The following is a 57,671-nucleotide window of genomic DNA, read 5'->3' as shown; positions in this document are numbered from 1 at the left end:
CCGCCATACTAATCGCTGCTACATAGAACAGGATGGAGTAATCAAAAATATCAATCATTAGCCCCAGCAAAGGTGGCGAGCTGATCGCTGCCAGTGAAGAGACCAAATAATACATCCCTGTTCGAGTACCGATACTCTCCTCAGTTCCCGTTGCAACAACATAAGGATAAGAGTTGATGTTGATACAAGCCCAGAAGATTCCTCCTGTCAGGAGTAAAGCTCGAAGCACCAGCAGGTCCTGTGCAAACCCAACAAGCGCAAAGACCGTCATCAGGCCACATACGCCGACGATAATGATCTTCTTTTTCCCGAATCGCCCACCCAGCCAACCGCTCGGAATAGCGAACAGCACAAAGGCAAGGGAGAAGAAGGTAAGGGAGAAGGAGGCTGCTTGTTCACTGAGGCCCAGATGGTTTTTGCCATACAATGTAAACAAGGTTTCGACCCCTTGATAAGCTACAAACCAGAAGAAAATCGCTGCCAGTAGAAAGACTGTAGTACGATCCAGCTGGCCGCGAAAGGAGACTCTGGAAGGCTTAACTATCGTCGCAGAAGGGCTCCCCGCTGTATCGGATAGAAGCGTAGGGCTTATATTCACACCATCCCGTTTTTCTTTGATGAACCGCGATACGATAAACAGACATAACAGGGTAATCAGTCCAGCAACGAGAAACGGCAGCGCAGGATTTGATTTATAGAGGATCGAACCCACGCCAAAAGCCAGAATTGATCCGAATCCACCCATGAAATTAATTAATCCGTTAGCCTTTGTACGCTGCTCTTCAGGTGTTATGTCGGGCATGAGAGCGACGGTAGGGGAACGGTATAAACTCATGGCTAGATTCATCAGCATCATAAATAAAAGCAGTGTAAATAGTCCGGTATGAAACGGAATCAGCATAGTCAGCACGGCAGCGAAGGGCATACCGATCATAAGATATGGCATTCTGCGTCCAAAACGCGAGGTCGTGCGGTCACTCCGATTGCCGATCCAAGGCTGCAAGAATAAGGCGAAGTAATTATCAATCGTCATCATGAAGCTGATTAGGGCTACACTATGTACATATTTTTCGAGGAAAAAAGGTACAAATGCGTTATACAGACTCCATGTAATGCTGATGCTGAAAAAGCCGAATCCGAGCAGCCAGACTTTTTTCACACCATCACACTCCCTTGTCAGCCAGGAGTCCAGCGAGTAGGTCTGGATGATCGGTAATAATGCCTGATACACCAGCTTCAATTAAATATTTCATCCGCTCGGGATCGTTAACGGTCCAAGGATGGTAGACAACGCCATGCTTCGCCGCTTCTTCGACGAATTCAGGCAGTACTGCAAAATGATACGCATGCAACGCAGTCGCTCCAAGTGTAGCTGCATAATCCCAAGGACGATACAAGCCTTCCCCGTACAGAATTCCTGTTCTGATCTCCGGTGCCAGCGACTGACAGTAAGCTAGTGAATAATGGTTGAAGCTCGAAAAAATGACGCGATCGCTCATCTTGAAATCACGTACGGCCGCGATCACTTTTTCCTCCATACCCGGATATAAAAAAGTGCCATTTTTAAGCTCGATATTTAGGATGGTATCTCTACCTTGCAGCAGATCTAATAAATCTTCCAGCAATGGAAGGCGCTCATCTTTGAATTCAGGTCCGAACCATGAGCCTGCATCCACTTCCAGTAGTTCTGCGAGTGTATGATCCTTCACATAGCCGGTTCCGCTTGTTGTGCGGTTTAGAGTTTCATCATGAATGAGGACTAGGCCGCCATCCTTGGTCATTTGTACATCAGTTTCTATTCCGGTTGCACCCAGCTCAAGACCTTTGCGAAATGCTGCCATAGTATTTTCTGGACACACTGCCGACGCTCCACGATGCGCAAAATTAATGATGTTGTTCATAAGTTATTGTCCCTCCAACCTTAGTGTTTGCTATGCCCCTATAGATGGGGGCTACTTGTCATATTCCACAGAGAGTAAAGAAACCCTGTCTGGAATTTTAAATCAGTTATTCATAGCGCCATACGGGATTCGTTCCAAAAGTCCAGCTTCATAGATGCTCCGCAGCTTCAGCTCGGGCATATGAATATAACCGATATAACAATCGCATACCTTCATTCGGCAGCTTCTAACCGCAGAGAGACCCTCTAGCCCATCACGGTAAAGATTGCCTATGACCCCTCTGTCCTTATAGCAGCGTTTCACAAGCCCAGCGCCCTGTACGTAAAAAACATCTTTTCCTGCATTGCAGGCTTGGCCAAGGCTTTCATAATCCATAGCATTCACAGAAAAATGTGGATCAATCTCGCTAAGGAAGACAAAATCCTCAGCTGTATAATAATCAGGTTTATCTTTGTAAGCATTGACCCATAAGTACACGTTCTCTGGTAACGCAGAACGAAGTGAAGCTATCGCTGAAAAAGCGCTGCGTATTCCAACGCTTCCCACACTAAATGGAACGTCGTTCTCATATAAAGTCAAACATTGCGCCAGAAATTTATCCTCCCGCACTTGTCCGGGGTGGTAGGTGGCCCAAAAGGCCACTTTTTTACGATTCAGCTGGGAGATGAAACCCAGGTTGGCAGATAGGTTGGTCTGAATCGCTACCTTCTCTACATGGTCCATATTGGAGAGGGCAATCATTGCTTCTTTGTACCAGCGATGAATTAGCCCTTCGCCATAGGGATTAAAAAATATAGAAAGCCGATGACCTGCCGCACCTTGCTCAGAGGCCCACGCTACGAAGGCTTCCAGCCCCTGGCGGTCCTTGGCGAGCGTAGCTGCGCTGTCTCTTGTTTTGCCAAAAGGACAATAGGGGCAATCATAGTTGCAGGACGTGAGGGAACCGCGGTAGTAGAGGACCGCATTCATGGCAATACGAACCTTTCCATCTGCTCTCGGATCTCCCCAGAAATAAACCAATCCCCAATCGAATCAGAGTAACCCATCCCTTCGGTGGTAAGGCGCAGGATGCCATCTTCCTCCTGCCCAAGACCGGAATGAAGCAGGTTGGACAGCTCAGGATAATCGCTCCAGAGCGATTGACCGAAACGCTGGCTGTAATCTTCAAGCTTCAGCCCTTCGCTATGTAGAATCGCCTTCAGAATAAAGCGGCGTTTCTGTTCTTCAAGACTCAGCACAATCCCGTAATCCGCAGTATCGTAACGATCCGTCGCAACGTAATCAGCAATAATGCTCTCGGTTGCTTTACGGCTTACCCCATAACGGGAAGCGTAATGCACATGGCGGGTGTAGGATCTTGCTCCGCAGCCCAATCCGACCATTCCTTCTTCTTGGCAGCTATAATCGAGAATGGGTTTAGCTGTTCCTGCGTCTTCCTTGGCGAAACGACGCATGGAGTATTGGCGATATCCTCTCGCTCTAAGCAGCTGCCCAGCGGCTTTGTAGCAATCTAGGCGAATATCGTCCTGACGCTGGATATCACCAGGCTTCACAATCGTATGCTCACGGGTGTAGAGCGGATAGATGAAAATTTCCTCTGGCTCAAAGCTGATCGCTTGATTGAGCGAATATAGCCAAGAGTCGACCGTCTGCCCCGGAAGCCCGTAGATCAGATCTAAATTCAGTATGGGAAAATCATATTTCCCCAGCAGCTCTAGTGCCCGATATACCTCATCCGGATTTTGTGGGCGATAGATGGCCGCCGATTCAGCAGCGACAAAACTTTGGATGCCCATGCTGACCCGATCCACCGTATACTCTTTTAGAATATTCAGCTTCTCTTCGGTAATCGTCTCCGGTGAAGTTTCTACTGAGATGGAGGCTGTATTTGTGTCCAGTCCCATCGTATCAACGGCAATGTGGAACAAGCGGCGGAGCTGATCTGCTGCCAGCAGGGTGGGAGTTCCACCGCCGATCGCAAAACGCGCATAAGGTTTATGTCTGGTGAATTCCGCCCATTGCTTTGCTTGGCGTTCCAGGGCATCCACGTATGTGGCATGAACATTTGCGCGTTTATCAGGCAGGGTAAATAGGTTGCAGAATCCGCAGCGTGCGCCACAAAACGGAATATGCATATATAGAAAGAAAGATTCCGCAGGCTCATCACGCCAGAGTGTTTCTAGCGGCATCGGAGGCTGCAAATCCCTGTAAGCCGTTTTGTGTGGATAGGAATACAGATAAGAACGGTAAGGGTGAGCAGTAATGCTGTCTTTCCACTTGTGAAGCTCTTCTAAAGAGAAGGACGATAACGTCATATCAGTTCTCCATCCTTTCCTTGTTATAAATATTATAAAATAAACTCCCGATAAGGGACGTTCCATACCGTCTCGTGGGCAAGGCGATGCCCCTGATAGCCATCTTCCCCATAAGCGGTTCCATGATCTGAAAAAGCCAGGCAGAAGACCGGATTGCCGCGTTCCCGGAACGCATCGAACAACCGGCCCAGTTCACCGTCCACATAACGAAGAGCGGCGCGCTGGCTGTCTACGGAGTCTTTTTTAGCACCAGGTACAAAATAATGATTTGGTCCGTGAATGGCAGAGACGTTGAGGAACATAAACAATCTTTGCTCGCTAGGAGTATCCTTTAGCAGCTTCAAGGCATGGTTCACCTGATGCTCTGTGGAACGCGGATTGGTCACACCGAAGGTCATCCGCCAGTAGCTTTGCTGGAAATAGCTTGGCAACACACGAGCGAGTGGATTTTTTTTGGTGAAAAAAATAACACCTCCAATACAAACCGTGCGATAGCCCTCGGCAGCAAGTCCTGACACGATATCCGGCGTATCGAACAGCCATGTATGAGGATGCGTCTTCATTCCGGTATTTCGGGAATGGAACATACGGATATGCTCAGTCTTATCCGTTGTAGCTGGAGTAGGCAAGAAGCCGCCGAAAAAAGCGTGATGGGCCGCATAAGTAAAGCTGCCGGGAGTATGTCTTTTCTCCCAGGATCCCGTTCCGCACAGGTTCGGGCAGTTCGCTTCCTCCATAGTAGCTGCATCGTATCGAAGGGTATCAAGTGTGATCATTAGAATGTCATGGGTGCCAACGATAGTGTTCATATCCATTAAGAGGATCCTTCCTTTATAAGCGGTGTTGAGGGATGAGTAATATAGTCTCTGGCGGTCAATACCTTCATTTCCCATTCGTAGGTGCTGCAGCCACGGTATTTCACATCGTACAGCAAATCGCCAAAAGGATTAACATCGGCGACAAAACACTGCTGCGATCCTCCAGATATCAGCACGTCTATCCCGGCAACTCCAGAACGGGGAAATGCCGCCAGCGCTTGCAACGCGGTATTTCGTACCTGCTCCTGTATGAATTCTGATAAACCGGCTTCTGAAGGAGACATCCGCTGGCTGCGTAAATGCAGATTCGTAATTGGGGTGGAACTTACACGAGCAATTGTATGACAGGCCTCACGGAGAACCACGAGCTGGCGGATATCGAAGGCTTTGCCGTTATGGCCGATCTTAGGGATCCATTGCTCGGCATAACCACCATGCCGATAAATCCAGTTAATAATGCCGGAGATCGTGGCGGTATCTGTGTATCGCCGCAGTTTACCGGAATTATAGTAAATGGGCGGTCGGGTGATGTAATTCTCGACCCCCACTGTAGTTAAGGCAATTTCGGCACCTGTAACGGGATGGAGCTGATAGGCGATCACCCCGGAAGCGGCAGAGCCGAAGGCTAGCTTAATGAATACCCGGTGCATTCGCCGGGAGATCATCATCTCACGGAGAGAGGCATAGTCGGTAGGCTGCTGTTCCTCGCCTAATGGACGAGGAATAGGGATGCCTGCCTCACTCAGAATCTGTTGTGCCCGCCGTTTATCGGTCATGGCCGCAATGTCAGCGGGGTCATTTAACCATAGCGAGCCTGGACAAACCTCTTTGGCTTCGCGCTGTAGTCTAGCCAGCATGCGGCAATAACCGCGGAACCATTGCGAAGGATGATGCAGGACACCCTGCATCTCCTTCAATTGATGGGCTACCTTCACACGGAGTGGGCGCGGATCAGGTCTTTCAGCGTAGGGATGCAGCGAATCGTCAACATCAACGGCATCAGGTGCGCCAAGAGCGATTAAGGCACGTTCTACTTCAAAGCTGCTGCCAGGCGATTCCAATCTCAGCAGCGGGGGAGCCGTACTGAGATCTATTCCGTTATAAACAGCCGGCTGGCTGGATAACTGCTGCTTCTGCACTTCCAGCAGATCACCTAACGATTGGCCTTGCAGAAATTCAGCGTACGATAAAATGATGGCAGGTGGCATTCCGAGATCGGAACGTGCTTGCTGAATGCCGCTAGTCCGTTTATCCCCAGGAATACCGATAACGATCATCGGCCGCATAGGGGGCTCACTCTGTGATGGAAGGATAACGCCAGTCTTCCTCATCATCGCTTTCCTGTTTGTCGCTGACATCGACAGGTAATCCACTCTGCTGCCACCGGCTGATCATCTCGTCGGACATAAAATGATGGCTTAGATTCAATGCTTTTAGTCCCTTGATTCTCTCGCTGGCAAGAAGCAATTCAGCACCTTCGTCGCTGAGGGTACCCAGAGATAGATCTAGCGTATCCAGCTGATCTAAGATAGGCGCATTTGCTACTGCACCGGCGATTTCATCTTGTATTTCGCTATTTTTTAATCCCAGATAGGTAAGTTTAGGGAACTTTCCTACTTCTATAAGAGGTAGAATATCTGCGAGGCTTCCGTCAAAGCCGTAGTTATCTACGCCAAGATAGAGTTCCAGCTTGCGTAAATTCGGCAATTGGCTGGCTGCAATATTTTCAAGTACGGCTTTACTTAAGCCGCCACTAATAATTATCAGTTCCTCCAGCTTGTCATGCTTTAGCTCTGAGAGGCTCAGCTCATTCCCGCCTTGAATCGTGAGTGATTGTAATTCTGGAAAAGCAGGGAGCAACGGTGATAGATCGCTTTGGGTAATCCATGAAATCTCGCATTCCTCATAGCCCATCTCACCAATAAAAAGCTTGCGTAAAGCCGGGAAGCTGGCGCTATGCGTAACCAGTGCCTCTACAACCTCTTCCGAGCTATTCTCGTAGGCTTGCCCCCAATCACCGATAATTAGGCTGGTCAGCGACGCACCTTCAGGGCTGCTGCTTAACTTCTCAATTGCTTCGCCAATTCTTTGACCTTCTTCGAATTCGTCGTATCCAATACTAAGCTTTACTTCCGTCATGGGTGTTCCCTCCCGGAAAAATTTAACTTCGAAAATACCCTATCATCTGTAGCCGAGGGAGTCAAATAGCTGAATATAACTATAGTTAAACTCTCCATATTATTGAGGTGAAATTTTGTGGTAGGTTTATACTAGAGGCAATTTTATTTTTTTGGAAGGAGTTATTCGTATGAAGAATAAACTTCAGGAATGGATTATTGAGACGGATATAATTAAAATGCAAGAGGCTCTGGAAGCAGGTTTAATTACCTCAGAGGATATAGTTCAAGTATATCTGGAGCGGATCCAAAAATACGATATAGACATAAACTCTATTTTAGAAATAAATCCAGAGGTTATACAAATCGCGCGAGCACTCGATAAAGAACGAGCAGAAAAAGGGAGCCGCGGGAGCCTGCACGGTATTCCTATTGTATTGAAGGATAATATAGACACCGCGGATAAGATGCATACGAGTGCCGGTTCTGTAGCTTTAGCTGGATCAATTGCGGCAAAAGATTCATTTGTAGCGGCCAAGCTTCGATTGGCGGGGGCTATTTTACTTGGGAAGGCGAATATGTCGGAGTGGTCTAATTTTATGTCTAGTACAATGCCTGCGGGATATAGCTCGCGGGGAGGGCTTGTACTGAATCCGTATGGACCTGGGACGGTATTTGTCAGTGGTTCCAGCTCTGGGCCTGCGGCAGCCGTAGCAGCGAATCTGGCAGCAGCAGCGATCGGAACGGAAACCGCAGGATCTATTGTCGGTCCAGCCAGCCAACATGCTCTTGTCGGAATCAAACCTACGGTGGGATTAGTGAGCCGTACTGGAGTCATTCCCATTTCAGTAAGCCAGGATACCCCTGGGCCTATAGCTAGAACGGTTACAGATGCGGCAATTATTTTAGGGGCGTTAACCGGAGTGGACGCCAACGATTCAGCAACATTTTCAAACGAAAAATACGCTTATACAGACTATACTTCAAGTTTAGATAAAAGCTTTTTACAACAAGCAAGAATAGGTATTCCACGGCATTATTATAAGCATTTAGACGCTGAGAGGCTTGCAATTATGGAAGCAGCTATCTTGACCTTGAAGAATGAAGGGGCTACCATTATAGATCCTGTCACAGTACATGTTGAACAACAGAATTGGAATAATGATGTGATTTGTTATGAATTTAAAAAAGGGCTCAACCAGTATTTAGCACAAGTAGATGATTCCGTTCCGATTCACTCTTTGCAAGAATTGATAGCCTATAATGAAAGACATGCTGAGATTGCCCTGCGATATGGGCAAGACACCCTGACGAGATCAGAAGAAGTAACTTTAACTGAAGAAGTCTATCAAGAGAAGAAACAAGAATACAAGGAATTAGCACTTGAGCAAGGAATAGATTATGTGTTGGAACAATATGGTTTAGACGCCTTATTGCTGCCTGGTGATGTAGATGGCATGTATATTGCGGCACGCTTAGGTTATCCATTAGTTACCGTTCCGGCGGGATATGTATCTCAAGGCATTATTGATGCGGATGGGGATTCGACCAAGGGACCTTTTGGTGTTGTTTTTTCCGGAAAAGCTTATAGCGAGCCTACGCTCATAGCCTTAGCATACGGGTTTGAACAAGCTACGTATCACCGGATTCCTCCTCAATTGGAGTAGAATTAGGCTAACTTAGAATAGAAGGAAGCGATCAGTTTGAAGTATTGCCTGGAATGTGGGACAGAGTTAGTAATGAAAGAAAGTGAAGGGGAAGGGCAGGTACCTTATTGCAATGCGTGTGAAATGTTCCGATTCCCTATTTTCAGCACGGCGATTAGTACAGCAGTATTAAACAGGGAGAAAAACAAGATTTTATTAATTCAGCAATATAATCGGCCAGACTATATATTACTCGCAGGATACGTGAACAAAGGTGAAGATGCGGAAACGACTCTCGTACGTGAGGTAAAAGAAGAGGTAGGACTTGATATTGTCGCTTATGAATATATGCGCAGCTTGTACTTCGCACCATCCAATACGCTAATGCTGAATTTTATAGGTGTTGCAGATTCGGAGGACTTGAGCCAGGTGAGTACTGAGGTTGATCATGCTGAATGGTTTACCTTGGAAGAAGCCGCCAGAGCGATTAAAAAGAACAGCCTAGCCGAAACCTTCTTACTGGCGATTATTGAGAAATTGAACGCGGGACAGGTACAGGTCAATCCGGTAAAAGGAACGGTTTAAAATGTAAGTCTATAACTCAAAAGTGTTTATGAAAAAGCAGAAAGGAGCCCGGAGGCTCCTTTTTGTTTTTTCATGCAAGGGGGTACTTAATTAAGCTTATACACACGAGCTTCATAAGGACGAAGTTGAATTGTGTTTAGTTCTTCTTCTGGATTTACTTCGTAGTTGGCAATAAGCAATTCCTTCGCTTGGAATTTCACAGTAGAAGGAAGTTCGAAGGTCGCGGGCTCTCCGAAGAAATTCAATACAACCAGTAGCTGTTCTTCTCCAAGAGTACGCAGATAAGCATATACCTGTTGATTCTCCTCAGCCAGAATTGTATAACTTCCGTATACGATAATCTCATGCTGCTTACGCAGCTCAATTAGCTTCTTATAGTAGTGGAAAATAGAATCGGGATCTGCCAGAGCCTGCTCCACATTAATATCTTCGTAGTTAGGGTTCACAGCCAGCCACGGTGTGCCGGTGGTGAAGCCTGCCTGCGGTTCCGAGTTCCATTGCATCGGCGTACGGCCATTGTCCCGACCTTTGATGTAAATGGAATTCATGATTTTTTCTTCCGAGTGACCGGCAGCCAAGTATTCCTTATACATATTTAGAATTTCAATATCCTTGTAGTCATCGATGGAAGCAAATTGTACATTTGTCATGCCGATTTCTTCACCTTGATAGATGTAAGGTGTACCTTGGAGTGTGTGCAGCAGTGTTGCCAGCATTTTTCCAGACTCTTTCGGGAACAGCTTATCATCCCCAAAGCGGGATAACATACGCGGCTGATCATGGTTGTTCATATACAAGCTGTTCCAACCCTTACCGTCCAGTGCAACTTGCCACTTGGAAATAATGGACTTAATGTCCGCCAGTTTCCAAGGCTGTACATTCCATTTACCTCCAGGACCGGAATCGACGTCCATGAGCTCGAAATGGAATACCATGTTCAGCTCGTTTCGATCCTCGGAAACATACAGTGAAGCTTCTTCTGGAGTAACATTAACAGCTTCGCCCACTGTCATGATATCGTACTTGGATAGCACCTCACGGTTCATTTCCTGCATATATTCATGTACGCGGGGACCGTTAACGAAATAGTCTCCACCGAAGTGGTAAGTAGGCTGTTCTACGTTACTTTCCGTAGAAACGCTAGGTAATTCCGGTACTTTGGAGATCAGGTTGATCACGTCCATGCGGAATCCGTCAATTCCTTTATCCAGCCACCAGGTCATCATATCGTAGATTTCCTGGCGCAGTTTTGGATTGTCCCAATTCAGGTCTGGTTGTTTTCTGGAGAAGAGATGGAGGTAATATTCTTCCGATTTCTCATCCAATTCCCAAGCCGATCCGCTGAAGAAGGAGCCCCAGTCGTTAGGCGGCTGTCCGTCCTTACCAGGACGCCAGATATAATAATCACGATAAGGATTATCCTGCGATTTGCGGGACTCCACGAACCAGGCATGTTCATCTGAGGAATGGTTGACCACAAGGTCCATAATCAGCTTCATGCCGCGGCTGTGAAGTCCAGCTAGCAGTTCCTCCCAATCGGAGAGCGTTCCGAAATCATCCATAATACTTTGATAATTACTGATATCATAACCGTTATCGTCATTAGGCGACTGGTACACTGGGCACAACCAGACTACGTCGACACCAAGATGATTTAGATAATCGAGTTTCGAGATAATCCCTTGCAGATCACCAATGCCATCCCCGTTACTGTCTTTGAAGCTGCGGGGGTAAATTTGATACACTACGCTTTCTTTCCACCATTTCTTATCCATGTATAACTCTCCTATCTCTCTATATAAATCTTAGTTATTTAATGGATCCAGATGTTAGTCCACTGATAATCCATTTTTGCGCGAACAAATAGACCACGAGCATCGGGGATAAAGCAAGCAGATACGAAGCAAAGGCTAAGTTGAAATCTGTGCTGAATTGACCTTGGAAGACATACTGTACAAGCGGAAGTGTGTATGAATCCTGATCACCTAGCAGAATCAACGGCAGCATAAAGTCATTCCAAGTCGACAGACAGGAGAGGATACCAATTGTTGCACTGACCGGAGCAAGAAGTGGGAAAATAATCTTCCAGAACGTTCCGAATGTCGTCGCACCATCTACTGTGGCAGCTTCCTCTAGCTCATAAGGAATAGAGCGGATATAGCCAGTGTATACAAACACGTTAAAAGCCAAGCCATAAACAATGTATAGAATAATAAGACCCAGAATGTTGTTCATATGCAGATCCGTTGTCACTTTGACCACAGGCAGCATAATAATCTGGAAAGGAATAAACATTGCGCTGATAAAATAAAAGTAGAGCGCTTTGAAGAATTTTCGGTTCATATTGCGGGCAATCGCGTAGGCTACCATGGAGTTGGTAAGCAAGATGAACACTACTGATGTTATTGTGATCGTGGCGCTATTTCCTAAGGCGTTGAAGAAATTGGTTGCCTTAATGGCATTGGCGAAGTTCTCAAAATGCAGGCCAGTCGGCAGTGAAAAGATGGATTGAGCCATTTCCTCGGGATTTTTTAGCGCGATAGCAATAGTCATGTACAGCGGAAAAAGGATCAGTAGTGAGCCTAGCGCGATAAGAATCGTTGCAGGCCAGTTGCTTGATTTTTTGATCATAAGTCCATCTCCCGTTTCTGCAGAAATTTAAGCTGAAGGGCGGAGATCACAACGATCACGATAAAATAAATCACGGCGTTCGCCGATTGATAGGCAAATTCTCCGCCTTGGAAGCCGCCTGTATAGATTAAGTGGGCAATGGATTGTGTTGAACGTCCAGGTCCCCCACCTGTCAAGGCTACGATTTGGTCGAATACCATTAAGCCGCCCTTCATCGCCAGCACCATGTTGATCGTGAAGAAGGAAGCAAGCATTGGAAAAGTAATGCTCCAGAATTCTCTCCAGCGGCTAGCGCCGTCCAGATTGGAGGCTTCGTAAAGATCTTGCGGAATGGTCTGTAGACCTGCCAGATAGAGAATCGTGTTATAAGCAATTCCCTGCCAAACGGCTACAATGACGATACCGATCCAGGCCCAATCGGAGTTGCCGAGAATGTTCTGCGAAAGGAATTCGCTGCCAAGCTTCTCGCCCCAGATAGGGAATACATTTGCGAACAAATAGTTGAAAATAAAGCCGACAATCAGCACGCTGAGGATATTTGGCAGGAAATATACACCGCGGAAAAAGTTTTTGGCTTTAATCTTGGCGTTAAGCCCAAGCGCAATCAACAAACTGATGATGTTGATGAGAATAGTTGTTAAGATGGCATATTTAAAAGTGAACACATATGAATTCAGCACATTTTCATCTTGAAAAATGTTAATGAAGTTCTTAAATCCTACGTAATCAAAGCTGTCACTGAAGCCGTCCCAGTTAGTGAACGAATAATAAATACCCTGCAGTGCAGGAAAGGTGTGAAAGGCAAAGAAAAGAAGCAATGCCGGTATAGTCATTAGATAAAAGGCGACTCGGCGTTTGGCCATCATGTAATCCTCCTTGGAAAAGAGAAAGAGAAGGGGGAGTCCCGTTCTCTTTCTCGGCTCTTATTTGTCAGGTCTCGTTATTTCCGGTCAGCTACCTTATCCCATTCTTTATCAAGCTGTTTCAGGTACGCATCAACATCTTTCTTTTGTAGGAAGGCTTGATTGATGGTATCCACTTTCATTGCACTTGGGATGTAGTGGTCCGCAAAGTCGGCCAAGTTACCTGAGGTAAATGCTGCTTTGAAGCCGTCCATTGTTGGATCATCTTGAGTTACACCTTGCACAGCTGGGAATGCTTTTTGCTCGTTAATGTAGAGGCTGACATTCTCAGGCTGGAGCAGGAATTCAACGAATTTTTTAGCTTCTTCTTTATGTTTAGTGCTCTTAGAGATAGTCAACAATGTGTCTACGCCAGAAATGACCTTATTGTTAGCAGCATCATTTGTCGCTGGGAAAGGGAATACACCAAGCTCAATGGATGGATTAGCCTTCACGATTTCTGGAATCGCCCATACCCCTTGCAGATACATTGCAGATTCACCTTTAGCGAAAGCTGTGTTGCCGTCATTGTAGCCTTTTCCAAAAATATCTTTTTGACCGAACTCCGTCAGCTTAAGCAGCTTTTCAGCAATTTCGGTGAAGCTGTCTGCGAAAGTCACAGTACCTTCAGCACGTTGCTTGAAGAAATCATTGCCTTTAATGATTGTAGAGAGGGAGTTGAACGGCGTAAGGGTTGTCCAGGAATCCTTAAGGGTCAGGTAAAAAGCATTTTTACCGCTGTCCTTGAACTTTTGAGCGACGGCAATGAACTCATCCCAAGTGGTTGGCACGGCAACGCCGGCTTCAGTGAACATCGCTTTATTGTAAATGACACCACTTGCGTTCGAAGAGAATGGAAGACCATTCAGCTCGCTCGAACCCGTCAGGTCTTTCAGCATTTGAACATAAGCAGGCTGGATATTTTCAGCAAGTGGATCACTTGAGAAGTCTTCAAACAGACCACTTCCGGATAATGTTTTGTAGGTGTCAGTGGCACCGATACCGACCACGTCAGGGATGTCTTTTTTAGCTGCACGAGTCTTCAGCACTGTTTCGGCATCCGGTGGGTTCACTTGAGTGACTACGATGTTCGGATTGGCTTCATTAAATTTCGCAACCAGCTTGTCGAAGGTGGCTTTGGCTTCGGTCTTATTTTGGAAAAACTCGATTTTCACCTTGTCACCGGAGGAGTTCCCGCCGCTAGATGTGTTGTCAGCCGCATTGTTACCACTATTGCTACCGCAGGCGCTAAGCACGGACATAGCCAGTAGACTAACCATTACGGGTTTAATTGTTTTTTTCATGATAAATCCTCCTAATAATGTGTTGGTATTATGGTGAATTTGATAAGAGTAAACGTTTACGTTGACGGCAAACTTAAATGATGTTCGTGTTCTTCTAAGCGACGGGTATGCAATAAAGTGAACAGTAAACGTTTACGTAATATTGATAAAAAGACTTAGGTAAGCGATCTTACCGTTTGTCTTTCCACAATTGTGTGATCGACAATCTGGCTGTTGACAGACTCGCCTGTTTCAATCATCTGAATGAGCTTCTCCACGGCGATCTTTCCAATATCGTACAGCGGTTGGCGTACTGTTGTTAGAGGCGGAATAACCATTTTGGCTAATCCAAGATCGTCATATCCCATAATGGAGATATCCTCGGGCACGCTTAGACCATTTTTGATAACGGTGGAGAGGGCACCAATCGCCATTTCATCACTAGCAGCAAAAACGGCAGTCACATCAGGCGCTTGCTCCAAAAGAGTCTCCATAGCTATACTTCCGCTCTCATACAAAAAATCTCCGTAAGCAAGATAGCGGCTGTCAAAAGGAATACCATTTGCTTCAAGCGCATGCTTATAACCTTCTGCTCTTGGCGCACCAGCGATAAGATCGCTAGGGTTTCCACTAATCATGGCTATTTTGCGGTGACCTTTTGAAATTAAGTAGAGGATAGCGTCAAAAGCTGCTCGATAATCATCTACTTTCACATAAGGGACCTTGGCGAATTCTGTTTGGGAAGAGACCAATACAACGGGGATCCTCATGGTTTCGAGCACATCGTAATATTCTTTCTTAAGGACTTCACTAGAAAAAATAATGCCATCAACCTGTTTCTCTCTCAGGAGCTGCAAGTACTTCAACGTTCTTTTACCGTCCTGATCGGTATTGCATACCATCACACTGTAGTTCCGGTCATTGGCCAATTCTTCAATACCTTTGAGCAGATCGGAAGAGAAGGCACCAGAAACACTAGGGAACATAACACCAATGGTTTGTGTACGCTTATTGATTAGACCCCGGGCAATCGCATTGGGTTGATAACCAATTTCTTTGATCGCCTCATTTACCTTTTGTTTCGTTTTGTCCGAATACCCACTTAAATTGTTTAGCACGCGAGAGACTGTGGCAATGGAAACGTTCGCTTTCTGTGCAACATCTTTAATCGTTGGGTTCATTCCTATGAGCTCCTTAAACTACGGTTATCCTTGAATTAAACGCTTACGCTGATGAGAGTAAGTTATGAAAGAAGAGAACGTAAACGCTTACCCCGAATATAAATGCTGGTAGGCGCTTTTGTCAACTGTACTTAAAAAATAAAAAAATGATCAAAACTACGCAAGAGCAGTAATCTTTTAATAGGAATGAAACCAATGTATATACCAAAAATTTACTTAGAAATATCGGAATTGACAAAAGAATATTGGAGGTCTAACATTTAGAGAGTAAACGCTTACGTAAAATTTTTAAATATGGCATGCAAGCCCTGGTTATAATGATTTACTCGGATAAGGAGTTGCATTTATGAATATTTATCTCGAGATTCCGGATGTGGATAAGCACTTTCCTTACCGCAGTTTACTCTGCAATGGTGATACGTTGTGTTATCCGCATTGGCATAAAGAAATTGAAATTATCTATGTTACCAAAGGAAGCCTGAATCTGGGAATTAACGATACCCCTATTCACATGGAGCAGGGCGAAGTCCAGTTTATCAATGGTGGGGATGTGCATTATTTTCTCTCTTCACCTGAGAGCGAACGGGTAGTGATTCAATTTGACCTGAATTTGTTTCAAGAAGTAGCCGCTTTGAACGGTAATGACTACTCACTTCGTGAGGTCTTTACGCTTATGGAGTATTCCAGTTCTAGATGGCCCGTGGAAACTGCCGCGAAGGTCAAAGGGCTGATTGAGAGTATTTACGAGGAAGATGTACAGCGAAGAGAAGGATATGTTTTTCTAATCAAGGCTAGATTGTTTGAACTGCTGACCGTTATTCTACGGGAGGTACCGAAGAGTCCGATCAAGAAACAGCCTAAGTTCTCGGAAGATACACTGAATCAATCCAGAGAAACACTGGAGAGACTAGAGCGGATTTTTATCTATGTGGAGCAGCATTACCAGGAGGCTATTACGCTGAATGAGGTAGCTAATTATATGGGGTTTAGTCCTTATTATTTTACCAAATTGTTCAAGAAAAACACGGGCATGACCTTTATCGCGTTCTTAAACGAATACCGGCTTAACAAAGCCAAATGGATCTTGATCAATGAAGATCTGCCGATGTCTGCCGTGGCGGAAGCAGCCGGGTTTGGCAGCGTGAAGACCTTCCATCATTTTTTCAAGGAAGCAACGGGAATATCACCGCTGAAATACCACAAGACAATATTCGGGAATAATACAGCAAGATTGCAGGAAGAAAGCCCTTCCTCAGCTTTGTATGATAGAGATATCAAAACAGGAATAAGTGGAGGTTAGACCAGAATGACTTTAACAGTAGGAATTATCGGCTGCGGAGGTATTGCGAACGGCAAGCACATGCCCGCGTTAAAAAAAGTAGAAGGTGCGCGAATGGTTGCTTTTTGTGATATCGTCGCTGAACGTGCCGAGAAGGCAAAAGCGGAGTTTGGAGATGAGCAGTCCGTAGTTTACACAGATTATAAAGAGCTTCTTAACGATGCAAGTATAGATGTGATACATGTATGTACGCCGAATATTTCCCATGCGGAGATTTCCATTGCGGCTATGGAAGCAGGCAAACACGTAATGTGTGAGAAGCCGATGGCTAAAACTACGGCAGAAGCGCAAGCGATGATCGAGGCCTCAGAGCGAACTGGGAAAAAGCTGACCATCGGTTATCAGAACCGTTTCAGACCAGATTCAGCTTATCTGCATGCGGTATGTGAGAATAATGAGCTTGGTGAGATCTATTACGCCAGAGCTAAGGCTATCCGTCGTCGCGCGGTCCCAACTTGGGGTGTGTTTTTGGATGAAGAAGCGCAAGGCGGCGGTCCGTTGATTGATATCGGCACCCATGCGCTCGATTTGACCCTGTGGATGATGGATAATTACAAACCTAAATATGTCGTGGGCAACGCTTATCATAAGCTGTCCGGTCGTAAAAATGCTGCGAATGCTTGGGGCCCGTGGGATCCTGAGAAGTTTACAGTTGAGGATTCCGCCATTGGATTCATCACTATGGAGAATGGGGCTACCATCATCTTAGAGGCAAGCTGGGCACTGAATACACTCGATGTCGGTGAGGCCAAAACGGTACTTTGTGGGACTGAAGGCGGAGCAGACATGGAGAAGGGTCTGCGCATTAACGGAGAAGCCTACGGTAAAACCTTTGAAAAGCATATCGGTCTGGATGCCGGTGGCGTCGACTTTTATGATGGTGCAGGAGATGATCCTGCGGTGATAGAGGCAGCTCAGTGGATTGACAGCATTGTAAATGACACCGTGCCTGTAGTGAAGCCGGAGCAGGCGTTGGTTGTGACTCGCATCTTGGAGGCTATTTATAAATCCTCTGAAACTGGAATGCCTGTGTTTTTTGAATAATCAAGCAAGTTCGATGGTCATAGATAAATATGAACTAGGAGCGTGTCTCAAGTGACAAGAGTAACCGTATGGAATGAATTCCGTCATGAACGGCAGGAAGAAAGAATTCTTAAGGTCTATCCGCAAGGTATTCATGGACAACTGGCAAGTTTTCTGCAAGAGGCAGGACTGGACACTCAGACAGCTACGCTGGATGAACCAGAGCACGGACTGACGCAAGAGGTATTGGATAACACGGATGTACTGATCTGGTGGGGACATATCGCCCATCATGAAGTAAGTGATGAGATTGTAAATCGTGTACATGCGCGAGTGCTGCAAGGTATGGGACTTGTAGTGCTTCATTCGGGCCATATGTCCAAAATCTTTATTAAATTAATGGGCACCAGCTGCGATCTGAAATGGCGTGAAGCTGAGGAGAAGGAGCGTCTGTGGGTCATGGACCCAAGTCACCCGATTGCTGAGGGCATTGGTGAATACATCGACTTGGAGCAAGAGGAAATGTACGGTGCGCATTTTGATGTGCCAGCACCAGAGAGTCTTGTATTTGTCGGCTGGTTCGAAGGCGGCAACGTCTTCCCAAGCGGATCGACCTACCGTAGAGGCAGCGGGAAGATCTTTTATTTCCAGCCTGGTCATGAATCTTATCCAACCTATTACAACAAGGATATTCAAAAAGTTATCATCAATGGCGTGAACTGGTGTGCACCAACGAAACGTGACTATCCGGTTTACGGACATTCTGAAGCCTTAGAGCCTATCAAAGAAAAGGTGGTCGTATAAATGAAATTAGGCGTATTTGATCCTGTATTTGGAAGCTTGAGTCTTGACGAGATGTTAGATAAAATCGCCGCCGCAGGTTTGAATGCGGTAGAAATCGGCTCGGGCGGTAATCCCGGCAATGCTCACTGTCCGACAGATGAGCTGCTTGCCAGCGAGTCAGCACGACAAGAATATTTGGAAAAGTTCACGAAACGTGGCATTATGATCAGTGCCTTCAGTTGCCATAATAACCCGATTTCACCAGATAAAGAAGAAGCCCGCGCCGGGGATGAGATTCTCCGTAAATCGATCAAGCTGGCTTCACTCATGGGTGTTAAGGTCGTGAACACTTTTTCGGGAACGGCTGGGGACAGCGATGAGGCAAAAGCACCGAACTGGCCAGTCACACCTTGGCCTACCGTGTACAGCGACATCAAAACCTGGCAGTGGGAACATAAGCTGATCCCTTACTGGAAGGAAATCGGCAAGCTGGCCGAGGAGCATGGCGTTAAGATCGGTATCGAGCTGCATGGCGGCTTCCTGTGCCATACCCCTTATACGATTTTGAAGCTTAGAGAAGCAACCTGCGATGCTATCGGAGCTAATCTGGATCCGAGCCATCTGTGGTGGCAAGGTATTGATCCTGTAGGTGCCATCAAGATTCTCGGTAAAGCTGGCGCGATTCACCATTTCCATGCCAAGGATACTTACTTGGATCAGGACAACATCAATATGTATGGTCTGACCGATATGCAACCTTATGGCGATGTGCAGACCCGCGCATGGACCTTCCGCTCCGTTGGTTGCGGTCACAGCATATCTGAGTGGTCAGATATCATGAGCGCGCTGCGCACTTACGGTTATGATTACGTGGTGAGTATCGAGCACGAAGACCCTCTTATGACGGTTGACGAAGGCTTCCAACGTGCAGTAACCAATTTGCAATCCATTCTTATTCATGACCAGCCTCAGGGTATGTGGTGGGTGTAAGGTCGAATTAGAAAGCCTTGATTCTCTATTTAGAGAATCAAGGCTTTTTTTTGCGTGTAGTGGGGATGTAGGGAGAGCGGGAGAACAGGAGAACGGCAGAACGGGAGGGGAGAACGGAAGAGCGGAAGGAAGAACGGAAGGGAGTAGAAACGAGCTGACAAAGAGATAGGGAGGAGGTAGGGACGAGTAGTAGCTAATAAGAAACGAACTAGAAACTAATCAGAAATGTACTGGAAACCAACTAAAAACCAACTAAAAACCAACTAAAAACCAACTAAAAACCAACCTGAAACTAACTGGTTTGCCAAAGGACTCAGATGCAGCTATTCGCGTGTTTTAGGCCTTTTTGAGCAAGTTTCGGACCCCAGAGACCTTATTGGTCCTGAAAAGCAAGAAATTCGAGGTGTTTTGAGCAAATAACTGCGCTGGAGTCCGATAGCATCTCAAAACAGCGGATTTGTTGCAAATAGGGTCTCTGGAGTCCGCAACTAATACGCTAGCTGATCTGCGATGGTAAAACCGTAGTTAGTTTGGGGGCTGGTGCGTTGAGCTTCGGGAGAATGGGATACGGGCAAATGTGCAGCGCAGTTAGTTTGGGGCTGGAGCGTCAGGAGCATGGTGGAGATGTGGTAGAGATGTGGTAGAGATGTGGTAGGTAACTGTGCTAACGGACTCAGATGCAGCTATTCGCGTGTTTTAGGGTTTTTGGAGCGAGTTTCGGACCCGAGAGACCTTATTGGTCCCGAAGAGCAAGGAATTCGAGGGTTTTTGAGCAAATAACTGCGCTGGAGTCCGATAGCATCTCAAAACAGCGAATTTGCTGCAAATAGGGTCTCTGGAGTCCGCGACTTATGCGCTGATGCGCTAGCTAATCTTCGATGGTGTAAAACCGTAGTTAGTTTGGGGGCTGGTGCGTGGAGCTTCGGGAGAATGGGATACGGGCAAATGTGCAGCGCAGTTAGTTTGGGGCTGGAGCGGAGCGTGGTGGAGATGTGGTAGGTAACTGTGCTAACGGTAACGGGCAAATGAGCAGACGCAGTAATGTATGAGACATAGGGCGGAAATGTATGAGACGTAGGAAAGAACAAGGTAGAACTGTGCTAACGGACTCAGATGCAGCTATTCGCGTGTTTTAGGGTTTATGGAGCGAGTTTCGGACCCGAGAGACGTTATTGGTCGTGAAGAGCAAGGAATTCGAGGTGTTTTGAGCAAATAACTGCGCTGGAGTCCGATAGCATCTCAAAACAGCGGATTTGTTGCAAATAGGGTCTCTGGAGTCCGCGACTTATGCGCTTATGCGCTAGCTGATCTTCGATGGTGTAAAACCGTAGTTAGTTTGGGGGCTGGTGCGTGGAGCTTCGGGAGAATGGGATACGGGCAAATGTGCAGCGCAGTTAGTTTGGGGCTGGAGCGTCAGGAGCGTGGTGGAGATGTGGTAGAGATGTGGTAGGTAACTGTGCTAACGGACTTAGATGCAGCTATTCGCGTGTTTTAGGGTTTTTGGAGCGAGTTTCGGACCCGAGAGACGTTATTGGTCGTGAAGAGCAAGGAATTCGAGGGTATTTGAGCAAATAACTGCGCTGGAGTCCGATAGCATCTCAAAACAGCGAATTTGCTGCAAATAGGGTCTCTGGAGTCCGCGACTTATGCGCTGATGCGCTAGCTATTTTCAACGGTAAATCGTAGTTAGTTTGGGGGCTGGTGCGTTGAGCTTCGGGAGAATGGGATACGGGCAAATGTGCAGCGCAGTTAGTTTAGGGCTGGAGCGTCAGGAGCGTGGTGGAGATGTGGTGGAGATGTGGTGGAGATGTGGTGGAGATGTGGTGGAGATGTGGTAGGTAACTGTGCTAACGGTAACGGGCAAATGAGCAGACGCAGAAATGTATGAGACATAGGGCAGAAATGATAGAGACATAGGAAAGAACAAGGCAAAACTGTGCTAAGGACTCAGATGCAGCTATTCGCGTGTTTTAGGGTTTATGGAGCGAGTTTCGGACCCGAGAGACGTTATTGGTCGTGAAGAGCAAGGAATTCGAGGTGTTTTGAGCAAATAACTGCGCTGGAGTCCGAAAACATCCCAAAACAGCGCAATAGTTGCAAATAGGGTCTCTGGAGTCCGCAACTTATGTGTTTATGCGCATGCTGATCTTTGCGTATCTAAAGATCGGCTTTTTGTCATGCATTCACTGGTTACAGTATTGCAATCTCTGCGTCAAGCGGGAGTGGACGAGTTGAAAAGAATAGGTACAGGCTGGTACGCAACATATTTGAAATGATTTCGTCTTTATATAACGGAGGTGGAGCAAGATGAATTTATGCTTTTCGGGAGGCCGGTTTCAAACTTTTTTACAGCGGAATATTAAACTGATGCTTGTATTTGGACTTTTGTTCGCTGCTTGCTTTACAGGAGTTGGAAGGGTGGAAGCTGCTGGCTCAGATCTGATCATCGTGAACAAAAAAACAAACAAACTCGCGTATTTCAGTGACGGCAAGCTGGTGAAGACTTTTCCGGTTGCCACAGGAAAGTCGAAGGAACTGACGCCAGAAGGTAGCTTCAAAATGGTGGTTAAAGTAAAAAACAGACCCTACTACAAAGAGAAAATTCCCGGTGGGGATCCGGCAAATCCGCTTGGCGACCGCTGGCTGGGGCTGGAAGTGAACGGGACCTATGGCACGACGTATGCGATTCACGGCAATAATAATGAGTCATCGATAGGGAAGTACGTTAGCGCCGGTTGTATTCGAATGCATAATGATGATATTCATTGGCTGTATCCAAAAGTAGCCAAGAATACTCGAGTTATCATTACAACGAGCACACTGGCTATGGAGAATATTGCAACTAAAAACGGGTACTCTGTGGGAAGTAATAAGTTTGCGGGAACTTTTGAGATCAATGGGACGACAACAAAGCTGAAGGATCCTTTTATATTGGAAAATTCCCGTGTGTTTGTTCCGCTGAGAGAATCCGTGGCCTTACTGGGTGGTACTTTGCAGAGTGAAGCGGGGACAGGAGCACTGATAATTACGATCGGCAATCGTACGGTGACACATAAGCCATTATCCAATAAGGCTATTGTGAATGGGAAATCCATTACGATTTTACCGTCACGCAACGAAAATAACCGATTACTAATTCCGCTGAGTATCTTACCTGATTTATTCGCTGTTCAGGTGCAGTGGAATGCGCAGACTCAGGTGGTAAAGATTAAGTTATAATTGTTCTTGGCCTTTTATTTCTGATTTAAATTGTTATATACTGTACTTATTCTAAAATACGGACAATTATGGAGGGCCACCGACTGATGAATAACTAACACGTTTCCTGAAACAGACCATAAAGTTTGTGAAGTGCATATGCACAAGTCACGGAGCACCCGCGCAGGGTGATAACGGTCAGGGATACGTGTGTCGGTCGGGGGTCTTACGATGCTTTTATATGGATAGTTCTATCTATTGTGTTGGTTTACTCTGCATCCAGCAGGTGAACACAGCCGTAGTTTATCCATGTCTGGGCACATTCCCCCTTCATACGCTATTCGACCGCAGACCGTTGGCTGCGGTTTTTTATTTGCAATGAAATCGGAGGAATGAAAGATGACTGTAATTAAAGTGAAGAATTTACGTAAGGAATGGAATGGGATCCCTTTATTTAAGGAGGTATCCTTTGAGATAGCTGAGGGAGAGCGCGTGCTTTTATTCGGACGAAACGGGATTGGCAAAACCACACTGCTTAAGGGGCTGATCGGTCGCCTTACTTTTGAAGAGGGAAGTATCTATCATGGTTTGCCATCTGAAGAATGGGGTGTGCTCGATCAACAGCTTGAGGTACCGGGGGAAGTAACCGCATTGGACTACGTTCTTTCAGGGTCAGCACAGCTGCCTGAATTAAAACGCCAGCTGGAAGCCCTCAGTCAGAGACTGCAGGAGCAGAAAGCTGATAACGAAGCTGAATTGGCTGAATATGCAGAGGTGTACGATCGTTACTTGCAGCTTGATGGATATGGCTGGGAGGTCAAAGCGGAAAAAAGTCTAAAGCAGCTCAAGCTTGAACATGCAGTCTGGGATTTGCCATACGCCTCACTTAGTGGAGGGCAAAAGACACGGGTGCAATTAGCAGCATTATTAGCCCGGCAGCCCAAGCTATTGATTCTGGATGAACCGACCAATCACATAGATGGAGAAACGATGGAGTGGTTGGAGCATTGGGTGTGCACCTACCCTGGAACCGTGTTTTATGTATCACATGATCGTACATTTATTGATCGAACTGCGACGTCTGTGCTGGAGCTTAGTCCGGAGGGATGCCGGCGTTATTCGGGTGGATATACACAGTACCGGGAGCAGAAGACTATAGAGCTGAGAACATTGGAGGGACAATATAAAAAGCAGGAGCAAGAAAAGGAGAAGCTGCTGGAGAGCATTAGGCGGTATGCAGAATGGTTCCAGCAAGCGCATCGTGCTGCCGGACAAAATGATTTTCTGCGTTCGAAATCCAAGAAAAATGTGTCTCGTTTCCATGCCAAGGAAGCTGCGCTGGAACGGTTAAATAAGAACCGTGTAGAATTGCCCCATGAGACTGGCAAGCTGAAGATGAAGCTGGAAAGCGAAGAGTTTCTGGCAGATTCTTTACTGACACTCCGTGAGATAGAGTTTGCCTATGAGGGGAGTGCGCCTTTTCTTAGGGATTTCAGTTTGTCGCTAAACCGGGGAGACCGACTGTCTATTCTGGGTCCTAATGGTGTTGGAAAGTCTACGCTGCTGAAATTGATTGCAGGGATCAATAAGCCTACAAAAGGTGAAGTGCGGCTGCATCCACGGACGACAATCGGTTATTTTGCACAAGAGCTAGATAACTTAGAAATGAACTCTACGATTCTGGATAGCTTGCTTGAACTGCCGGGAATGACCCAGACGGAGGCGCGGACGATTCTGGGTTGCTTTTTATTTACGCGGGACGATGTATTTAAACGGATTGGGGATTTGAGTCTGGGGGAGAAATGCCGTGTGGCTTTCCTCAAGTTGTATTTTGGAAAAGCAAATCTATTGGTCTTAGATGAACCCACTAATTATCTGGACATTGATACTAGGGAACGAGTAGAAGAGGCACTTATGGTGTATCCCGGCGGGTTAGTAATGGTCTCGCATGACCGTTATCTTCACTCTAAAGTGGCTAATCGCTTGGTGATATTAGAGCCGTCTCAGGCACCAAAGTTTTTTCAAGGAACGTATGCTGAATACTTCGAAAAAGACAGAACCCGTCTGCTTACTGGTATAGAACAGGCTCGGGAGGATGACCTTGCCCTCCTGCAGCTGCGTCTGAATCAGCTGATTCAGAGTAGCAGTGTGGATTCTGAGGCGGAGAATGCAGCGCTAGTGGCGGAAATCGTTAATTTGCAGCGACAAATACAGGAACTAAGGGGCGAGGGGAAACCCGCATCCTCCTAAGCTGATAAAAAACACAACCTTGCTCAGGATAAATTTATCTTGGGCAGGTTGTGTTTTTAGGTAGGAGTCGTAAGGTGTAAGGTGTATAATTTGGAGGAATGTGGATTTTTTTAGCGATAAAGAAACCTTGAGAGGATGATTGCAGAATTGCTGAAATTGGGCTCTTTTATATTGGAATTACTTCGATTATGTATATTGCTTGTGCTGACTTTGTTAGTTTTGGGTTGGGCAGAAAGATTGATCTATCAATTGATATTTGGTCAGCCCGTGTATAACTGGAGTATGGGACTCGGGAATTTATTTGTATTTTTTATGCTGTACCGGAATCATTTTCAGTTTAAGGGCTGGTATAAATCAGAGAAAAATAAAAAGCTAACGCTCCTCACCACAAGAATAATCACCGTAATTTCTATAGGACTAATAATCCTGCCGATAGGGCTAGGCTGAGCTTATGAAGATTAGAATCATTGGAGCTTGCGGCAGCGGCAAATCCTATATCGCCCGGGAGTTATCTAGAAAATACGATGTAGAGTATTACGAGACTGACAACTTGGTATGGGACAGAAGTGCCGAGAATTTGCGCTTTTCAGTTGAAGCAAGGGATGCTCAGTTGGAGGAAATCCTTGATAAACCCTCATGGATTCTGGAAGGCGCACATTACAAATGGGGACAAGAGAGTTTTAAAGCTGCTGACTTAATCGTTATTTTGAATCCTAATAAAGTGATCAGGGATTTGAGAGTGTTTACAAGGTTTATAAAAACAAGACTGGGTTTAGAGCAAGCAAATTACAAGCAGTCATTTAAGAATCTCTATGTGATGATTTTTGAATGGAACCGTGGATATGATCATGAGGCCGCACATAGGATTATAGAGTTAACGGATACTCTGTCTGATAAACGGGTAATTGTGAAAAATAACAAAGAGCTGGAGTCCATTATCCAAGAGCATCTGAGGAAGGGATTGTTAAATAGGGATTGAGCGACAAAGTAAATGATAGAGAGAGGAGTGCTTGCATGGATAACATTCTACCCGAGCATTTGGATCAGGAGAATTTTATAGGCTTTTGGAAAAGAGTGCTGGCTTCCATTCTTGATTTCTTGGTCATTGGAATACCTGGGGTTATCGTATACTTGATACTTAATTCATTAGCTGTTTCATTACACTCGGAGATACCTATTATCCTGGAGTACATTTTGTTTATCGCATTTGATATCTTTATGATCGTTAGATTTGGCGGAACTCCAGGGAAGCTGATTTTAAAAATAAAAATTGTCAATGAGCAAGGGAATTACCCTACAGTGAAGGAAGCTCTGATTCGAAATGTTTTCCGAATGATTAGTATGATTCTTTCAATGGTAATTGCGGTCAGCAGCTATGACTTTACCGTTATTTCCGCCAAATTATCCTTATGGTCGGATTTGGCTTTTGACCTCACTCAAATCCTGGGTCCAATCATGCTGGTGGATTACTTGTTGGTTGGATTACATCGCCGTAAACGTGCGATTCACGATTTGCTGGCTGGCACTTATGTTGTTGAAAAATCCGCAATTTGAAGAATGCTTTTCACCAAGCATTCTTTTTTTTAATATTAGATATTTTACTATTAAATATTTTAGTGTTAAAATACTTCTATAAGCAGCCGATCATCATGAATGCCAAAGGAGAACCTCTTGGAAAATCCAGATATTTTTAAGCTAATACATGCAGTTGAATTATTTACGAATGAAGTTATTGTCCGATGGATGAACGCATTTGATCACAATATTGGGATATCTCCAGTTCTAGTCTTGGGCGAATTGAATAAAAAAGGCCCCTTGAAGCAGACTATTTTGGCTAAGAGACTAGGATATACGCCGGGAGCAATGACTAACATTGCTAATCGACTAATTAAGCAGGAGATGGCCGAGCGAAAATATAACGAAGATGATCGACGGAATGTACTTCTATCTATCACGGACAAAGGAAAAGACGTTTTGAAGGAAGCACAGCTTAAGGGACAGGAGCTAAGAGCTGAAATGTTCCAAAAGCTCAATGAGGAGGAACTGCAGCAATTCTTGAAAATCTATGAGAAGTTGTTAACGAGCTTTGATAGCTCTGAAACATAAACCAAGTCATCTTAGAAGCACAATAACATTATAAAGGGGTATGAACATGGGAAGAGTTCAAGGTAAAGTTGCATTAGTAACTGGAGGCGCTTCAGGTATTGGCTTATCAGCTGCCACTCTATTAGCTAGAGAAGGAGCAAAGGTTGTTATTGCCGATTTTAATGTGGAAGCAGCCAAAGAAGCAGCATCTAAGATTAAAAATGAAGGCGGAGAAGCTGAAGGTCTTTTCTTAGATGCCTCCCAAGCGGATTCGATCAAGGAAGCTGTTGACTTCACAGTTGCTCAGTATGGCACCATCACAATATTGTTTAATAATGTAGGTCTAACTAATCTGCAAAAAGACCTTGATGTGGTCAATATAGATTTGGAAGAGTGGGATCGCCTGATGAACGTAAATACCAAAAGTGTTCTGTTAGGCAGCCGGTTTGCTATTCCTCATATGATTAAAGCGGGCGGAGGCTCGATCATTAACACAGCTTCGATGTCAGCATTCGCAGGGGATTCATTGCGTACTGCTTATGGCTCCTCTAAGGCAGCTGTTGTGAACCTTACTCGTTACATCGCTACACAATATGGTAAAGACAAAATCCGTTGTAACGGGGTGGCACCAGGGCTGATCCTAACACCTGCCGCTGCAAGAAATATGCCGCCAGCGGTATTGGATATTTTCCAAAAATTCAACGCGCTTCCTTATCACGGTGAAGCTGATGATATCGGCAATACGGTTTTGTTCCTGGCATCGGATGAATCCAAATTCATCACAGGCCAAACAATTGAAGTAGAGGGTGGCCACTATATGTCTAACCCAAGTATCACGGATTTCCAGAATTACATGATGGAAGCTAAATCTAAATAAAAGATTATGTGTAATTAAAAATCCGGTCCATGCTCGAATTTGTCGAGCGGGACCGGATTTTTGTTTATTTTAATGAATTAGCGTACCTCTAAAACCTCCTGCATAAAGGTCTTCAGAGCGGAGGGTTTGGCACTTGCAATCCATTGCTTCAGCACATCCGTCTTACCGTTCACGTACCATTCAAGCTTCTCTTTTAACTCTTGGTCAAAGACTTTAGGTTGATTTTTTCGTTCCGCTAACAGTTGTTTAATCATTTGTGGCCAGCGATATCCACTATGACCAAAGCTGTGTTCAGGATAACGCTCAGCAAGTGTCATTACCGAAGAGAGTGATTCACCAGCGTATAATTCTGCCGCCAAAAAGCTGCCAATAAAACGATGGCTATCATCATACTTTAGGGCGATCGCGAATTGTTTACGAGCTTCTTCAAGCTTCCCTTGTTGCATGAGGGCTGTAGCGTTAATAGAAAGTACATAACCGTTAGTATTAGGTCGGTTTAGTTCGTTGTAGTAGGAATAATATTCGTTATACGACTTCCAGTCCGCATGGTCAAAATAGTACTGCGATAATGTGAAGGCATAATTAGTAGAAGGCTGTAGTTGTATTAGCTTTTCGAGTAAAGGAATCGCCTTATCTTCTAATGTTGTATCCTTTGTGAGAGATGATTTTGCCAGCATCAACTTTACTAGCATGTGCAGGGCATGAACATCCTGTGGGTCATCGGCAATATTTTGTTGGTACATTTCTAGTGCCTGATCCGTTTTCTTATCCAGTAAGAGTTGGTCAGCCGTAGTAAGCTCTCTTTCCTTGAGATAAAAGAACGGCAGATTGCCGACGGTGTCTTCGTTCAATCTGTAGCCATTACTGCGGGTAATCAAGTGTCCATCTGCATCTAAGGCTTCAATATTCCAAGAAAAGCGCACTTCGGGATTCATAAATCCGAGAAGGGAGAGGGGATCAATAGATTCCCAGCCATCTCCACTGCTGCCATAGGAAAAACCGCCGCCATCGTAAAGTTCTTCTAAAGGAATGGAGATATGGTTATCTACAATACGATCCCGAATTTGTACGCCCAACACGGCCCCCTCCCCGCCACCGCTTAAACGATAGTAAGCTGCTCCTTCAACAGCTTTCCAGCGGAAATCTATGGTCTTGCCTGTTAGGGTTTCCTGATTAATGGGAGACTGCAGCTCAAGCAGAGGTTGTAGAACTATGCTCTCATTCAACCCGTCATCTGGTTTAACTTCAATCCAATCGTCATATTGTACAGGCCAAGTCCAGCCGTCGATCTGATCATAGCCAAGTCCAAGCTGTAACTGATAAAAGCCCGGAATCACACCGTGAAATTCGAAACGTCCTTCAGTATCTGTGACGATTCGGTAGGGTTCAGCAGAAGTGATGCTATGGTTAACTTCGCTTTCAGCGCGGAGAAAAATACCAGCCCGCGGAACTGGGGTGCCATCGCTTCTTGTAAGGGTACCAGAGACGACAGCAGTTGAAGTATTTCCCATATCTATAGCAGACTGAATTGCGGTTCGAAGCGATTCCAGCTGTCTTTCAGTATCCGATGTCCCAGCTTCTGGTGCTGCTGCTGATCCTGTATTGTCTCTGGAGCCTTCGTTCGAACTGCTGGTGGCAGCGTTCATTTGTTTATGAATATCCTGCCAGAATTTTTTGTAGCTCTCCAAGCCATCGTTTACTACGGCAAGTGCTTCCTGTGCTTTGCCTTTTGTAAAGAGTAAACGCCCGGTAAGCCATGCTTTTTGTGCGTTTAGCTCTTCCTGAGACTCGGATGGAAAGGGGGTTTGTTCAAGAATTGTTTCAGCGGTTGTTATATCGCCACTATTTAGGGCCCGCTCCGCTCGAAGGAGCTCCAGCTGTTTAGCTACAGAGGAGCTGCTGTTTAACGGTTTCGCTGCGGTGATTAGCGCTTGATCTCCATCTTCCTTTCGGCCAAGAGCATCATATTCATAAGCTAACTGCTTAGCCGCAAATATACGTGTATTATCCGAAGGCCCCTCAAGGATATATTCCTCAAGTAAAGGTACTATGTCCTCCGGTAATAAACCGGAACGCTGGGTTTCATCATTACTCCACTGGCTCATCGAAGGACTGACATTAACGTCATATCTGTAGGGATCATAGCTGTGATCCTTATCAAGGATGTTTGTGCGGATTAGCTCCATACGTTTACTCCCGGTTGTGGATGCCAGCTTTTGCAGAAGATCAGTTCTAGCTATGTTAGATTGAATAGCTGTGCTCTGATCTATCTGCCTCTGTGAAGGTAAGAAGTTAAACAGAAGAATAAGCAGGGAGGCAGGGAGCAACACGAATAACACCAGATGTTTGATTTTTATCTTAATTCTCATGTTTTTTCACCGCCTGCTCGTAGATATCCTTCCAATACGTATTGCCTCCAGCTTCGATTAGTTCTCGGTTTACACGTTGCGGGGTATTTTGTTGTGGCTGCTGTTTAATCTCTGGCTGATGCAGGGTCAGCGAAACGATTAGAATTATGGCACCGATCGCACCTATAGGTTTGACAGGGATCTCAATTTCTTTATTCCACAGCGCCAATAAACGGGCTCCAAAGGTTGGAGGGTGAGTCTGCTTAATGACCCGGTCGTGTCCAGTGAACTGGAGGTTCTTTAATTCTTCATCCAGCTGCTTTTTGACCGTATCGCGTTCTGTATTCATAAGAAATGTCCCTCCTTCACCAAAATCTTTTTTAAGAGCGTCCGGCCTCTGGCGAGTCTGGATTTGATCGTATTTTCAGAAGTATTTAATTGCTCGGAAATTTCCCGGATATTCATTTCATGAAAGTAATATAAAGTCAGACATTCCCGGTATAGATAATCAAGATTTCTCATGGACTCGGCGAGCCTGACATTATGCCATTCCACCATAAAAAGCTCTTCCGCTCCGGCTGTGAAGTCAGCATCTTCGTTAGTTTGCAGCTCTGACCCTCCCGCCGGGAAAATATTACGCCAGCTCCAAGTCCGTTGCCTCATGCGACAGCGATTGACCACTATCCGTATCAGCCATGCCTTCAGCCGGTCCGGCTCCTGTAACTGACTCATTTTGGCATAAGCTTGAATAAAAGTATCTTGTACCGCTTCTTCGGCACTTTGTCTATCTTTGAGCAGTAAAGAAGCGGTTCGCAGCAGCATATCTCCATATTCGTCCATTAACAGGCGGAGAGCTGACTCATCTTTTGCCACAATTCTCTCTATAATATTCAGATGCAGCTCCCCTCCCTTTACTAATAAGATGCGGCTTGGAGGATTAAGGTTGCGTTTGAATGGAAAATTCTTCAACAAATGTCGCGATTACAGTTCGTGTACTCAGAAGGACGCAGGAACGCCGGATATGGGTTTACTGTTGGAATCTATTGCACAGAATGCAATGGATTGCTTTTTAAGCAGGATGATCTCCTTTCTATTGTACGTTCTGCAATGAAACCTTCGAGGCAGGGAATGACGTCTAAGGTCATATGGTTCATTAGTTTATGAGCTTATGAGTTCACGAGTTTATAGTTAAATGGAGTTATGTGGAGATTTTAAAAGAGAAACTTACTTGAGTTAGGTGTCGAAAAAAAGGGTTTTATGTAGAAAAATAGAGTGTGTATGAATTTATATTTGTAGATATGGGTAAAAGAGGGTTAGCCAGAAAAATTGCCGCTATCCTGCAACTATTTGATTTTCACCTCGTCTGTATGTTCAGTTTCATTTTTTGCAAGTCGACTTTAAGGTAATCCACTAAGGAGATGACATCATGTCAGTACAGATAAAATTAATAGCAGGCTCTATTCTACTCACAGGAATGATTGGGCTTGCTGGATGCAGTTCGAACAATGAGGCGGGGAATTCAGAATCCCAGGCAACGGCGCCAACAGAAACGGCTGTAACAGCAACCTCTGAGCCTGAAGTTAGTCCATCAAGCACCCCAGCAGCAACTCCACCAGAAACTGCACCAGAAACTGCACCAGCAGCGACTTCCTCCCCTACGGAGCCTGATAAAGATTCAACCAGCTCAAATTCACAAAATAGCGACAAACAGCTTAAAGAGTTACTCGAGCTTGCCAAAAATGGGAAGGTACCCGGTGTGAAATATGCCGCTCATACCGGACTCATTGATGAGGTCGAAGCGGATTGGGGCAAACCTGATCAACAAGAGTCAGCGGGAAAAGGTATTTATGCAACCTATACTGACAAACATGTCGTGTTTGGATTTAATAAAGGAAGTTTAATCTTCGATGTTCGTTCAAGTGATTCCGCGCTGCAAAAGCTGACGCTGAAGCAAATTGAGGCAACACTCGGTAAGCCTGACGATACCAAAGTGAACGGAGGGGATAAGATTTACACCTATCAAGCCAATGACCAATACCAGCTGAAATTTATTATTCCAAGCTCGACCGGTACAGTAGATCATATATCCGTATTTAGTGAACAGGATTCTTTTAACAATATGGCTGGGTAAGTGGTATGGGTTAGAAGAGGAGAGAGCAATCATGCAGAGGAATCTGTGGGTTGCTCTTTTTGTATATTCTTTTTTGAGGTGGAGTAGGCCTTGGACGGACTGTTATAATGTAACCAATGAGCGGGTTCGGGGAAAGTGAGGTTCTGTCATGCAGCTGGAAATAAATGAAAGTGAATATAAAGTGACCGCAGAAGGGATAACGATAGAATTATTCCCAAAAGAATTTACGCTTTTTCAGTTCTTGTACAAAAATAGAGGGCGTACATTCAGTCGAGAACAACTATTGGATAAAGTATGGCCGCTTGAATATCCGGTAGAGCGAACGGTAGATGATCATATTTATCGGCTTCGTAAAAAGCTAGGCAAGCTTCAAGACTTAGATATTAAGACTGTTCGGGGATTTGGTTATAGTCTGACTATGCAGGAGCCCTCAGCTGCTATGGCCAATCCGACTACATATGACTTAGAGATGCAAAAGACGATGCGGGAAGTATTCAAGAAATATCACCTATATGGCCAAGGTCGCTCGATGTTAATCCTCGCACGCCAACAGGATGTTTTGGGGTATGCGATGGATCCGTTTTATTCGATCTATATTCATTTTGTACAGGGAGATTTGGATTGGCTGCTGAACACAACCGAGGTGGGGATAGAGGAACGGTTTTATTCCTTATTAATCTGTTATGTTCTATTGGGTGATCCTAAGAAAAAACTAGAGTTCTGCGAGTTAGTCCTTGAGAAAAAGATTCTTTTGCCGCCTCAGCATCGAGAAGTGGAGATCCTTAATATTCTGGATTTGTACATACTGGCTGGGCAACCGGAAAAAGCATTGGAACGACTAAAGCTAACATATGAAGTGATCAAAGAGCCGGGGTATGAGAGTTTCATTCCTATTACGGCGACCTCAGAAATGCTTGCACACTTGTGGATGGGAACAGAAGATCACGTAATAGAACGGATGGCAACAGACATTGAAGCGCTTTTGCTGGAGAAACCTTATTTGCGTGAGATCGGCAGTTATAAAGTTGCAAGGGGCTTGTGGTTTCTGCGGCGCCAGTCTTGGCGTGAAGCCGAGCAACTGTTGGATGAGGCACTTCAGGTGCTTGAGATGTCAGGGTTCGTGCCGATGCGGATATATGCATTATACCGAATTGTTCACTATTGTAACCAATTTCCACCCAAGCCAGCTTTGTATCGCAAATATGTGAATTTATTTGAACGAGAGAAGGAAGAGCGGGGGTTCCATCGGTTAGAACAATCCTTGGATACCGTGCTTACGAACCTTGTGACCGCCCCCTGATAATTCTCTGACAATTCTCCATTACATTAAGGTCATGCTAATAAGTTCTTAATTGTAATTTGGAGGAATGTTTAATGAATGCTTCAACACAAGCAGGCACGAGCCTGCTTAAGAACAAGGTGTATATGCGTGTGTACAGCGCATTTGCGACAGCGACCTTTGGGGATTGGTTTGACGCCTTGGCGATTCAGGTACTCGTAGGGTACCGCTGGCAGGCCAGCCCGCTAATGCTGGCTTTGATTCCGGTCTCCATAGCTTTGCCGGGGATTTTGCTGGGCTCGTTCGCAGGGGTAGTGGCTGACCGACTGAACAAGCTGAAGCTGATGCGAATGTGTGATCTGCTTACGGCATTGTTAACCGTATTCGTATTATTTGCTCCCAGTATGGTGTGGTTGCTCCCGTTATTGATGTTGCGTGCAGCCATTTCTACGTTAAACGTGCCTGCTCAGCAGTCGATGACCCGTAGTATGGTTAGAGAAGACCAGCTGCTCCAAGCTACCTCGCTTAATGGGCTTGTAAATCAAGGCTCGAAAATCGCAGGACCTTTACTGGGCGGCTTCGCGTTGTCTGTTCTTACGCCTCAGTGGTGTATATTGATCAATGCTTGTCTCAGAGGCTGCTCTTATTTGCTCTTACTTACCGTTAAAAACAGTGAGGCAGGACAAGTCAGCTCAGAAGGTAAAGGTGATCAAGAGGAGCGTGTTGCTCTACGCACGATGTGGAAGGAAGGCTGGAGCTTTATGCTGCGCAGCAGACTGCTTCTAAACAGCATGCTGTTTGGTTTAGTTGGTGCGTTGGCCATTCAGATGATCGATTTCCAGTTCACTAGTCTATTCAGAATTATTGCACCTTCTGAGGAATCTATGCTGGGCTGGCTTGTTGCGGCAACAGGCGTGGGGGCTGTATTCATGATCATGGTCCTGAACAAATTGAACAGGGGAACAGGCTACGGCTGGAAGCTGGGTACGGGTTACGCGCTTATTGGTATATCGGTCGGAGGGCTGGGCCTGCTTCAGCCGGGAGTCTCCATCCTTACTGTATTGCTGCTAGGATTTTTATTGGGTCTCGGGAATGGAATGTTTATGATCACCTTCAATTATTGTCTGCAAAAAGAAACACCCCCGCACATGACAGGGCGTGTGTTCGGTATTCAGAGTACCATTCTTAGCGGTGTTATGATCGGCGCGCCACTCCTTGGCGGAGTGATGGTGCAGGTTGCTGGGCCTAGCCGTATCTTTTTGAATTTTGGCATCGTAATCGCTCTGATTGGTGTGCTGGGCATCGCATTCGGGCGCGTGCTGTGGCCCGCGCAGAAAGAGAAGAGCGATAGCTCTGCGGAGAAGGCTAGGACGGTTGAGGTGATGGAGGGTAGCTAGCAGGTAGCACGCTAGTCTAGCTAGCGTGACTTCCTAGCCGATCGCTTGCGGGACTAGAAAGCTTGAGTGGGAGAGAGAATCTAGCCGATCTTTAGCGAGACTAGGAAGTTTGAGTGGCAGAGTCAATCTAGCGTGACTCCCTAGCCGATCCCTGGCGGGACTAGAAAGCTTGAGTGGCAAATACAACCTAGCGTGACTCCCTAGCATTTAGTTGCAGAATGTGCAGTTAAATTCCCTTTCAGCGATCGAACTGGGATTTAGTTGTACTTTGTGCAGTTATTATTTGATTTTCTCCCTTTTAGTCTAGGAAAGATGATTTTTAGCTGCACAGAGTACACTTATTTGCTCAGGAGGCCTCTTTTACCGCTTAATAGTTGTATATAGTGCAATTAAGAGTCTCCTTAGTCATAGTCGCCTTAATATGTGACTTCTCAGTGAGCGATTTCTCAATAAGTGACTTCTCAATAAGTGACTTCTCAATAAGTGACTTCTCAATAAGTATCTCCTTAATAAGTGACCTCTCAATATGTTATTACTTTGTGATCTAAAGCAACTGCTGCACGAAACGTTATAAGTTACAATATTACCTAGCCCGATAGGACAGTTTCTCGTCCATAAGGGCTTTTTTAGTGTGTAGAGGAGATTGGTTAGAACATTAGAATTTGTAGAGGTAAAGGAGGGAAAGGATGGCTACTTTTATTTATATGGTGAGGCACGGTGAGTCGCCCAAACTGCCCGGAGGAACTGAAAGGACTCGCGGACTAACCGCGAAAGGGGAGGCAGATGCCCGCAAGATAACGGAAAAATTACGTCTGGAAGGAATTCAAGTCTTCTATTCAAGTCCATACCTTCGGGCTATACATACGATTTCTGGATTGGCGCAGGAGTTAGGAGCAGAGATTCAAAGTGTTGAAGACCTGCGGGAGATCCATTTCTCGGACGGAAGTACGATTATGACTGATCAGGAACTGTATCCATTACTGGCAAAAATGTTTGAAGATCCTGATTTTGTCCCAGTTGGTGGGGAATCCATTCATGCGTGTCAGAAGCGTTCAGTTAGTGTACTGGCAGAAATTCTGAGTAATCACAGCGGTCAAAAGGTTGCTATTGGAACTCACGGGGCAGTCATGACGCTTATGATGAACTATTTTGATGCCAAATATGATCTGAATTTTTTACTTCAAACCACAAAGCCGGATATTTATAAAATGGAGTTCACAGGCGGAACGTTAGTGGGTGTGGAGCGGTTATGATTATTGGGGGCTGCCTACAGGCACCTCGAGCATCATCAACCTGAGACTTACGGACCCAGATGACATTATTCGCAGATTATTAGCCTTTGAAGCAAGGTTTCGGACTCCAGCGTCGTTATACCTTAAAAATAACACCTTATTGGGTATTTTTTATACCAATAGCGACTCTGGGGTCCGTTCTCATCCCAAAAGTGGGGAATTGCTGCATATAAGGTCAGCTGTGTCCGATAGCAGCTTCACACGCGTAAATACGTACGTGAAATACATACATGTAAATGGGTACGTGTAACTACGTATAGGTAAATAAGCGCGTAAACTACGTACACGTAAATACGTACAGATAAATAAGTACGCGTAAACTACGTACACGTAACTATGTATAGGTATAAGTACGTGTAAATACGTGCAGGTATAAGTACGTGTAAATACGTTTGTGGAAATACGTGCAGGTATAAGTACGTGTAAATACGTTTGTGTAAATGCGTACAGGTATAAGTACGTGTAAATACGTTTGTGGAAATACGTGCATGTATAAGTACACGTAACTACATACGCGTAACTACATACGCGTAACTACGTACACGTAAATACATACGCAAAAATATGTACGCGAAAATATTACCGAATCAAACGAAAATGGGTAAGGGGATCTGGATTAAGTAAGGTCGACTTGTGACCAGTACTTCCACTATGAAAAATACGGATTCACAAGCTAAGTTGTGTTTATTCATAATGTTGGTCTGGCGTTAGGCTAGGCTAGCTAAGGCCCTGACTTTCATCTACTCCTAGAATAGATCTATCTATAAGCTATATATCTATCTATGAAGCTATAGATCTATCTATAATCTATAGTTCTATCTATAATCTATAGACCTATCAACAAGCATAAAGCATTTACAAGTTATAGAAATGCTTAGTATTCTCAGTCAGTAACTCTTCCGCTTCACCGGGAGTGTAACCATGGAGCGCTCCCCAAGCAGCGGCGACTTCCCGAATCATAGACGGATGGGTGATTTTCCCTGCAAAAGGTCCTTCGAACGGCCAAGGACCATCGGTTTCAGCCATGATTAGTTCTGGTGGATAACGGCGGGCAAGCGCCTGTATCTCCGGCTCATACAGGATATCCGGTGTGAAGGAGATATAGTAGCCGTTCTTCATCATGCGGGCAATGGCTTCTTCCGGACCTTTGAACCAGTGGAAGTGGGCATGCTGTATGTTATGTTTCTCCAGGAGATCACAAGCAATAAGCGCATCTTCATAGACAGCATGCAGCACCACAGGTTTATTGAGACAGGAAGCTAACCCAAGCAACTGATCCAGCAGCTCAATATAGGGGGCCATATCAAAGGTTTCGCCCCGTTCTAAGGCTTCAGCACGCGAATAGTAAGGTAGCCCGATTTCCCCCACAGCAATATAATCCTCACTAGATTGACTCTCGATCCATTTCAGTAGAGCAGCCAGCTCAGCATCCTGCGGCAAGGGTTGCTCTGGATGAAAGCCATAAGCTGGACGGACCACGCCGGGATTTATGGCTGCAAGTCTTTGGGTGCGTATACAAGAGTTCAAGTTCATAGAGACAGCGATAAGGGCTTTAATTCCCATGTCAGGCAGTTCACTCAGTATTTGTTCGGCAACTTCAGGTTCATATTGCTCTAAATGTATATGGGCATCAATCATAACTGTTCGCCCTCCACGTAAGAAGCTAATTCCTCATGAACCTCAAAGCGAATAGAGTCGGGTTCCATTCCATCTTTTCCCGGTTTGTAGGCAAAAGTTAGTGTGCCAATACTCTCCAGAAATCCAATATAAACATTTGTTTCCGCCTTTAGCTTGCCCTCTTCCACTATGTAGTGAGTAACAGCACCAATGCCGGCTTCTTCGCCTAGATTGCCATCCTCAGCACGATCTGGATATCGCAAAGTCACCATGGATGGAGTTGAGCCTTTAACTTGAATTTGAATCAGGGCGTCCCCTTTTTCATTAGAAATTTTTGACGTAACCAATGCGGAGGCAGCTTTATCTGCAGAAGGGACAGTGACTTCTTCCCACTGGTTAGGCTTAATCACGTGAAGCTCTTGCATGGACATGCCCGTACCTGTTCCAAGCCACAGAATGACAACGATTTCTTCCTGCCCATCCTGATCGACGTCGGCATAATGAATCTCAGGAGGGTAACTCAGCAATCTGGGTGCTTCCCAATCAAATGTATGCTTGTTACCGTTCACCTCTACAACAAATCCCTCATAGGTACCGCCATCTTTAAGGGCAGCATACAGCTTCACTTGGTCATTTTCTGTAGCAATAGCAAGAGGTTCGCTGGGTGTTCTGACGGTAGTACTAACATCCCCTGATGTTAGTACTACTTCAGTTTCAGCTGCATTCAGCTGCGCAGTGGCACCAGACAGAGAGTTTAAGGAATCGGCTGGAATATATAAAATACCGTTTCGTAGAATAGCTGGTCCTTCAAGCGAGGTTTGATATCCGTCAGCTTGCATATACTCATTGTCCGGTTTCAGAACATAACTACTGCTTCCATCAGAGATGGTTAAGGTCTTTAAGTTATTATCCCATTTTTGTTCTGAGGTGTAGTATTCCATTAATACTTTTGCAGGTACATAGACCTTATCATCTAGGAAAAAAGGGGAGAGTGTAGGAAGAACGGCTTCGCCGTCGACGATTAGTTTCAGTGGTGCTGAAGTAGCTTGTGTTTGGTTAATAGCCATTGTTGTATCCATATCTATGGTTGCCGATGCTCCGCATCCGGCCAAAAAGAGCGTGATAGCTCCGATAGCGATGATTTTATTCATAATTACCTCCAGGATAAAGTCCAGTCCCCTTAAGTATAGAATAAAACAGCGCGTTGTAGGTCACTTTCTATTAACAAAGAGAATACAAGCTTGTTACAGTTCGCTAGTTTTTAATAAAATGCAGGCATCCACGCAATAAACGACGAGTGTAATAGAAAGAAATGAACAAAAGTAAGGAGAGGCAGAGACCGATTGGAAGGCTGAGAATGTTCGGTAAATCATAATCTGGGAAGGCATTTAGTCCTATTCCTTGGATGCCAACAATACCTAGTACACCACCGATAGGTGCAATGATTGCACAGACAACACTCCCCACGGCCCAGACACTAAGGATTGGTACACAGAATAAGATGATGGCTCCTTTGGCGATGTTTTTGAGCACAGTGGCTCCTGACAAATGAGTGCTTTTTTCCATGTAAACTCTCCTTTATGGGTTTAAAAATACAGTTCGGTCAACTTGCGACTTAAGATCCACCGTCAGACTTTTGCTATAGCGGATTTCCCCAATGGTACAACCCGGTCCGACGATGATTTCTTCACCGCACACAAGGTCAGCTGTCGTCCGGTATAACGTTATGTTAGTTCCTTCAATTGTTGTGCAGGTAAGTTTTCGAAAAGGGTGCATCAGCGCATTAATCAACTTGGAAGAGGGTTTAACGATAATGTTACCGTCAGCTCTCATAACCTCGACAGTGCTTCTATTGCCTAAACGGATCTCAATCGATGAATCTGCAGTTAGTCTGTTTATCTTCACAGCACCTTCAGCATAAAAAGTCCCCGCTGCAGCATTTTCTGCTACGGACATGTATCCAGAAGAGCGGAGATTATCTGCTTGGATATTTTGAACGCGCAGACTCCCTAGATTGTTTACCTGATTGGCCTTACAATTGCCCCCAATTGTACAGTCACCAGATACTTTGAGTTTAGAAGTCGAGACGCTCCCTTTGGTACTTAAGTGGCCAAACACATCAACCGTGACCGCATTAATATTCTCTCGAACAAACTGCGAACCTCTTACCTTCAATGGTGGATCGATCATGTCAGTACGTTCATAAGTATTGTTATTATTGGACATTTACAGTACCGTCCTTCGAAATATATTTTAATGATTAAAATATATATTCATTATAATATATAGTCAATATAATAATTTGGGAGTTAAAGCTAAAAAAACACTGCCGTCAGTTTCCTGACAGACAGTGTTTATAGAAAAGAGTATAGCTGATAAGGAGCAAAATGAAGGCTGTTAGTGCATCATTTGTTCCATCAATTTATTTATTTGTTCTAAAGTTCCGGAGATTTTATTCAGATCAGGGGTAGGAAATGCTTCAAATATTGTATGGATACGCTGATCACCTTGTTCTGTAAGGACAATATTGACAACTCTGCGGTCTTCTTTAGTCCGCACCCGTTCAATAAGTCCAGCTTCCTCAAGCTTATCGCACATGGAAGAAGCAGCTCCGGGTGTAACCACGAAGCGTTCAGAGATGTCAGTAATGTTCAAGCTTCCGGTAAGCCGGAGTTGAAACAGCAGCATGATCTGATTGTGAGTCAGGGTTTCCTTTTTAGTGATCATATCAATGAAAAACTGGGATTTCTGCTGCACATTTGCCATAGATTCCATGACCTTATGGATAGCATTTTGTTTCTCTTCCTTTGTACTCATAACATTGCCTCGCTCCAATTTACTTTAGTTACTAAAATATATAGAAGCTATAATAAGCTTGTCAAGTTGACGGGTTACTGTAGCTTGGTTAGAAAGACTGAAATTAGCGCTGGAACTCTTCTTTTTTTATATCTTGTAATGAAATTGGAAATATATCGTATTAACTGATGAATTTACTTAGCTAAGTGAAAATGTGGTGGGAAAGGAGAGTTCGATTGATGCATGAGCGCGCATTGCTTCATCCTTTTGTAAAAGAGAATATACAGGAAAATGCTGACATAGATGTTTTGTTCACAACGATTTTTGAAACCTACTATAAAAGAATATTTAACTACATCGCTTACCGGGTTAGTTCTCTCTATACGGCTGAGGATCTGACAAGCCTCGTTTTTGAGAAAACGTTGGCGAAACTATCGACCTATTCTCAGGAAAAAGCTCCTTTAGAGGTATGGTTATTCGCCATTGCCAGAAACGTGGTCAATGATCATTACCGGAGTTTTAAAAGGAAAATTTTCTTTTCGCTGGATGCCGTCAAGGAACTGGTTTCTAGCAGGAAAGATCCGGAAAACTTGATCCTCCAGGGAGAACGTAGTGGAAGGCTTAACGAAGCCTTGAATACATTGAGCTCAAAGGAGCGGAATATTGTGGCTCTAAAATTTGGTGCTAATCTGAGAAATAGAGAGATTGCCCAGGTTACGGGAATTTCGGAGAGCAATATCGGTGTGATACTCTACCGGACTATGAAAAAGCTGAAGACTGAAATAGGGAGCGTGGAGCAGCTATGAACAGTAAAGACATACAGCAGAAGTTCTCAGCAGATTTAGATGAAAGTATATATGGAGCGGCAAATGATTTAAAGGGTGCTGGGGAGTACAAGGAGCTGCTGGAGCTAGGCAGGGTTCTGGCCCATAAAGATCTCAGCGAGGGCTCTGACAAAACAGCCATTCTGAATAAGGCACGGAGAAAGTATGCCGGCCAAAAGGAGGAGAAAGGATTGCATACAAAACATAGATTAAGACGTCCTGCTGTTATGCTGGCAACTTTGCTAGTGGTTAGCGTATTAAGTGTAACTTTTGTGCAGCCGTCATTTGCGCAGGAGCTGTTAATGAAAGTATTGCAAACGATAAACTTAGGCCATATTGTAGCCCATGAAGTAGAATTTTCTGCGGATTCCAACGTGATTCCGGATGACTTTAAGGGGAAGATTTTTGATAGCAAAGGAAATGCGCTTGTGACCCTCGACGCTGCTCAAAAGGCAGGTGATATCTACAATGCTGATGGGGAAAAAATCGTCGGAGTGGAAGACGGCAGACTGGTTACGCAATCTGAGAGGGATCAAGAGAAAGCGGAATTGCTGATCGAGAGGGATTCTAGCAAGCTAAACGAATATACGATTTTTGATGTGGGCTTACCGGCGTATTTACCAGAGGGTTATACCTTTGATCGTGCAGAGTTTTATAAGGATAGTAATGGTGATGTGATCCATAGCAAATATATTAATTTATATTTTGTTAATGAAGCTACCGATGAGATCATCTCGATGCAGCAGCGGCACGCGGATTCCGAAACGGCTTATGAGATGTCGACGGATGGCACCATCGAAAAAGTGAAGATTAACGGAGTTGATGCTGTATTGGTTAATGGAAAAGGGTTGGACTGGGAAGCCAATGAAGTGTTATACGGTGTAACATCAGCTAGCTTGGACAAGAATGATTTGATCAAAGTTGCTGAGTCTATCCGCTGACTGATTTTTTAGAAAAGATAGGCGGTTACTATTCCAGTATATACGGGTAAGGGGATGATCCATATGGATCTCCCCTTTTTCGTTTTATTGAGGGCACATGCAAACAACGATTGGGAGGATATAGCTGTACTTCGTACAACTATATTTCTGCGAAACAACGCTTCGATGGATATAATTGTATTTCGTACACTTATTTTCACGATTTACACCACTATAGGAAGTTTCTCTGCTTTTTAATTGTATAGAATACACTTAAAATCAGAGTAACCCCTTTTACATACGGAATAAGTGTACAGAATGCAGTTATCCCATAGATTTCGGCAGGGTCCGGCCAAAGCGGGTGTGAAAAGTTGAAGATCAGCTTCCACCGCCCATAATCTGTTCAAGCAAAGCCGGCGGTCATCCGCCGACTTCATCTACTCCAATAAGCCGCTGCAGAGTAAGAACACCAGGCAGCGATTCTCCAATAACCGGAAAATCGCTGCCTGGTTGTTTTTTTAAAATAAATCGAACGATTTATTCTCTATTTACCAATACATAGTGTAAGACCGAAGGAGGGATTGAGAGGGATGAAACATCCAAATGAATATTCTCAGCTCATTGCGCTTACGCTAGCCGGCAGCCGTGAAGCGTACAGTGAACTATATGAAGCAACGATTCGGGATGTGTATCAGACCGTTCATTTTCTCGTTCGCGAAACCTCCGATATGGATGATGTTGTTCAGGAGATTTATATTCAGATGCACCGGTCGCTTGAGCAATTTGACGTCAATCGTCCTTTTAGGCCTTGGCTTATGGGGCTGGTTATGCGGCAAATTCATGCCTATCGAAGAAAGAGATGGACGCATCTCCGAATGGTCAAAAAAGTAGAGCAGACTGATCTAAGGATGGAACCTGATTTCACTAGTGATGTTGTGGACAGGTTAGCTAACCGCCGTCTACTAGCAAGTGTTGATCGTCTTCCATTTAAGCTGAAGCAGGTGATTATTCTGCACTATTTAAATGAATATTCACAGGAAGAAAGTGCCGCGATACTGGGTATCCCTCTGGGTACGGTGAAATCCCGTATTCATGCTGCACTGCATAAGCTTCGTCAGAAGCCAGAAAATCATACTCTTTTTAAGGGAAAGGTGGAGGACCTGCATGAATTTCAATGAAGAGTTACGGACAGTTCTGCAGGAAGAGGCGAGAAATCTAAGTGCCCCACCGGAACTGAAGGAGCAAATACTAAATCAGACCGAGACTAGGTTAGGGGGAAGAAGAATGAAAAAATGGCTTGTAGCAAGCATTTTGGCGGCTGCATTATTAATTCCTACTGGAGCATATGCCGGATATAATTATTTGGCGGATACCCTGTATGGCTCACAAGCAACTGCTGCTACGATTGGAGTAACCCAGCAACAATATGACAGGCTTGAAGCCAAACTGCAGAGCGCAAAGCAAAGTTTTAACGAAGAGGAATTCACAAAATTGATGTCATTACTAGAGGAATTGGGAGCTTACAATCTGCAAATGGCCGATGCTGAAGGAGTCTTTCATCTGGAACAGTTAAGTGCGAAGGATCAAAAGGCATATAACGATTTACAGGTTGAGCTTAAACCTTATTTTGAGAAAATGAATGAAACGGAAATCCCTAAGGCAAAGTCGGCTGTCGTTGATCGTGATACTTTCTGGGATGGCTTGCTGGAAAAAGCAGAACAGAGGCTTACTAAAGAAGAGTTTGCGGAGATCGAACAATTAATAAATGAGTTGCAAAGCTATGATGCCAAGGTATTTGATGCAGATGGAAGTGTTCATATGGATCGGCTTTCGAAAGAGGAGATACAAAACCAAGAGAAGTTAATTGAAGCGCTCGGCCCTTATATAAATAAGCTGGACATGATGATTAAACCTAGTTCTTAGTTGAATTTAAATGCATGTATTGAATAACGATGGATAGAAGTAACATTAGAAAAGCCACCAGAAAAGGTCTAATACACCTTGTGTTCTGGTGGTTTTTTACATTCGGCTAATTTGTATTTTATACATCACTAATTGAATAAATGTATAATCAATTGAGTCAAAAAAAGTATTTGACCACTGGAATAATTAGACATATTATTATTTAAATACTATTGATCTATATATGAATCATGATGGCGAAAGGTGGCTTTGATCATGAAGCAGATGACCATTCGTGCAGAACTGGCGGACTACCTCAAGAAGAATGGAATAACAATTAATCAATTCGCAGAGGTATCTAAAGTAAATTCAGGCACGATTAGCAACATTATGAATGGGAATCGTCCTATAGCCATGCAGCAATTAGATCGGATTACAAAAGGTATGGGATTAGAGGAAGGCTGCTTTTACGATATGTATGTGGAGGAGTGTTTTATACATTCCAATCCCAATTGGAGACGTCTTCGACCTTTTCTATATCGCTGTGCTGAACTAGATAAGCTGGAATGTATAAGCCGGGTGATTGGAATCATGATGGACAGCCTATCTTATACACACCCGTTGTTTGATACAGCAGAAGATTTCTTTGCACAAGGGAAATATGAAGCTGCAGCGTTGTTATACCGGAGTGTGGCGGAGAGTGAGAAGTATCAGCATTCAGAGCGGCTGGCTTTTTGCCAATACAGATTGTTTACGATTGCTCTAGGGGGCGATCAGGATGTGAATTTGCGGGCAGCGGTGCAGTTTGAGGGCTTTGTAAATCGGCTTGATGAAGTTGATCAGCTTGACGCACTGAAGGTTCTGGCGAATACATATAGCGCTTTGAGGCATTGGGATAAGGTAATGGTAATGACTAAGGAATTGGGCAAAAAAGCATCCATTCAATATAATTATAATAATGAGCGAGCCAGAAAAAACGGGGTACAAAAGGAACCTGCAATGCCCTTATTTTCATATATTTTATATTCTTATGTGTTACGTTCAGTAGTTTACAGAGAGCTTGGAGATTATGATAGAGCATTGTATTATATCAACCTTTACATGGACATGAGCTGGATTCGTGAGGATACGGAGGAAGCTTTGCAACTTATGAATCAATGTATGGGTTGGGCGCAGGCTAATATTTTTTTGCTGAAAATTTTAAAAGGTGATGCAGCAATGCTTCCGGAATATGTGACCTATATTGAAGATAGAAAAGAAGAATCTCTTCCAGGCCTGTTCAAAATCCTTCAGGCAGCCAATCACTATGATTTTAATGTGGATGATATTCTTCAGCGGTTTGAGCCAGAAATATCAGATTTTAGAGATCAGCAGAGAAATCTTAAATGTTATAATCGACAAATTATCGAAGACAGATACACTTTTTTTATGGCTGAAATAGCATTGTATTATATAAGAAGAGGAAAATATGAGCTTAGTATAAAATATATAATGGATAGTTTAGAGAATTCTGTAAGGATTAATAACGAATCATGTATAATTAAGTGTGTCGGAATGTTTGAGCAGCTTCGGCATATTGCATCTTTAGAAACGCAGAAAGAGTACCAGAATCTGCTTAGAATCAATGAAAAGAAAAATTGCTTTGTTATTGACAGTGCTTAGTAGTGATAGTTTCATAGAAGATATCAATCAAGAGAGTTCCCTGATTAAATCTGGAATCGCTTTTTTTGAATTCTAGTAATGCACTTCAATGTAAAATTAAGAATTTGACATATACCTCTAGAATATTTCATTAGGGAGGTAGTGTTAATGAATGATCAGGAAATTATCCAAAAGAGAATAGAGGGTGCTAGAAACAAACTTTATTTGATGGAGAGGCAACATGGAGGGCTTTCGCATCCAAATGTGATCAGACAGTCCATGAGATTAGATGAATTAATTAATCAGTACAATAAAGCAGTACATAGTGATAACGAGAATTGAAGAGAATGGTTAAAACACCCTACATAATGATATTGCAACTTCTGATGAAGTATAGAGCCAGCGCTGTGCGCGGGCTTTTTGGCTTGTTGGAGCCCATAAAATAAATCAATGCTGCACGCTTGTCATGCCCGTCTGCATATTGCGGCCAAGTCCCTCATAGACATGTACTAATCAATGCATTCAAAACAGGTTAAGGGGATGATGTCATGCGCCGGATAACATGGGTACTCGCGATCATTATGAGCGTGGCCCTGGTGATGACGGGGTGCGGGAAGAAGGATGCCGCTTCCGTAGTCAAGGATTTGAACAATGTGGCTGACAAGTTGGAAAGTAAGCAGGGAACGTACCAAGGTTCTGGCACAATGACCCTGTATACCGGGGAACAGCCGCAGGAGTATAAGGTAGAGGTATGGTACAAGAATCCTTCCTACTACCGGATCAGCTTGGCAAATGTTCAGAAGGATATTACGCAGATCGTACTTCGTAATGATGAGGGAGTATTCGTACTCACACCAAGTATGAATAAGAGCTTCCGCTTCCAAAGCGATTGGCCGGATGATCAAGGGCAGGTCTATCTGTATCAGACGTTGGTTCGTGGCATAGTTTCGGATAATAATCGCCAATTTGTGGAAGATGGGGATAACTATGTGTTCGAGGTAGCCGCGAATTATCAAAGCAATGCCCTTGTACGGCAAAAGATTTGGCTTGATAAAAAGACTTATGAACCTAAACAGGTTCAAGTCTCGGATTCTGAAGCGAAGGTAGTTGTAAACGTGAAGTTTGACACCTTCAAATTCGATACGGATTTCACCAAGGATTCTTTTGATATGGAAAAGAACATGGCCTCGGGTAAGTCCGCAGAGAGCACAGTAGCTGAGGTTGATGAGAATGGTAATCCAATTACAGCTCCTGAAGGCCAAGAACCGGCTGAGCAACCAGTGGCTGCAGAGCTTGGAGACTTTGGGATCATTGAACCTGATTATATTCCAGCTGGTGTAGAGTTTAAGGACTCGCATAAATTGGAGGGGAACAAAGACCATGCTGTTCTCATCCGATATGATGGGATTTATCAGTACACTATTATGGAATCCCGTCCACTGGACCGTGCGGTAGCACTGGCGCCTGGAACCCTGAAAGACCTTGGTTTTACATGGGGAGTTCTGAGTGGGGATGAGCAGCAGACATTGACTTGGATGTCTGAGGGAGTAGAGTACCGAATTACAAGTGCCAATCTTCCTGCTAATGAAATGATGCAAATTGCCGCTTCTATGGAGGCACAATCGGGTAAATAATAAAAAGTAGGCGGATACTGCGTTTTGTGGGATTCTTTCCTCTACAACGTAGTATCCGCTTTTCTTTATTTGCCGGGGCTCCAGCACACATTGACAGCCACCTTCTGTAGCATTACCATTGGTACTAAGACAATGATTAATGCAATGCAGCAATGACGTTTTACTACAACGTAAGAAGGTGACTTGAAGTGCAAGCAAGCTATCGACCGACAGTAGCCGAAATTAATCTGGATGATTTGCGTGCCAATTACGAAGCCTTTCGCCGCTACTTGCCGGCAGAGACAAAGTTTATGGGATGCGTCAAAGGAAATGCGTACGGCCATGGAGCAGTGGAAGTGACACGGGAGCTGGAAAGACTCGGAGCAGATTATGTTAGTGTGGCTTTTTTGGATGAAGCATTGGAGCTGCGTCAGGCGGGAATACTGATTCCTATACTGGTGCTTGGCTACACTTCCCCAGAAGGAATAGCCGTTGCCTGGGAGAACCATGTAACTGTAACACTGTTCACACCGGAGGTACTGGAGGCTATAAGACAGCTTCCTATAGATCCGGAACATCGGCTGAAGGTGCATATCAAGATTGATAGCGGGATGGGACGACTGGGTCTTTTACCAGCTGACGCACCTGCATTTATCTCTGAAGTGCAGTCTGTTGCGCAGGCGGAGCTGGAGGGTATGTTTACCCATTTTGCCAAGGCAGACGAACAAGACAAAAGCTATACACTGGAACAGCATCGACGGTTCATGAGCGTGGCGGAAACGCTGCGGGAGCAGAACATTCAGATCCCGATCATACATACGGGCAATAGCGCTACGGCCATTGATTCACCTTATTTATCCAGCAACATGGTGCGTGTAGGCATCAGCTTGTACGGATTTTATCCCTCCACAGAGGTGAACCGTCAACTGGTAGAACTACGTCCGGTATTGACGCTGAAGACGCAGGTTGTATATGTCAAAAGCCTGCCTGCCGATTGGGGCGTCAGTTACGGCACTAGGTACATCACAGAGAGCGAGGAGATTATTGCAACGCTACCTGTGGGGTACGCAGATGGATATTCCCGCATGCTAACTGGCAAAGCGGAGGTGCTAATACGTGGACGCCGCGTTCCTGTCGTCGGAACAATCTGCATGGATCAGTGTATGGTATCACTCAAATCTTTCGCTGCAGAAGCGGAACAAATTAAAGCAGGCGAAGAAGTTGTTCTCATCGGCCGTCAAGCTGACGTGATGATCACGGCAGACGAGTTGGCTCTCCAGCTTGGAACAATTCACTACGAGGTTATCTGCATGTTGGCTCATCGGGTGCCCCGCGTTTATATAAGTGAAGGCACACTTCCTAAATTAGTAAATGCTCTGCTCACAAACTGAAAGTTCTTGACAGTGATGTTATACAAGGGAGAAAATAGAAGGAATTGTATCGTATTAGGAGATGTGACTAAAAGCCTATACGAACCACCATTTCTAGTTTATAATGGGATGCAGCATACTTGATATACTGGCGGCATATATTCCTTGTATAAAATTCCTTGTATATTGTAACACTGGAACACAAGGGCAGAAGGTTTGTGGGGGTGGAAGAGAAGGTGGCTAATTTGCAGAACACCAAAAGAATCATGATCAGCTTGCCCGATCATCTCTTGCAGGAAGTGGACGGAATTGTTCAATTGGAGAATTCCAACCGGAGTGAATTGATTAGGCAGGCCATGAAGCTGTACTTGAGCGAACGGAGGAAACGTTCCATCCGGGAGTCCATGCAGCGCGGCTACATGGAAATGGCTAAGATCAACTTGACCATGGCATGCGAGGCTTTCCTCGCGGAGGAAGATGCAGACAGCACTCTTGGCCGCTTAGTAAGCGGGGTGTAGACATTGATCGTTAAACGTGGCGATGTTTTTTTTGCTGATCTTTCGCCGGTTGTAGGTTCTGAACAAGGCGGAGTAAGGCCAGTTCTGGTCATCCAGAACGATATTGGCAATCGCTTTAGCCCGACGGTAATTGTGGCTGCAATCACAGCCCAAATCCAGAAGGCTAAGTTACCTACACATGTGGAAATTGACGCAGCTGCTCATGGCTTTGACAGAGATTCTGTTATTTTGCTGGAACAGGTTAGGACGATTGACAAACAACGCTTAACTGACAAGATCACCCACCTTGATGATGAAACGATGAAAAAGGTGGATGAATCGCTGCAAATCAGCCTTGGTCTGATTGATTTTTAATCACCCTAGGTTATAGATAACTCATGAGATTGGCGCTCGGGTACGAATCCGGGCGTCTTTTAATGTGCGTTTTTGCGTATAGTAAATAAAGAATCGTTAGGTCTTCACTTTTTGAAAATGATCTGATATTATTAGACCGTACGGTCGGTTTAGGAGGTGCTTAGAATCAAAGGACGCTCAGACGGAGAAGAAACTAAAAAAAGAATTGTGCGCAAGGCCACGCAGCTGTTTGTACAGAAGGGTTATGCTGCCGTAACTATGAATGAAGTTTGTGTAGCCTCGAATGTCAGTAAAGGCAGTCTGTATCACCATTTTCCGAGCAAGGATGAGCTTTTTCTATTTGTAGTGGAAGTGGATACGTTAGAGTGGCTGCAAGCGTGGGATGATAAGAAACAGGAAATTGTAGGGATCGAAGAACGATTTTATGCGTTAGCCGAACACTACGCAAATGATTTTCAGAATCCATTGATTCATGCGCTCGAGGAATTCTCCAGAAGCAGATGCCACCCGGAAGAGATTAGCAAGCGGCTTTCACTTCTTTATGAAGCAGCCTCACATGCTTGTCGTGATCTTTTGAAGGAAGGTATTGAAACGGGATATTTGGTAAAGGGCGACTTAGAGAACTATGTAATCATCGTGAGTGGCATGCTTGAAGGGATTGGAAGAGTTTCTGAATTCTCGATTCATGAGAAGACCCAGGAGGATATAAAAAAATATTACCGGGAAGCAGTAAATTTATTATTACAAGGGATCCGTACGGGGTAAGATAACGAGGGGCATGAAAAGAAGCTTTACATTCAGGAACATGAAGGCTGAAGCTTCTCAAAGGCACCGGAATAGGAAGGGTTATTTTTTTATTATTATTTAGACCGGATGGTCGGTCTTAACATGCATAATATTCGAAGTTTTGGCTTTAAACACACGGAGGGTTAATACAATGTCATTGTTACTTAGAAACAGAGGCGCTATGCTGCTTGTTATGCTTAATATTTTTCTGGCTTTTACTGGAATTGGGCTAGTAGTCCCAATAATGCCAACCTACATGAATGAGCTTGGGATCAGCGGAAGTACTGTCGGGCTCTTGGTCGCCTCCTTCTCGCTTGCCCAATTATTAATATCGCCATTTGCCGGCAGATTATCCGACAGAATCGGTAGAAAAAAGGTGATTGTAGCAGGCTTGATCGTGTTTGCGATATCGGAGCTGATTTTTGGTCTGGCCAATGTACCTTGGCTCTTGTTCGTTTCGAGATTGCTTGGTGGTGCAGGAGCTGCTTTAATTATGCCGGCAGTTATGGCTTATGTAGCGGACACGACTTCTTTTGAAGAGAGAGCTAAAGGAATGGGGCTAATTAATGCAGCCATTACCACCGGCTTTATTATTGGTCCTGGGATTGGCGGTTATCTTGCTGAGCTTGGAATGCGGGTACCCTTTTTCTGTGCAGCGGGTGCAGCTGGAGTTGCAGCTCTAATTACAGTTTTAATTTTGCCTGAGTCTCTATCTGAAGAGAAACGTAAGGAAGCGACGTTATCAAAAAATAATCAGGAAAGCTTCTTGACGCAGCTGATGCGTTCTTATCGCGAACCGTATTTTTTCGGCTTAATTATTGTATTTGTCATGGCTTTTGGGCTGGCTAATTATGAAACGGTGTTCGGATTGTTCGTGGACCATAAATTTGGCTTTACGCCTAAGGATATCGCTTTTGTAATTACCTTTGGTTCTATTGCAGGTGCGGTGGTGCAGGTGTCCGCGTTTGGCTGGATCTTGAATAAATTCGGGGAGAACAAGGTGATCTCCACTTGTCTTATAGTCTCATCATTGTTTATTCTGCTGACCTTGTTTGTAAGCGGCTTTTGGGCGATTATTACGGTTACCTTTATTGTGTTCTTTGCAATGGATATTCTGCGTCCAGCAGTAGGCACACAGCTTTCCAAGATGGCCGGAGAATCGCAGCAAGGTTTCGTAGCGGGAATGAACTCAGCTTATACAAGTCTCGGAAATATTGCTGGGCCTATCGTCGCAGGGTATTTGTTTGATCTTAGTATTAACTTCCCATATGGGGCAGCCGCGCTCGTTCTGGCTTTGTGTTTTGTATTGTCACTGAGTTCCGGAAAACGGGGAATGGGACAGCGGGCGTAATCGCCGAATCCGGGCTCTGACCACTCTACCATGCCTCGCTTTATCGCACAGCGGTTCAGTACAAAGCGCGCTATTCGGGCTGGTCTTTGGTGCAGAGCCGAATCTGTGATACTATTTTAATTATGAGATCAAGATATGTATAAGCAGATTGTGTACGGGAAGAGGGATACTAATGGCGGTAGATAACAGCAATACGGAAGTCATTACGGATGAGGCAAACGCACAGCGGGAGCAGGAATTGATAACCGTAGCGATTGCCAAGGAATTGAACATTAGTCTGAAACAGGTACGCACTACGGTAGGACTGCTGGATGAGGGAAATACCATTCCGTTCATCGCCAGATATCGGAAGGAAATGACGGGTGAGCTGGACGAAAATGCGCTTCGTGATATTGAAGAACGGCTGGGTTATCTTCGCAATCTAGGCGAACGTAAAAAAGACGTTATACGCAATATTGAAGAGCAGGGCAAGCTGACCAAAGAGCTTCATGAGCAAATTATCAATGCGGTCAAGCTTCAGGAAGTAGAGGACTTGTATCGTCCCTTCAAGCAAAAGCGTAAGACGCGGGCTAGTGTTGCGAAGGAAAAAGGACTTGAGCCGCTTGCTAACTGGATCTTGGAGCAGCAAAGACAAGGGGATCCACAGACTGAAGCATCGAAATATATTGATGTGGAAAAGGGAGTAGAGAGCGCAGACCAAGCGCTGCAAGGCGCACTGGATATCATTGCCGAGAACATAGCAGATGATCCTGCGATCCGCTCTTGGGTTCGCCAGTATACAGCAAGTCAAGGTATTCTTGTGTCTGAAGCAAAGGATGCAGAACAAGAATCTGTATACGAAAATTACTATAGTTACCGTGAACCTGTACACAAAATGCCACCTCACCGCATCCTAGCAATTAACCGTGGTGAGCGTGAAAATATATTAAAGGTAGGCATTGAGGTCGTCACTGATAAAATTCATGCCTATATCGCACGGAAGATCATTAAAGGGCCATCCCCGGTGAAGGAACTGCTGGAAGCAGTGACTGAGGATGCCTACAAACGTTTGATTGCTCCTTCTGTAGAGCGTGAAGTTCGTGGAGAGATGACCGAACGTGGGGAGAACCAGGCGATTTCGATCTTCTCTGGCAATCTACGTAGCCTGCTGCTGCAACCGCCAGTAAAGGGACGTTGTGTGCTGGGTGTTGACCCTGCATACCGTACTGGCTGTAAGCTGGCTGTTGTAGACGATACAGGTAAGCTGCTAGAGGTAGCTGTGACCTATCCGACGCCGCCGAACAACAAGAAGCTCGAAGCTGCTGCTAAGTTTAAAGAGTTGATTGCTAAGTACGGCATTCAGCTCATCGTAATCGGCAATGGTACAGGCTCGCGTGAAACGGAGCAGTTTACAGCAGAAGTGATTGCCGAGATTGGCAATCCAGAGCTGGCGTACCTGATCGTTAATGAAGCGGGAGCGAGTGTCTATTCGGCTTCCAAGCTGGCGCAGGAGGAATTCCCGGATCTGGATGTAGCGGAGCGCAGCGCGGCTTCTATCGCCCGTCGTGTGCAAGACCCGCTGGCGGAGCTGGTGAAAATCGATCCGAAAGCTATTGGTGTGGGACAGTACCAGCATGACGTCTCCCAAAAGCATCTGGAGGAGAGTCTTAAAGCCGTCGTGGAATCAGCGGTAAACCATGTTGGCGTGGATGTGAACACGGCATCTCCTGCCTTGCTTTCTTATGTGGCAGGAGTTAATGGAACAATTGCTAAGAATATCGTTAAATTCCGGGAAGAGAACGGCAAGTTCACGACTCGGAAGCAGCTGCAAAAGGTACCTCGTCTAGGTGCCAAGTCCTATGAGCAATGTATCGGCTTCCTGCGGATTCCAGGTGGAGACAACACCTTGGACCGCACGCCTATTCACCCCGAGTCCTATCCGGTGGTGGATCGTTTGTTCCGTGAGCTAAGCCTCGATGTGAATAAGCTTGGCAGCAAAGAAGTGGCCTCACAGCTTGAGGTGCAAAATGCCGAGGAGCTGGCTGTGAAGCTGGATGTCGGCGTACCTACGCTGCGCGACATCCTGGAGAGCTTGCAGCGTCCGGGCCGCGATCCGCGCGAGGAGCTGCCGTTGCCGATCTTCCGCACTGATGTGCTGAAGATCGAGGACCTGGTTCCTGGCATGGAAATGCAGGGAACCGTCCGCAATGTTATCGATTTCGGCGCATTCGTCGATATCGGCATCAAAAACGATGGGCTGGTGCATATTTCCCAGCTCAGCGGCAGCTTTGTGAAGCACCCGATGGACGTTGTCTCCGTAGGAGACAATGTTACCGTCTGGGTGATGGGGGTTGACCTGAAGAAGGGCCGGGTCAGCTTGACGATGCGTCCGCCGCGTGTTGAGGCGGGAAGCGTAAAGTAGACAGATCGCAGTGATCCTCAAAGAACGACAACAAGAAGCCAGTCTCCATTATTGGGGACTGGCTTCTTGTTGATTATTTTCAGCTGGAACCCTTTTTGTCATTATAGAAGTGAAGGACGTGCACTCTTTGGGTAAGTTTAGAGTAACAGTTGAACTAATGGCTTATTACTAGGAGGAGATAGAGGTGGGAAATCCATTGAAAGAATTAAAAAATAGTGTGAATGGCCTGAAGCAATCCCTTGACGGAGTTAAGCAATCAGTAGAGGGGTTGAAAGAACCTATAGATGAGATGAAGGGAAACATTCAGATCACGTTGGAGCAGGCGAAGGACAGATCTGAGGGATTCAAATCGGAGATCAATCGTATGAAGGAATGTGTGGAGGAAACTAAGCTGGTTGTTAATGAGGCGAAGGAAACGGTAATGGAGGCGGGTGAGGTGCTTTACACTCAGAAACGCTATAAAAGATTGTTGAAGAAGCAAAACCGAAAAACGAAGCCTGCAAAGGCAGGCCGCCGTTTACTATAATCAGCTGGAAGTCCAAACATTTACCGCAGTTACGAAATCTTTTTAATTATAGGAATGAGAAGGAACCGCATTTAAAAAAATCTGCAACAGCTCATTTACCGAAGCCTCCATATTGGAACGTTGCTCAGCTGCAAGCCAATCCTCTTGAATGATGATGTAGCTGCAGGAGCTGCTTTTTAAATAGCTGTATATTATTTGTGCTTCGTCAATTTCATGGCGGCCGATCGCTGCCGGGGTCTGATTGGGTTCACTGTGAAAAGTGGTCATAATCGCTGACTTTATTGCCGCTTGCAGGTGGGTGATATCCGGTTGATCATATTGTAGCTTGGTATGGGACAGGATACGGTTGCCCTTGAGCAGAATGAGTTTAAGCGTCTGTTCATTCATGGCCTCAAGAACTGCAATATTCTGATTCTCTTGAGCGAATTCGATGACCTTCTCTTTGTGAATCAGGAAGCTGACAGCTCCAATATAATCCCTGTATTTGGCGGCGGTTTCGAAGTCATAGTGCTCCGCGGCCACTGCCATCCGCTGCTCCATTTCCTCGAGGATGCTGGAATCTGAGCCGTTTAGTAAGCCAATGACCCGATCAATAATTTTATTATATTGAACAGCGGCATCTCCGCCTGCACACATCCCAATGCATAGGCCAAGCGAATGGTTTAGGCATAGGGAATTTTTAAAGCTAGGGTTGCTGCAAAGGATTTTTGAGCTTTCTTTAATGCCTTGTACTGCCCGTTCAACCGTGCTTCTGCTTGTATAGGGACCCAAAACCTGAGTGCCTTCTTTGACCGCAGGATCATACGTAATCTCTAACGAACGTATTTTTTCATTCGCTCCTATTACGATATAGGTATAAGCCTGCGGATTTTTCATTTTTTTATTGTACATGGGTTTGATCTCTTTAATTAATTTGCATTCCAGCATAAAGGCTTCGAATTCTGTATCCGTAAGGATGATTTCCAGATCTTTAATATTTCTTACAAGTTGCTTAACCTTTGGGGAATGAGATTTTGAGTTTTGAAAATAGGATTGGACTCTCCGTTTTAACTGTTTTGCCTTGCCAACATATATAATATGACCGAGATTATCCTTCATGAGATAAACGCCGGGAGTTAGGGGAAGGCTTTTAAGTTTTTCTGTTAAATGAATGATAACCCCGCCCTCTCATAAGAGTTGTATGATTGATAGTTTTAGTATAAGCTTGCAACCTTCATTTGTTCAAATCAGTCTAAAGAGTGAAGGATCGAAGCTAAGGAGGGATCTTATGTACTTCGCAAAAAAAATCGGTGGGCTGGCGCTGATAGCAGCAATGTTATGGCTTACAGCATGTAGCGGAACGCCAGAAGCAGGGACGGAGCCGAAGCAGACGCCAGAGCAGACACAAAAGCAGACGCAAAAGCAGGCAGAGCAGACGCAAAAGCATGCACCAGAGCAGACGGAAAAGCAGACGCCAGAGCAGACATCAACTGCACAGTCAGCGGCTACTACGGAATCACCACAGGAGACTGAGACATCAAGTACGGGGCAGCCGCAGGATCTAGAGGGATTACCGCCATCAGTTGAGGAAGCAGCGACGACGGTTATAAGGTCAATTAAAAACAAGGATATGAAGCAATTAGCGGCATGGGTACATCGGGATAAAGGGCTACGTTTCTCTCCATATGCATACGTGGATACAAAAAATGATCTTGTATTCACCCGGGAGGAAGTAGAAGGATTAATGAATGACTCTACCAAAAGAGTCTGGCGAACATTTGCTGGCTCCGGTGATTTAATCGAGCTGACATTCGCAGATTACTACAAGCGGTTTGTTTATGATGCGGACTTCATTCAGAAGGCCGAAATTGCTGTGAACAAGGGGCTTGGGCAAGGGACGACGATCAATAACTTAAACGAAGTGTATCCTAAGGAGCAATATGATTTCGTTGAATATCATATTGCTGGTATCGATCCTTCTGTCGAGGGTATGGATTGGCGCAGCCTGCGTCTAGTCTTCGAAAAGATCGGAGAAGACCATGCATTAGTCGGCATTATTCATGATCAATGGACGCCTTAGCTTACGGACCCAGATGACGCTATTATGGACGCCTTAGCTTATGGACCCAGATGATGCTATTATGGACGCCTTAGCTTACGGACTCAGATGGCGCTATTATGGACGCTGTTTGCCTGCTTCAACTTATTATTCACGTCCGTTGGTATACGCTGATCCTTACGGACCCAAATGACGTTATTCGCGTGTTTTTAGCGATTAGAGCACAGTTTCGGACTCCAGTGCAACTATTCATTACAAAAAGGCACATTTATGGTGCTTTTTGTGCCGATAGCGACGATGGAGTCCTTTAGTAGTCCAAATGTGCGATTATACTGCGAATAAGGTCATCTGGGTCCGATAGCTACTGCAACCCCATCCGCTGCAAATCCATCTGCTGCACACCTAACTGCTGCACACCTAACTGCTGCACACCTAACTGCTGCACACCTAGTTGCTGCACACCTAACTGCTGCACACCTAGTTGCTGCACACCTAACTGCTGCACACCTAGTTACTGCATACCTAACTGCTACACACCTAACTGTTGCACACCATCTGCTACGTTCGCATACCGTAAACATTGGAGCATCGCTGACCTGTATTTTGTTTTTGGCTACCTGCTTTAGCGGATTTTCATATTCGT

General features: G+C 45.0%; 55 protein-coding genes (1 of these 55 only partly in view). 33 read left to right on the top strand and 22 right to left on the bottom strand.

Translation table 11 applies throughout. The features are described 5' to 3' along the window. The 7 genes from MKY14_RS22125 to MKY14_RS22095 form a co-directional block, all read right to left on the bottom strand. On the bottom strand, positions 1-1,159 hold the 5' portion of the coding sequence (locus tag MKY14_RS22125) for an SLC45 family MFS transporter (protein WP_036680370.1). The gene continues 74 nt to the left of window position 1, outside the view; 1,159 of the gene's 1,233 nt are visible here — the first part of the coding sequence; the start codon lies at positions 1,157-1,159; its stop codon lies beyond the left edge, outside the window. Positions 1,160-1,163: 4 nt separating this feature from the next. Continuing rightward, positions 1,164-1,901, bottom strand: a complete 738-nt coding sequence (locus MKY14_RS22120; RefSeq protein ID WP_076129570.1) for a glycerophosphodiester phosphodiesterase — start codon at positions 1,899-1,901, stop codon at positions 1,164-1,166. A gap of 102 nt (positions 1,902-2,003) precedes the next feature. Next, positions 2,004-2,870, bottom strand: coding sequence for an STM4011 family radical SAM protein (locus MKY14_RS22115; protein WP_076186782.1), 867 nt, complete (start codon positions 2,868-2,870; stop codon positions 2,004-2,006). Continuing rightward, positions 2,867-4,216, bottom strand: a complete 1,350-nt coding sequence (locus MKY14_RS22110; protein ID WP_076129568.1) for an STM4012 family radical SAM protein — start codon at positions 4,214-4,216, stop codon at positions 2,867-2,869. Before MKY14_RS22110 ends, MKY14_RS22115 begins: the two co-directional genes overlap by 4 nt. A 32-nt stretch (positions 4,217-4,248) precedes the next feature. Further along, the gene (locus MKY14_RS22105) at positions 4,249-5,031 is read right to left on the bottom strand and encodes an STM4013/SEN3800 family hydrolase (RefSeq protein WP_076129567.1); all 783 of its coding nucleotides are present in this window, start codon (positions 5,029-5,031) and stop codon (positions 4,249-4,251) included. Next, positions 5,031-6,320, bottom strand: a complete 1,290-nt coding sequence (locus MKY14_RS22100) for an STM4014 family protein (protein ID WP_076129566.1) — start codon at positions 6,318-6,320, stop codon at positions 5,031-5,033. Before MKY14_RS22100 ends, MKY14_RS22105 begins: the two co-directional genes overlap by 1 nt. Positions 6,321-6,327: 7 nt before the next feature. After that, positions 6,328-7,173, bottom strand: a complete 846-nt coding sequence (locus tag MKY14_RS22095; protein ID WP_076129565.1) for an STM4015 family protein — start codon at positions 7,171-7,173, stop codon at positions 6,328-6,330. A gap of 169 nt (positions 7,174-7,342) precedes the next feature. On the opposite strand from MKY14_RS22095, the gene MKY14_RS22090 reads away from it, so the two are divergent. Next, a complete protein-coding gene (locus tag MKY14_RS22090) occupies positions 7,343-8,818 on the top strand; it encodes an amidase family protein (RefSeq protein ID WP_339189885.1) in 1,476 nt (491 codons plus the stop codon). A 36-nt stretch (positions 8,819-8,854) separates the two neighbouring features. Beyond that, the gene (locus MKY14_RS22085; RefSeq protein ID WP_076186776.1) at positions 8,855-9,382 is read left to right on the top strand and encodes an NAD(+) diphosphatase; all 528 of its coding nucleotides are present in this window, start codon (positions 8,855-8,857) and stop codon (positions 9,380-9,382) included. A gap of 86 nt (positions 9,383-9,468) precedes the next feature. On the opposite strand, the gene MKY14_RS22080 is transcribed toward MKY14_RS22085, so the two are convergent. From MKY14_RS22080 to MKY14_RS22060, 5 genes are all read right to left on the bottom strand, one after another. Beyond that, on the bottom strand, positions 9,469-11,157 hold the full coding sequence (locus MKY14_RS22080) for a glycoside hydrolase family 13 protein (protein WP_076309292.1): 1,689 nt from the start codon (positions 11,155-11,157) through the stop codon (positions 9,469-9,471). Between the two features lie 34 nt (positions 11,158-11,191). Next, complete coding sequence (locus MKY14_RS22075) at positions 11,192-12,013, bottom strand: carbohydrate ABC transporter permease (protein WP_172628781.1); 822 nt, start codon at positions 12,011-12,013, stop codon at positions 11,192-11,194. After that, a complete protein-coding gene (locus tag MKY14_RS22070) occupies positions 12,010-12,876 on the bottom strand; it encodes a carbohydrate ABC transporter permease (protein WP_038568998.1) in 867 nt (288 codons plus the stop codon). Before MKY14_RS22070 ends, MKY14_RS22075 begins: the two co-directional genes overlap by 4 nt. Before the next feature lie 77 nt (positions 12,877-12,953). After that, complete coding sequence (locus MKY14_RS22065; protein WP_076195171.1) at positions 12,954-14,219, bottom strand: ABC transporter substrate-binding protein; 1,266 nt, start codon at positions 14,217-14,219, stop codon at positions 12,954-12,956. Positions 14,220-14,374: 155 nt separating this feature from the next. Continuing rightward, on the bottom strand, positions 14,375-15,379 hold the full coding sequence (locus tag MKY14_RS22060) for a LacI family DNA-binding transcriptional regulator (RefSeq protein WP_036680403.1): 1,005 nt from the start codon (positions 15,377-15,379) through the stop codon (positions 14,375-14,377). A gap of 346 nt (positions 15,380-15,725) precedes the next feature. On the opposite strand from MKY14_RS22060, the gene MKY14_RS22055 reads away from it, so the two are divergent. The 12 genes from MKY14_RS22055 (at position 15,726) to MKY14_RS22000 (ending at position 27,924) form a co-directional block, all read left to right on the top strand. Further along, positions 15,726-16,679, top strand: a complete 954-nt coding sequence (locus MKY14_RS22055) for an AraC family transcriptional regulator (protein ID WP_340395101.1) — start codon at positions 15,726-15,728, stop codon at positions 16,677-16,679. A 6-nt stretch (positions 16,680-16,685) separates the two neighbouring features. Beyond that, the gene (locus MKY14_RS22050) at positions 16,686-17,762 is read left to right on the top strand and encodes a Gfo/Idh/MocA family protein (protein ID WP_340977344.1); all 1,077 of its coding nucleotides are present in this window, start codon (positions 16,686-16,688) and stop codon (positions 17,760-17,762) included. A 51-nt stretch (positions 17,763-17,813) separates the two neighbouring features. Beyond that, entirely contained in the window at positions 17,814-18,545 is a 732-nt protein-coding gene (locus MKY14_RS22045; protein ID WP_076186759.1) for a ThuA domain-containing protein, read from the top strand. Next, positions 18,546-19,514, top strand: a complete 969-nt coding sequence (locus tag MKY14_RS22040; protein ID WP_036680409.1) for a sugar phosphate isomerase/epimerase family protein — start codon at positions 18,546-18,548, stop codon at positions 19,512-19,514. A 1,706-nt stretch (positions 19,515-21,220) separates the two neighbouring features. Further along, positions 21,221-21,352, top strand: a complete 132-nt coding sequence (locus MKY14_RS22035; protein ID WP_339246697.1) for a hypothetical protein — start codon at positions 21,221-21,223, stop codon at positions 21,350-21,352. 469 nt (positions 21,353-21,821) lie between these two features. Then, positions 21,822-22,733, top strand: a complete 912-nt coding sequence (locus MKY14_RS22030; RefSeq protein ID WP_076129557.1) for a L,D-transpeptidase family protein — start codon at positions 21,822-21,824, stop codon at positions 22,731-22,733. 378 nt (positions 22,734-23,111) lie between these two features. Continuing rightward, positions 23,112-24,962, top strand: coding sequence for a ribosomal protection-like ABC-F family protein (gene abc-f, locus MKY14_RS22025; RefSeq protein WP_340977342.1), 1,851 nt, complete (start codon positions 23,112-23,114; stop codon positions 24,960-24,962). A 147-nt stretch (positions 24,963-25,109) separates the two neighbouring features. Next, the gene (locus MKY14_RS22020) at positions 25,110-25,409 is read left to right on the top strand and encodes a hypothetical protein (RefSeq protein ID WP_081386495.1); all 300 of its coding nucleotides are present in this window, start codon (positions 25,110-25,112) and stop codon (positions 25,407-25,409) included. Between the two features lie 4 nt (positions 25,410-25,413). Continuing rightward, positions 25,414-25,941, top strand: coding sequence for a hypothetical protein (locus MKY14_RS22015; RefSeq protein ID WP_076220822.1), 528 nt, complete (start codon positions 25,414-25,416; stop codon positions 25,939-25,941). Positions 25,942-25,976: 35 nt separating this feature from the next. Continuing rightward, positions 25,977-26,516, top strand: a complete 540-nt coding sequence (locus MKY14_RS22010) for an RDD family protein (RefSeq protein WP_076145486.1) — start codon at positions 25,977-25,979, stop codon at positions 26,514-26,516. 117 nt (positions 26,517-26,633) lie between these two features. Then, entirely contained in the window at positions 26,634-27,068 is a 435-nt protein-coding gene (locus MKY14_RS22005) for a MarR family winged helix-turn-helix transcriptional regulator (RefSeq protein ID WP_076129552.1), read from the top strand. Between the two features lie 46 nt (positions 27,069-27,114). Then, positions 27,115-27,924 (top strand): SDR family NAD(P)-dependent oxidoreductase, encoded by an 810-nt coding sequence (locus MKY14_RS22000; protein WP_076129551.1) that lies wholly within the window; start codon positions 27,115-27,117, stop codon positions 27,922-27,924. 77 nt (positions 27,925-28,001) lie between these two features. Here the strand turns inward: MKY14_RS22000 and MKY14_RS21995 are convergent, their stop codons facing one another. Genes MKY14_RS21995 through MKY14_RS21985 form a run of 3 tightly spaced genes read right to left on the bottom strand, consistent with a single transcriptional unit; the run spans position 28,002 to position 31,145 of the window. Then, on the bottom strand, positions 28,002-30,293 hold the full coding sequence (locus tag MKY14_RS21995; protein WP_340977341.1) for a carboxypeptidase-like regulatory domain-containing protein: 2,292 nt from the start codon (positions 30,291-30,293) through the stop codon (positions 28,002-28,004). Then, positions 30,283-30,621: a hypothetical protein gene (locus MKY14_RS21990; RefSeq protein ID WP_076307400.1), complete on the bottom strand. Its 339-nt coding sequence runs from the start codon at positions 30,619-30,621 to the stop codon at positions 30,283-30,285. Before MKY14_RS21990 ends, MKY14_RS21995 begins: the two co-directional genes overlap by 11 nt. Further along, complete coding sequence (locus MKY14_RS21985) at positions 30,618-31,145, bottom strand: RNA polymerase sigma factor (protein WP_340977339.1); 528 nt, start codon at positions 31,143-31,145, stop codon at positions 30,618-30,620. The genes MKY14_RS21990 and MKY14_RS21985 overlap by 4 nt, the downstream gene beginning before the upstream one ends. Before the next feature lie 553 nt (positions 31,146-31,698). On the opposite strand from MKY14_RS21985, the gene MKY14_RS21980 reads away from it, so the two are divergent. The 4 genes from MKY14_RS21980 (at position 31,699) to MKY14_RS21965 (ending at position 36,332) form a co-directional block, all read left to right on the top strand. Next, a complete protein-coding gene (locus tag MKY14_RS21980; RefSeq protein WP_340977337.1) occupies positions 31,699-32,403 on the top strand; it encodes a YjgB family protein in 705 nt (234 codons plus the stop codon). Between the two features lie 148 nt (positions 32,404-32,551). Further along, entirely contained in the window at positions 32,552-33,703 is a 1,152-nt protein-coding gene (locus tag MKY14_RS21975; protein ID WP_340393439.1) for a winged helix-turn-helix domain-containing protein, read from the top strand. A 74-nt stretch (positions 33,704-33,777) separates the two neighbouring features. Further along, on the top strand, positions 33,778-35,079 hold the full coding sequence (locus tag MKY14_RS21970; RefSeq protein WP_340977335.1) for an MFS transporter: 1,302 nt from the start codon (positions 33,778-33,780) through the stop codon (positions 35,077-35,079). A gap of 686 nt (positions 35,080-35,765) precedes the next feature. Further along, on the top strand, positions 35,766-36,332 hold the full coding sequence (locus tag MKY14_RS21965; RefSeq protein WP_076129545.1) for a histidine phosphatase family protein: 567 nt from the start codon (positions 35,766-35,768) through the stop codon (positions 36,330-36,332). Positions 36,333-37,226: 894 nt separating this feature from the next. On the opposite strand, the gene MKY14_RS21960 is transcribed toward MKY14_RS21965, so the two are convergent. From MKY14_RS21960 to MKY14_RS21940, 5 genes are all read right to left on the bottom strand, one after another. After that, positions 37,227-38,009: a TatD family hydrolase gene (locus tag MKY14_RS21960; RefSeq protein ID WP_340977332.1), complete on the bottom strand. Its 783-nt coding sequence runs from the start codon at positions 38,007-38,009 to the stop codon at positions 37,227-37,229. Beyond that, positions 38,006-39,139: a copper amine oxidase N-terminal domain-containing protein gene (locus tag MKY14_RS21955; RefSeq protein ID WP_340977329.1), complete on the bottom strand. Its 1,134-nt coding sequence runs from the start codon at positions 39,137-39,139 to the stop codon at positions 38,006-38,008. The genes MKY14_RS21960 and MKY14_RS21955 overlap by 4 nt, the downstream gene beginning before the upstream one ends. Positions 39,140-39,242: 103 nt before the next feature. After that, complete coding sequence (locus MKY14_RS21950) at positions 39,243-39,554, bottom strand: hypothetical protein (protein WP_076129542.1); 312 nt, start codon at positions 39,552-39,554, stop codon at positions 39,243-39,245. 12 nt (positions 39,555-39,566) lie between these two features. Then, entirely contained in the window at positions 39,567-40,214 is a 648-nt protein-coding gene (locus tag MKY14_RS21945; protein ID WP_076129541.1) for a hypothetical protein, read from the bottom strand. Positions 40,215-40,385: 171 nt separating this feature from the next. Continuing rightward, complete coding sequence (locus MKY14_RS21940) at positions 40,386-40,805, bottom strand: MarR family winged helix-turn-helix transcriptional regulator (RefSeq protein WP_076129540.1); 420 nt, start codon at positions 40,803-40,805, stop codon at positions 40,386-40,388. 218 nt (positions 40,806-41,023) lie between these two features. On the opposite strand from MKY14_RS21940, the gene MKY14_RS21935 reads away from it, so the two are divergent. From MKY14_RS21935 to MKY14_RS21870, 14 genes are all read left to right on the top strand, one after another. Next, positions 41,024-41,590, top strand: coding sequence for a sigma-70 family RNA polymerase sigma factor (locus MKY14_RS21935; RefSeq protein WP_340393443.1), 567 nt, complete (start codon positions 41,024-41,026; stop codon positions 41,588-41,590). After that, on the top strand, positions 41,587-42,549 hold the full coding sequence (locus MKY14_RS21930; RefSeq protein WP_340393444.1) for a DUF4367 domain-containing protein: 963 nt from the start codon (positions 41,587-41,589) through the stop codon (positions 42,547-42,549). The genes MKY14_RS21935 and MKY14_RS21930 overlap by 4 nt, the downstream gene beginning before the upstream one ends. Positions 42,550-43,118: 569 nt before the next feature. Continuing rightward, positions 43,119-43,706, top strand: a complete 588-nt coding sequence (locus MKY14_RS21925) for a sigma-70 family RNA polymerase sigma factor (RefSeq protein WP_340393445.1) — start codon at positions 43,119-43,121, stop codon at positions 43,704-43,706. Further along, positions 43,693-44,451, top strand: coding sequence for a DUF3600 domain-containing protein (locus MKY14_RS21920; protein ID WP_076129536.1), 759 nt, complete (start codon positions 43,693-43,695; stop codon positions 44,449-44,451). The genes MKY14_RS21925 and MKY14_RS21920 overlap by 14 nt, the downstream gene beginning before the upstream one ends. A gap of 255 nt (positions 44,452-44,706) precedes the next feature. Further along, complete coding sequence (locus tag MKY14_RS21915; protein WP_076129535.1) at positions 44,707-46,092, top strand: helix-turn-helix domain-containing protein; 1,386 nt, start codon at positions 44,707-44,709, stop codon at positions 46,090-46,092. Between the two features lie 147 nt (positions 46,093-46,239). Then, complete coding sequence (locus MKY14_RS21910; protein ID WP_076129534.1) at positions 46,240-46,413, top strand: aspartyl-phosphate phosphatase Spo0E family protein; 174 nt, start codon at positions 46,240-46,242, stop codon at positions 46,411-46,413. Between the two features lie 206 nt (positions 46,414-46,619). Then, a complete protein-coding gene (locus MKY14_RS21905) occupies positions 46,620-47,705 on the top strand; it encodes a LolA family protein (RefSeq protein WP_076129533.1) in 1,086 nt (361 codons plus the stop codon). 188 nt (positions 47,706-47,893) lie between these two features. Further along, the gene (gene alr, locus MKY14_RS21900; RefSeq protein ID WP_036686775.1) at positions 47,894-49,075 is read left to right on the top strand and encodes an alanine racemase; all 1,182 of its coding nucleotides are present in this window, start codon (positions 47,894-47,896) and stop codon (positions 49,073-49,075) included. A 215-nt stretch (positions 49,076-49,290) separates the two neighbouring features. Further along, positions 49,291-49,572, top strand: coding sequence for a CopG family ribbon-helix-helix protein (locus MKY14_RS21895; RefSeq protein WP_025698676.1), 282 nt, complete (start codon positions 49,291-49,293; stop codon positions 49,570-49,572). Between the two features lie 3 nt (positions 49,573-49,575). Beyond that, positions 49,576-49,926 (top strand): type II toxin-antitoxin system PemK/MazF family toxin, encoded by a 351-nt coding sequence (locus MKY14_RS21890; RefSeq protein WP_036686777.1) that lies wholly within the window; start codon positions 49,576-49,578, stop codon positions 49,924-49,926. 156 nt (positions 49,927-50,082) lie between these two features. Further along, entirely contained in the window at positions 50,083-50,691 is a 609-nt protein-coding gene (locus MKY14_RS21885; RefSeq protein ID WP_081383506.1) for a TetR/AcrR family transcriptional regulator, read from the top strand. Between the two features lie 172 nt (positions 50,692-50,863). Continuing rightward, the gene (locus MKY14_RS21880; RefSeq protein ID WP_076100052.1) at positions 50,864-52,063 is read left to right on the top strand and encodes an MFS transporter; all 1,200 of its coding nucleotides are present in this window, start codon (positions 50,864-50,866) and stop codon (positions 52,061-52,063) included. A gap of 172 nt (positions 52,064-52,235) precedes the next feature. Further along, positions 52,236-54,464 (top strand): Tex family protein, encoded by a 2,229-nt coding sequence (locus MKY14_RS21875; RefSeq protein ID WP_076129532.1) that lies wholly within the window; start codon positions 52,236-52,238, stop codon positions 54,462-54,464. A gap of 184 nt (positions 54,465-54,648) precedes the next feature. Next, a complete protein-coding gene (locus tag MKY14_RS21870; protein WP_076282046.1) occupies positions 54,649-54,990 on the top strand; it encodes a hypothetical protein in 342 nt (113 codons plus the stop codon). A 42-nt stretch (positions 54,991-55,032) separates the two neighbouring features. On the opposite strand, the gene MKY14_RS21865 is transcribed toward MKY14_RS21870, so the two are convergent. Beyond that, positions 55,033-56,088, bottom strand: coding sequence for a GIY-YIG nuclease family protein (locus MKY14_RS21865; RefSeq protein WP_076129530.1), 1,056 nt, complete (start codon positions 56,086-56,088; stop codon positions 55,033-55,035). Between the two features lie 169 nt (positions 56,089-56,257). On the opposite strand from MKY14_RS21865, the gene MKY14_RS21855 reads away from it, so the two are divergent. Beyond that, the gene (locus MKY14_RS21855; RefSeq protein WP_340977327.1) at positions 56,258-57,049 is read left to right on the top strand and encodes a hypothetical protein; all 792 of its coding nucleotides are present in this window, start codon (positions 56,258-56,260) and stop codon (positions 57,047-57,049) included. Between the two features lie 340 nt (positions 57,050-57,389). Here MKY14_RS21855 and MKY14_RS21850 read toward each other — a convergent pair whose 3' ends face one another. Continuing rightward, on the bottom strand, positions 57,390-57,533 hold the full coding sequence (locus MKY14_RS21850) for a hypothetical protein (RefSeq protein WP_175623592.1): 144 nt from the start codon (positions 57,531-57,533) through the stop codon (positions 57,390-57,392). Positions 57,534-57,671: the final 138 nt, after the last annotated feature.

This window comes from Paenibacillus sp. FSL R5-0887 (genome assembly GCF_038002305.1).
Taxonomy (GTDB): Bacteria; Bacillota; Bacilli; order Paenibacillales; family Paenibacillaceae; genus Paenibacillus_AQ; species Paenibacillus_AQ odorifer.
Note: the sequence above shows the minus strand (reverse complement) of the source record. Positions and strands in the feature narration are given on the sequence as shown.

Bases quoted from the DNA above. Each gene is read 5' to 3' on its own strand.
- MKY14_RS21990 (WP_076307400.1), bottom strand. From the start codon at position 30,621: ATGAATACAGAACGCGATACGGTCAAAAAGCAGCTGGATGAAGAATTA.
- MKY14_RS21905 (WP_076129533.1), top strand. From the start codon at position 46,620: ATGCGCCGGATAACATGGGTACTCGCGATCATTATGAGCGTGGCCCTG.
- MKY14_RS21940 (WP_076129540.1), bottom strand. From the start codon at position 40,805: ATGAGTACAAAGGAAGAGAAACAAAATGCTATCCATAAGGTCATGGAA.
- MKY14_RS22010 (WP_076145486.1), top strand. From the start codon at position 25,977: ATGGATAACATTCTACCCGAGCATTTGGATCAGGAGAATTTTATAGGC.
- abc-f (WP_340977342.1), top strand. From the start codon at position 23,112: ATGACTGTAATTAAAGTGAAGAATTTACGTAAGGAATGGAATGGGATC.
- MKY14_RS22090 (WP_339189885.1), top strand. From the start codon at position 7,343: ATGAAGAATAAACTTCAGGAATGGATTATTGAGACGGATATAATTAAA.
- MKY14_RS21925 (WP_340393445.1), top strand. From the start codon at position 43,119: ATGAAACATCCAAATGAATATTCTCAGCTCATTGCGCTTACGCTAGCC.
- MKY14_RS22115 (WP_076186782.1), bottom strand. From the start codon at position 2,870: ATGAATGCGGTCCTCTACTACCGCGGTTCCCTCACGTCCTGCAACTAT.
- MKY14_RS21915 (WP_076129535.1), top strand. From the start codon at position 44,707: ATGAAGCAGATGACCATTCGTGCAGAACTGGCGGACTACCTCAAGAAG.
- MKY14_RS22050 (WP_340977344.1), top strand. From the start codon at position 16,686: ATGACTTTAACAGTAGGAATTATCGGCTGCGGAGGTATTGCGAACGGC.
- MKY14_RS22055 (WP_340395101.1), top strand. From the start codon at position 15,726: ATGAATATTTATCTCGAGATTCCGGATGTGGATAAGCACTTTCCTTAC.
- MKY14_RS22105 (WP_076129567.1), bottom strand. From the start codon at position 5,031: ATGGATATGAACACTATCGTTGGCACCCATGACATTCTAATGATCACA.
- MKY14_RS21955 (WP_340977329.1), bottom strand. From the start codon at position 39,139: ATGAATAAAATCATCGCTATCGGAGCTATCACGCTCTTTTTGGCCGGA.
- MKY14_RS21995 (WP_340977341.1), bottom strand. From the start codon at position 30,293: ATGAGAATTAAGATAAAAATCAAACATCTGGTGTTATTCGTGTTGCTC.
- MKY14_RS21945 (WP_076129541.1), bottom strand. From the start codon at position 40,214: ATGTCCAATAATAACAATACTTATGAACGTACTGACATGATCGATCCA.
- MKY14_RS22095 (WP_076129565.1), bottom strand. From the start codon at position 7,173: ATGACGGAAGTAAAGCTTAGTATTGGATACGACGAATTCGAAGAAGGT.
- MKY14_RS21960 (WP_340977332.1), bottom strand. From the start codon at position 38,009: ATGATTGATGCCCATATACATTTAGAGCAATATGAACCTGAAGTTGCC.
- MKY14_RS21975 (WP_340393439.1), top strand. From the start codon at position 32,552: ATGCAGCTGGAAATAAATGAAAGTGAATATAAAGTGACCGCAGAAGGG.
- MKY14_RS21855 (WP_340977327.1), top strand. From the start codon at position 56,258: ATGTACTTCGCAAAAAAAATCGGTGGGCTGGCGCTGATAGCAGCAATG.
- MKY14_RS21865 (WP_076129530.1), bottom strand. From the start codon at position 56,088: ATGAAGGATAATCTCGGTCATATTATATATGTTGGCAAGGCAAAACAG.
- MKY14_RS22120 (WP_076129570.1), bottom strand. From the start codon at position 1,901: ATGAACAACATCATTAATTTTGCGCATCGTGGAGCGTCGGCAGTGTGT.
- MKY14_RS22075 (WP_172628781.1), bottom strand. From the start codon at position 12,013: ATGATCAAAAAATCAAGCAACTGGCCTGCAACGATTCTTATCGCGCTA.
- MKY14_RS22030 (WP_076129557.1), top strand. From the start codon at position 21,822: ATGAATTTATGCTTTTCGGGAGGCCGGTTTCAAACTTTTTTACAGCGG.
- MKY14_RS21970 (WP_340977335.1), top strand. From the start codon at position 33,778: ATGAATGCTTCAACACAAGCAGGCACGAGCCTGCTTAAGAACAAGGTG.
- MKY14_RS22040 (WP_036680409.1), top strand. From the start codon at position 18,546: ATGAAATTAGGCGTATTTGATCCTGTATTTGGAAGCTTGAGTCTTGAC.
- MKY14_RS21920 (WP_076129536.1), top strand. From the start codon at position 43,693: ATGAATTTCAATGAAGAGTTACGGACAGTTCTGCAGGAAGAGGCGAGA.
- MKY14_RS21880 (WP_076100052.1), top strand. From the start codon at position 50,864: ATGTCATTGTTACTTAGAAACAGAGGCGCTATGCTGCTTGTTATGCTT.
- MKY14_RS21935 (WP_340393443.1), top strand. From the start codon at position 41,024: ATGCATGAGCGCGCATTGCTTCATCCTTTTGTAAAAGAGAATATACAG.
- MKY14_RS21980 (WP_340977337.1), top strand. From the start codon at position 31,699: ATGTCAGTACAGATAAAATTAATAGCAGGCTCTATTCTACTCACAGGA.
- MKY14_RS22080 (WP_076309292.1), bottom strand. From the start codon at position 11,157: ATGGATAAGAAATGGTGGAAAGAAAGCGTAGTGTATCAAATTTACCCC.
- MKY14_RS21910 (WP_076129534.1), top strand. From the start codon at position 46,240: ATGAATGATCAGGAAATTATCCAAAAGAGAATAGAGGGTGCTAGAAAC.
- MKY14_RS21965 (WP_076129545.1), top strand. From the start codon at position 35,766: ATGGCTACTTTTATTTATATGGTGAGGCACGGTGAGTCGCCCAAACTG.
- MKY14_RS22015 (WP_076220822.1), top strand. From the start codon at position 25,414: ATGAAGATTAGAATCATTGGAGCTTGCGGCAGCGGCAAATCCTATATC.
- MKY14_RS22100 (WP_076129566.1), bottom strand. From the start codon at position 6,320: ATGCGGCCGATGATCGTTATCGGTATTCCTGGGGATAAACGGACTAGC.
- MKY14_RS22110 (WP_076129568.1), bottom strand. From the start codon at position 4,216: ATGACGTTATCGTCCTTCTCTTTAGAAGAGCTTCACAAGTGGAAAGAC.
- MKY14_RS21875 (WP_076129532.1), top strand. From the start codon at position 52,236: ATGGCGGTAGATAACAGCAATACGGAAGTCATTACGGATGAGGCAAAC.
- MKY14_RS21950 (WP_076129542.1), bottom strand. From the start codon at position 39,554: ATGGAAAAAAGCACTCATTTGTCAGGAGCCACTGTGCTCAAAAACATC.
- MKY14_RS21930 (WP_340393444.1), top strand. From the start codon at position 41,587: ATGAACAGTAAAGACATACAGCAGAAGTTCTCAGCAGATTTAGATGAA.
- MKY14_RS22000 (WP_076129551.1), top strand. From the start codon at position 27,115: ATGGGAAGAGTTCAAGGTAAAGTTGCATTAGTAACTGGAGGCGCTTCA.
- MKY14_RS22065 (WP_076195171.1), bottom strand. From the start codon at position 14,219: ATGAAAAAAACAATTAAACCCGTAATGGTTAGTCTACTGGCTATGTCC.
- MKY14_RS22060 (WP_036680403.1), bottom strand. From the start codon at position 15,379: ATGAACCCAACGATTAAAGATGTTGCACAGAAAGCGAACGTTTCCATT.
- MKY14_RS22070 (WP_038568998.1), bottom strand. From the start codon at position 12,876: ATGGCCAAACGCCGAGTCGCCTTTTATCTAATGACTATACCGGCATTG.